Source organism: Streptomyces pimonensis, from assembly GCF_041380215.1.
In the GTDB taxonomy this organism is placed as follows: domain Bacteria; phylum Actinomycetota; class Actinomycetes; order Streptomycetales; family Streptomycetaceae; genus Streptomyces; species Streptomyces pimonensis.
Window position 1 is genome coordinate 1 of the sequence record NZ_JAHWZY010000031.1, and the last position, 57,671, is coordinate 57,671.

Here is a 57,671-nt window from a genome sequence, read left to right on the forward strand (position 1 = left end):
TTTTTGTTGGCTGGCGGAATGACTTTGGTGAGGTAGTCGGCGAGTGAGTTGAGGATCTCGTCGGCGGTCTTGGTCCAGGTGAAGGGCTGCGGATTCTCGTTCCAGGTGTCGATCCACGCGGTGATGTCGTCCTCCAGGGCCTTCACCGAGGTGTGGACGCCGCGGCGAATGAGTTTGTCGGTCAGCAGGCCGAACCACCGCTCGACCTGGTTGATCCAGGAGGAGCCGGTCGGAGTGAAGTGGACATGGAAGCGGGGGTGCCTGCCGAGCCAGGTCTTGATCTCCGGGGTGTTGTGGGTGGCGTAGTTGTCACACACCAGGTGCACATCGAGCCCGGCGGGAACCGCCTTGTCTATCGTGATCAGGAACTTCTTGAACTCGACGGCCCGGTGGCGGCGGTGCAGTTCACCGATGACAGTGCCGTCGGCGATGTTGAACGCGGCGAACAGACTGGTGATCCCGTGCCGCAGGTAGTCGTGGGTGCGCCGCTCGGGCATGCCCGGCATCATCGGCAGCACCGGCTGGGAGCGGTCCAGCGCCTGGATCTGGCTCTTCTCGTCCACGCACAACACCACTGCCTTCTCGGGCGGGTTGTGATACAGGCCGACGACGTCGACGACCTTCGCGACGAACTGCGGGTCGGTGGAGAGCTTGAAGGCATCCTGCTGGTGCGGCTTGAGGTCGAACCGCTTCCAGATCCGCCCGATGGTGGACTTCGACAGCCCGGTGCGCTCGGCCATCGAAGTCCGCGACCAGTGCGTGTCCTTACCTGGCGTGGATTCCAGCGTCGCGACGACCACGTCCTCGACCTGGTCGAGCAGGATCGAGGGCGGCCGGCCCGGCCGCGGCTCGTCGACCAGCCCGTCCAGCCGCCGCTTGACGAACCGGGCCCGCCAGCGGTTCACCGACTGCTCGCTCACCCCGAGTTCAGCCGCCACCTGCTTATTCGTCCCGCCCTCCGCGCACCGCAGCACGATCCTCGCGCGCAGAGCCAGGAACTGCGCGGTCTTCGCGCGCCTCGCCCAACGCGTCAGCTGAGCCCGCTCGTCATCACTGAGCACCAGCTCCGGCTTGCGCCGGCCCGGCCGCGGCTCATCCGCAAGCCCGGCCATCCGCCGGGCAGCAAACCGCGAGCGCCACTTCCTCACCGTGTCCGCGGTTACCTTGAACTCCGCCGCCACACGCGCATTCGGCTTCCCGTCCGCGCACGCCAAGACGATGCGTGCCCGCTCGACAAGCCGGGGCGCCACCGCCCCGCCCGCCCAGCGCAGCAACTCAGCGCGCTCCTCATCGGACAGCACAACTTCGACGGCACGTGGACCCCGAGACATGAAAACAGGCTACAGACTTAAGACCGAAATTTCAGGCGCGCCACACTGGTACTCCAGTCTGGTTTCGCGATCTATTCAGCAGGCTCGTCGGCGGCTCGTCGCCGGTAGTGGCTGTGTCGGGCTGCTGCCTGGTGGCGTCTGCGCCAGGTGGACCAGTGCAGCAGTCTGGCCGCTGACTGAGCCGGAGGGCTGATAGAGGCGGCGAATAGGTGCCGTATCTCCGGGACGGTCATCGGGTTCGGGTTCGGAGCGAGGCTGCGGGCGGGAGGGTGTGGTCTGGCCCGCCGGTCCGATGCCGTGCTGGCGGCGACGGCGGTCAGGAAGGCCAGGGCGAGCATGGCGAGCGTGATGTGCCGGTGCCATGAGGTCCAGTGCCTGACCTGGTAGTGGTCGAGTCCGACCTGGCCCTTGGCGGCCTGGAAGCACTCTTCGATGCTCCAGCGGACGCCGGCGACGTGGACGAGTTCTGCAAGGGTGACCGTGGTGGGTGACCAGCACAGGTAGAAGGCGAGTTCGCCAGTGGTGCGGTTGCGGCGGATCAGCAGATGACGGTGTCCGTCGGTGCCGATGTGGATCCAGGCCCAGTCGTAGTGGCGCGGGCCCTTCGCGCCGCTGCCCGCGCTGTGCCGCTGCCAGGCGGTGGCGGGCAGGCGGCCCGCGACGGTGTCCGCCCGGACAGGGGTGCGGCCCGAGTTGATCCGCACCCGGGTGGAGCAGGCGACGGCCATCACGTAGCCGATGCCTGCCTCCTCCAGTCGGGCACGCAGCTGTGGGTCCTGTCCGTAGGCTTCGTCGCCGGTCACCCACGGTGCCTCCACCCCGGCGTCCAGCGCGGCGGCGATCATCTCCCAGGCCAGGCGGGGCTTGGTCGCGAACTCGGTCTCGTCGGCTATCCCGGCCGCCCGGCGACGCTCGGCGTCACCGCACCAGGACCGCTCGGGCAGGTAGAGCCGGCGGTCGATCAGCGCCCGTCCCCGGCTGGTGGCATAGGCGAGGAAGACCCCGACCTGCGAGTTCTCGATGCGTCCGGCAGTGCCGGTGTACTGCCGCTGCACGCCCGCCGAGGCGCGGCCCTTCTTCACGAAGCCGGTCTCGTCCACGATCGGCACCCCGCCGTCGGTGCCGAAGTGTTCGACGGCGTAGGCACGCAGGTCGTCACGGACGGCATCGGCGTCCCAGCGGGCGTAGCGCAGCAGCCGCTGCATCGGCCCCGGCCGGACGTGACCAGCCTGCTCGGCCAGCTGCCAGCAGTTCTTCCGTTCTGTCTTCGACAGCAGTCCGAGCAGATAGGCGCGGGCACTCGCCCGCGGCTCGACCCGGCCGAACCGGCCTGCGATCCGGGCCATGACCTGGTCGAACATCACCCGCCAGCGGGCAGGGTCTACGCTATGGCCCGCGGCCACCGCACGATCTTCGTTTGTCCACACACCAACCGATGATCACGCGGTGGCCGTACCCGTTCCCAGCCGGGTCCGCGACAAGATCGCGAAACCAGACTGGAGTATTAGAGCAGGCGCTGCGCGTTGATGCCGTTCGCGTACGCGGGATCGTCGGGGAAGCGGCCGTTGGGGTCGGCGATGAGGACCTGCAGGGCTGTCACCGTGCCCTCGTACAGGGCGTGCGCCAGGACGAGGAACGACGGGTCGTCGACGGGGCGCAGCTTGGCCGTGTAGCCCTGGACGTCGACGAGGATCATGTCCGGCTGCAGCCAGGCCCCGGGCACGGACCGCAGCCGGTCTGTGACGTCGTTGAGGACCCGGGCCGCCGTGCGAGGCGGCATGCCCGTGAGGGCCAGCTCCCGCCCTCCGGAGCACTCCTTGACGTGGAAGCCGACGGTGTACGTGGTCGTCGGCTCGATCATCTGCGGGTCGTCGTCCGCGTAGATGGCGTGACCGCACCGGTGGATCGTGTCGGCCACGGCGACGAGGAGACGGGCATCGACGGGCGTGAGGGTGGTCATGCGGCATACCTCCGGTCGTGGGCGAGGGTCACAGGAGCGGCTGAGCGTCGTCGTGTGGGTAGAGCCGGTCGCCGGGGAACCGGCCGAAGGCGTCGGGCAGGAGGATCTGCCAGAACGGGCCCGTGGGCGCGGCTCCGTTGCTGCTGAAGCGGCTGGTGTCCCGCACGCGGTGCAGGCGCACCAGGTCGCCGTTCACCACCCGCTCCAGCTCCAGGCCCTCGGCGGGCTCCAGGAGGTCACGCCCGAGCTGTTCGGCGGCGCGGCGGATGATGACCTGCGCGAGGGGGCCGGCCACTCCCGCGCAGGCCAGTTCGTAGGCGCGGCCGGGGTGTCGGGCCAGGCCGACGGTGTACGCGTAGAACGGTTCGTTGCCGTCCATGTCGTGCACGGCGACGACGTTGAAGTCCGGGGCGGGCTTGTGGGCGCGCCCGTCGACGTTGAGCAGGGTCATGCGGCGTGCCTCCGGACGTGGGCGGGGCGCGGGCGGGGAACGGACTGCAGGCGGCGGGCCGGGGGCGCGGCGAGCTGGTCGGCCGTCCGGTCCAGCCACGCGGAGCGCGGCGACGTCGTCGAGCCCGGCTCCGGCGAGCACGCAGCATGCCTCGTCGGTGGTGGCGATGCCGGGCAGGAACGTCGGCTGTGCGGGTGCCGGGCGGGCCCCGGTCGCGGCCGCCAGGTCCCGCAGGAACCACACGGCGGTTGGAGGAGATGTGCCGGGCAAGGTCGCCGACTTCCTCCGCTTGGCCGAGCTGGAGCCCGCCGAGCGCGCCGCGCTCGACCAGGGCGTCACCGTGCGGCGCGGCCAGGGCTACACCCTGCGCGTCAGCGCCGTCCCCGCCGTGCACCGAGGGCTCCTCGCCCGCTGCCAGCCGCTCGACGGCGTCCAGGGCGCCCCCGCCGTTCCGGCCCAGCGCAAGGCCCGCCGCAAGTACGAGAACCGGGTCAGTGCCCTCATCCCGACCGGACCATGATCCGGGTCAGCGGCTACCGCTAATTTCCGTTCGGATACTCCCCGAGGGCCGTACACGCCGACCCCGGGGAGATTGGACGCTGCGTTCGCTGTCCCTTCACGCCGGCCCGTCCGAGCGGCGTATCAGCCGTCTCTTTCGCGCTGGGATCGGTATGACGGCACGGGAGTACGTGAAGCGTGCCCGGGTGGCTGTTGCCTCCCGTCTGCTGATCGAGAGTCCGCAGGGCCTTGAAGTGATCGCGCGCGAGACCGGGTTCGGTACCGAGGCCACCATGCGTAGGTCATTCCTCCGGGCCCTTCAGGTCCCGCCCCGGAGTACCGGCGGCGGTTCTCGTGACAAGGTGGCACCAGAGCCCGAACATATTCAGCAGGTAGAGAGAGTTGGTGAGTTCGTCGGCATGGAGTCTTCACTGACCATCGGTGTCTTCGTGTTCGAGGACGCCGAGGAACTCGATGTCGTCGGCCCGTGGGAAGTTCTCGGCTTCTGGGCCGCGCATGTCGCGACGGTTCCCGTCCGCGTGCTCACGATCGGCCGGGAGGAAGGGTGGGTGCGCTGCGCCAAGGGGCTTCGCCTCGCGGTGGACCACGGCCTTGCCACGGCCCCCGCGCTGGATGTGCTGATCCACCCGGGTGGTGACGGCACCCAGCCGCTGAAGAACGACAGGGTGCACTTGGACTGGCTGAAGGATCTGCACCAACGAGGGGTGCTGCTGGCGAGCGTGTGCACCGGCTCGCTGGTGCTGGCCGCGGCAGGGCTGCTGAGGGGCCGCCCTGCGACCACGCATCACAACTACACCGGGAAACTGGCGGCGGTCGACGACACGATCGACGTTCGCGCCGTAGACCGGTATGTCGATGACGGGGACATCGTCACCAGCGCGGGTGTGTCCGCCGGCATCGACATGGCTTTTCACCTGGTGGAGCGGCTCGACAGCGCGGAGGCGGCGGCCGAGGTCCGCCAGGGGACGCAGTACGACCGTCCCGTCAGTTGACTTTGGCCTCCGGTACCCGTTCCAGGGCGAGTGGGTGGGCTCCGTAGGTGATGCGTACGACGCCGTCGGCGTGGCGGTCGGTGGTAGCGGCCACGCCGAAGACCTCGCGCAGCAGACCGGGCGTCAGTACGTCCAGGACCGGGCCTGCCCTTACTACCTCGCCACAGTGGAGTGCCACGAGGTGGTCGCACAGGCGGGCGGCCAGGTCGAGGTCGTGAAGGACCGCGAGGGTGGTGATGCCGGTCGCGCGGATGAGGTCGAGGAGCTCGAAGCGGGCGCGGATGTCGAGGTGGTTGGTGAGCTCGTCGAGGACGAGGAGCCGGGGCCGCTGGGCGAGTGCGCGGGCCAGCAGCACGCGCTGGCGTTCGCCTCCCGACAGGGAGGTGACGTCGCGTTCGGCCATGTGCCGGATCCCGCACAGGTCGAGGGCTTCGTCCACGGCTTGGAGATCCTCGGGGCCGTCGCGGCCGACGAGTCCGTGGTGCGGGGTGCGGCCGAGGGCCACGATTTCGGCAACACTCATGCCGGCCGGGTTGCTGCCGGCGTCCTGGAGGACGGCGGCGGTGCGGCGGGCGGCATTCCGGGCGGTCAGGTTCCACACATCGTCGCCGTCCACCCGCACTACACCGCGGTGGGGGCGCAGGGAGCGGTAGACGGTGCGCAGCAGCGTGGACTTGCCGCTGCCGTTGGGGCCGATGAGGCCGACGATGTCGCCCGCCCCCGCCTCCAGGTCTACATTGCGGAGGATCGGCCGGTGGCCGAGTTCGACATGGATCTGTTCCACGGTGAGCTTCATACGTTGTCCAAGCTCTTGTTGCGGCGCAACAGCCACAAGAAGAAGGGTGCCCCGAACAGGGCGGTGAGGATGCCGAGGGGCAGTTCGTTGGGCCGGTTGACGGTACGGGAGAGCAGGTCGACGACGACCAGGTAGACGGCGCCGACCAGGGCGGCTTGGGGCAGCAGTCTGCGGTGATCGGCGCCGGTGATGAGGCGCACCAGGTGGGGGATCATCAGGCCGACGAAGCCGATCCCGCCGGCGACGGCGATGACCGTGCCGGTCACCAGGGAGGACAACGCCAGCAGGACCGCGCGCAGTCGGTGTACGTCGACACCGAGGGCGGTGGCGGACTCGTCGCCGACGAGCAGCGCATTGAGCCGTCGGCCGAAGAGGGCCAGCGCCACGGTGGTGGTGAGGACGACGGTGGTGACCACGGGCAACTGCTCCCACTTCGCACCGGCGACACTGCCCAGCATCCAGAACATCACCGTGCGCAGTTCGGTCGGTGTGGCCCGCAGTTGCAGGTAGCTGGTGGCTGCCAGGAACAGGTAGCCCACGGCGACGCCGGAGAGGACCAGGCGGGTGGGGGCGAGGCGTCCTTGCTTCTGACCGAGGAGGAAGACCAGGGTCGCCGCGGCTGCGGCGCCGAGGAAAGCGGCCGAGGACACACCGAGCCCGCCGAGGGCGCCGCTGGTGAGCGTGATGACGAGCACGGCGCCGAGCGACGCTCCGGAGGAGACGCCGAGCACGTAGGGATCGGCGAGCGGGTTGGCGACGACGGCCTGCAGGACCACACCGGCGACAGCCAGTCCCGCGCCGACGAGGGCGGCCAGGACGACGCGCGGAGCGCGGAAGTTCCAGACGATCTGGTCCATGGCCGGGTCCGCAGCCGCCCCGGCGCCCGTCAGGTGGTGCCAGATGATCCGCCACACCTCAGCCAGCGGCACGGTGACGGCTCCGATGCTGATCGCCACGGTCATGGCACCCACGAGCACGAGCAGTAGCAGCACCAGCGCCAGTACGGGGTTCAGCCGCCTCCGTCGGCCCGGATGCGTCAGAAGGCGTTCGGGTGCAGGATCCTGGCGATCTTCTCCACGGCCAGGTCGTTGCTGGGGCCGAGGTAGATCGAGTCGGACAGCACGAGGGAGCGCTTGTTCTTCGCGGCCGGCCACTGGGGGAACTCCTTGAGCAGTTTGCGGGCGTATGCCTCGGGGTTCGGGTCGTTGTAACTGATGACCACGAGGGCATCGACCTGCTCGGCGGCGACCTTTTCCTTGCTCAGGTCGGCGAAGGTGGTCCTGGAGGCGGAGGAGAAGGCGTTGCTGCCGCCCGCCTTGGTGAGAATTTCGTTCCAGATGCCGTGGGCCGCGATGGCGCTGAAGTCGTTGCCGCCCATGCTCATGTTGGAGAACACCACCATGACGTTGGGCTTCTGCTCGCCCTTCACCTTGGCCGACACGTCGCTGACCCGCTTCCGGGACTCGGCGATGACCTTCTCGGCGCGGTCGTTGACGTTGAAGACCTTCCCCAGATCGCGCAGCAGCTGGTAGCTGTCGTCGATCGTCATGCGGGAGGTGTCCTGGTCGCAGCCCTGCGGGGAGATGTAGGTGTTGGCGCCGACCGCCTCGAGGTCGTCACGGGTCGCGAAGCCGTTCTTGGCGTCGAAGCCGTAGGACGTGGTGGACAGCACGAGGTCCGGGCTCAGGCCCAGCATCGCCTCGCGGGGGATGTCGTAGGCGTCGTTGAGTGTGATGTCGCCGGTGGGCAGCTTCTTGATGGCCTCGGCCCGGCCCGGGACTTCGGAGCGTCCGTAGGACTGCCCGTTCGCCACGATGCGGTCACCGAGCCCCAGCGCCAGTAATGAGGAGACCTCGGCGACGGAGGCGCCGTTCATGACGACCACCCGGCTGGGAGCCTTGGTGTACGTGGTGGTCTGTCCGCAGTTCTTGAGGGTGACCGGGTATCCGGGGGCACTCGCGTCCGCCGCGGCGTTGGCCGTCGGGGACGACGAGGCCCCGCATGCCGTGGTGGCCAGGCAGAGTACCCCGGCCAGGGCCACGGCAGCGGGCCGTCTCGTCAGCACACGTTCTCCTTGGGATGGGAAGGACTCCGCTCAGGTAGTCGGCGCGGGGTCGACCCGGGTTCCCAAGGCGTCAGATGTTCCGTCCGGCAGGGGGCGGAAGTATTCCGTTTTCCACGCAGTAGTCCAGGTATCGGAACATCAGGGTGCGATCGGCTTGCGGGCAGGAGATACCGGTGCCTTCGAGCCCGCGCAGCACGTTGTCCGCTCGGACGTCGCCCAGCGCGAGCTCCGGACCGGAATCGCCGCCGTCTGTGCTGGCGCCGGTGAGGGAGTCGAAAAACGCTCCGGTCGTCGCCGCCACGTCGGCGGAGCGGGGAAGCTCCCGATGCCACTGCGTCAGCGGGATCTGTTTGACGGCGTACCCGTATTCCTGCACCCAGTCGTACAGGTCGGCCAGCCGCACGGGGGCGACGGGGGCGTGGTTGAAGATCGTGCCGGGGGCGGCGGTCAGGGACAGGTGTACGACTGCTCGGGCTACGTAGTCCGCCGGGGTCCACACCTCCGCCTCGAACAGGTCGGGCACGATGCCGGCCGGGATGCTGGATGCCAGGACGCTCCACAGGAAGTCCCGCCGGTTCACCTGGCCCGTGTCCGGTGCGCCCACCACGCGCCCCAGGCGGTGCAGGGTGACGGGGAATCCGCGTTCAGCGGCCTGCGCCAGGAGGCGTTCGGAAGCCCACTTGGACTGCTGGTAGCCGCTGAGCAGGCCCTGGTGTGGCGGGAAGAACGTCTCGGGCACGTCCGGGCTCTGGCTGCGGGGCGGGGCGACGGACAGGGTCGACACCAGGTGGACCGGGATCGAGCGTGTGGACGCCATCCTCAGAAGCTGACGGGTGGAGTCGGTGTTGGCGGCGCGCAGGCTGGCGTACTCGCGCATGATGCTGACCGTCGCCGCGTTGTGGATGATGGCGTCGCAGGTCTCGGCCAGTTCGGCGAGCCGGGCGGCACCGAGCCCCAGGTTGGGGCGGGCGAGGTCGGCGGGGATGGCGGTGATCCGCTCGGCGTCCGCCGGGAGGGGGAGCTTCTGAGCGGCCAGGGCCTGGCGGACGCGGTCGGCCGCCTCGGCCGGGGTCGCCGCCCGGACCGGGCAGACGATCTCGGCGTCGGTGACCCTCAGCAGCTCTGCCAGCAGATGGGGGCCGACGAAGCCGGTGGCGCCGGTGAGCACGATGGTGCGTGGTGCACCGGGCGTGCGGGGCGAGGTGGCGGGCCGGATGTCGTCCTCCAGGACGGCGTCGGCCAGGACGGCCTCGGGCAACGCGGACGCGGTGGCCGGGGCGTCACTGCGGTGCTCCAGATGGTGCGCGAGGCCGGCGGCTGTCGGGTGCTCGAACAGCCAGGCGACGCGGACCTCCCGCTCCAGTTCCACGCCGATCCGGTTGGCGACCTGGATCGCCTGGAGCGACTGGGCGCCGAGGTCGAAGAAGTCGTCCTGGGGCGCTACGCGCTCGACGCCCAGGACCTGGGCCCAGATACGGGTGATGGTTTCCTCCGGGCCGCCCACCGTCTCGGCGGCCGGGGAGGTCCGGTCTTCTGCGGCGACGCTGAGAGCGTTCCTGTCGATCTTTCCCGTGCTGGTGCGGGGCAGCCGGTCCGTGAACTCCACGGCCGACGGGACCATCGCCGCCGGGAGGACAGCCCGTAGCTGCTCCCGTACGTCAGCGGTGGTGGGCTGCGGATCCTCCGCGACGACGTAAGCGGCCAACCGCCGTGTCCCGTCCGGCAGCACCTGCCCCACGACGCCGGCTTCGCGGATGCGTGGCTGGGCGAGGAGGGCGGCTTCGACCTCGGAGGGATGGACGCGATGTCCACTGATCTTGAACTCGTCGTCCGCCCGCCCGAGGAACCGCAGATGTCCGTCGTCACCGAGGCGCACCAGATCGCCGGTGCGGAAGGCCCGCGGACTGCCGGGTAGTTGGGCGAGCGGGGCGAACCGGGCGTCGTCCGGGGCATCCGCGCCACGGTAGCCCACGGCCAGCGCATCGCCGAGAAGATAGAGCTCGCCGCCGACGATCGCTGTGCGCATGCCGGGCAGCGGAACCCCGATCGGTACGTCGCCGGGGTCGGCGGTGGCTTCGTGGAGTGCGGCGACCGTGGCCACGACCGTCGCCTCGGTCGGGCCGTAGGTGTTGAACAGCCGTACCGACGTGCCGACCGCGCTCCGCCAGCGGCCGACGCGTTCGGGCAGGGCGGCCTCTCCGCCGATGATGACGGTCCGCACCCCGTCGGGGAGGGCGGTGGCGCCGGTGGAGACGGTGTAGGCCAGTTCATGCCAGTAGGCCGTGGGAAGGTCCAGCACACTGATCCGCAGCCGGTCGACCGCGCGCAGGAAATGGGGCACCGACTCGGTCATCTCACCGGTGCGCACGACGAGCGTGGCACCCGTGCACAGAGTGAGGAAGATCTCCTCGACGCTGGCGTCGAAGTGCAGCGGCGCGAACTGCAGGACGCGGTCCTCGCGCCGCAGACCGTACCGGTGTGCTGCTCCGGCGACGAAGGTGGCCAGCGCACCGTGGCTGATCTCCACTCCCTTGGGCCGGCCGGTGGAGCCCGAGGTGTAGATGACGTAGGCCAGATCGTCTGCTGTTCCGGCCGGGGCGAGCGGTGCCTCAGTGTCCTCGCCCGGGGCGTCGAGTACCAGGACGGCCCGTCCTGAGAAGCGAGTGGCGTGTGCGCTGTGGGTGAGGACGAGCGAGGGCCGTGCGCTGTCCAGGAGCGCTTGTGTCCTCGATTCCGGCGCGTCCGGGTCGAGCGGGCAGTACGCGGCGCCTGAGAGCAGGACACCGAGGATGGCTGTGACGGCGTCGATGCCGCGAGGCAGGGCGACGGCCACCACGGCGCCGGGGCCGACCTCCCGCGCGGCGAGCCGTCGCGCGAGGTGTCGGGCGGAGCCGAACAGCTCCGCGTAGGTGATGCTCCGTCCGTCGTGCTCGACGGCGGTGGCGCCGCCGCGCCGGGCGGCGTGGTCGGCGACGAGGCTCAGCACCGGTCGTACGGGACCGGGCAGCGGTCCGCCGTCGAGAACGGTGCACGGCCGTCGGCCGATCGCACGATCCGGTGCGGCGATGGCCTCCCGCAGCAGTGCCAGCAGTCCCTGCTGGTGAGTGACCAGGTCTGCCTCGTCGTAGAGCTGCGGGTTGGCGTCGACGGCGATCCGCAGGCCCGCGCCCTCGGCCCGGTCGTACACGTTGACCGCGATGTCGTCGACGGGCCCCGCGGAGACGTTGTGGACCGTGCTGCTGTGCCCGGCGAACCGCAGGTCGTACTCGAACGGCATGATGTTCACGCCGGGCCCGGACAGCCGTCGCTTGCCGCCGACCAGCTTCAGGTCGCGCCGTAGATGTTCGTAGCGGTACCGCTGGTGCGGCAGGCCGGCCCGGAGCTCCGCAGCCACCCTGGTGGCCAGGTCGCGCAGGCTGTCCTCCTCGCCCACCGCGACGCGCAGCGGCAGGACGTTGCGCACCATGCAGGGCACGCGCAGGGACACCGACCCGAGGCGGCCCATGGCGGGCAGACTGAGCACGATCTCGTCGGCTCCGCTGACCCGGTGGATGTAGGCGGCCGTGACGGCCAGCAGGAGATCGGACCAGGTCACTGACACATCTCGGGCGACGGCGCGCAGCCTCTCCGTCTCGTCGGGATCCAGGTCGACGACGTGACGCAGGAAGGTGCGGGCCGGCAACGCCTGTTCGGCGGTGAGGCTGGCCACCTGCGGGCGGTCCGCGAAGCGCCGCGTCCAGTAGGCGCGGTCCTTGGCGAAACGGTCCGAGGCGCGGTAGGCGTCCTCTTCCTGCCGGACCGACTCCAGGGTGCCGTAGCCGCTCTCGCCCAACGGGGCGTCCTCCACCAGGGCGGTATAGACCTGCGCCACGCGGCGCGCGACCAGGGACAGGCCGAATCCGTCGAGCGCGATGTGGTGCACACGGTGGTACCAGAGGAACTCGTCCGGAGCGACACGCAGCAGGGCGTGGCCGAAGACCGGGCCGCGCTCCAGGTCGATGGGGCGGGCTATGTCCTGAGCCATCCATGCGAGGGCGGCGCCGTGCGGGTCCGCAGCGGTGGTCAGGTCGGCGATGTGGGGGTCCCAGTCGATGCCAGGAACGCTCACCTGCCAGGGGCGGCCCGCCTCGTCGGTGACGAAGCGCACGGTCAGGGCCTCGGCCTCGGCCACGGTGTGGCGCAGGGCCTTCTCGAAGGCCGTCGGGTCCACGGCCCCGTGGATGTGTACGTATTCGGCGGTGTTGTAGGCGGGGCTGTCCGGATCGAGCTGATGGCCGGTCCAGATGCCCTCCTGAGCGGCGAGGAGGGGGTGGCGCTCGGTGCGCGGGTCAGGCATCGGCATGAGCTGCTCCTGACTGGCGTTCGGACAGCAGTTGCCACCACTGGGCGAAGGACGTGCGCTCGGCGAGCTCCACGAAGCTCACCTCCACGCCGGTGCTCCGCCACCGCTCGGCAAGAGTGGTGATGCGCAGCGAGTCCAGGCCCGCGTACAGGGGGTTCTCCTCCAGGTCGACCTCGGCGGGTTGCTGGTGCAGGAACTCCGCCAGGTCCGTGCGGAAGGCGTCCAGCGTCAAGGGTTCAGGCATGGTGTTCTCTCTTGGTAGCTGCACGGGGTGCCGGGTGCCGGTCAGTTGACCTTGCGGTCGGAGTCGCTCCAGAAGCGGTCGCGCAGTTCCCGGCGGAGGATCTTCCCGCTCGGGTTGCGCGGTACGTGGTCGATGAACTCGTAAGCCGCGGGCAGCTTGAAGGCGGCCAGGCGGTCGACGAGGAACCGGTGCAGGTCCCGCGCGCTCGGTTCCTGGCCCGCAGCGGGCACGATGAACGCGTGGACACTCTCGCCCCACCGTTCGTCGGGGGCTCCCACGATCACCGCCTCTGCCACGTCGGGGTGGCGCTCCAGGACGTTCTCGATCTCGGCGGGATAGACGTTCTCGCCCGCGACGAGGATCGCGTCCTTGATGCGGTCCTGGATGAAGATGTAGCCGTCCTCGTCGACGTATCCGGCGTCCCCGGTGTGGATCCAGCCGTCGACGAGCGTCTCGGCGGTCTTGTCGGGCAGGCCCCAGTACTCGACCATGTGGGCCGGAGTGGCAAGGCAGATCTCACCGACGGTGCCGGACGGCAGTTCTTCGCCGTCGCCGTCGATGACTTTGCTGCGAACCCCCGGGTACGGGTGGCCCGCGGCCTTCATCCGGGGGTGACCGGGGATGTGGTCGGCGGGCGGCAGGCATACGGCGGTGTTGCCGGTCTCGGTCAGCCCGTAGATCTGGGCGAACTCACTGCCGAACATGGCCAGGCTCTCTTCGAGGAGGGCCTCGGAGATCGGCGATCCGCCGTAGACGATCTTGCGAAGGGTGGTGAAGTCGTGCGGTTTGACGCCGGGTTCGGCGAGCATCATGCGCAACATGGCGGGAACGACACAGGCGGTGGTGATGCCGTTGTCGCGGATGAGGTCGACCGCGTCCCGGGGAGCGAAGGCCCGCATCGCCACCGTGGTCACGCCGGCGTTGAAGTTCTGGGTGGCCCACCACAGGCCGCCGACGTGGAATCCGGGGATGCCGACCAGGGCGACATCGCCGGCCCGCCAGTCGATCCAGTCGAGTTGCTCGCTCGCCAGGGCGTCGCGGATCGCGAAGAAGCTCCGGTGGGCCAGGACGACACCCTTGGGCAAGCCGGTCGTGCCGCTGGTGTAGAGCTGTGCCACCGGAGTGTCCGGGGTGACGGAGGAAGCAGGAGCGGTGTCCGGGTGCTCCGCCTTCCAGGCATCGAAGCCGTCGGCCGTTCCGAGCCGGACCACCGTCTTCGGCGGCGCGGCCGGCAACCGGTCGAGGACCGGTGCGAACTCCTCCTCCAGAAACAGCAGTTCGCTTCCGGAGTCCTGGAGGATGTGGCTGACCTCTGGGACGGTCAACCGCCAGTTGATGGGCACCAGAACGGTCTCGCTCTTGGCGCATCCGAAGAGGATCTCGTAGTAGTGCTCGGATTCCTTGCCCAGGTAGGCGACCCGGGCACCGGGAGCCGCCCCGGCGGCGCGGATGGCGTGGGCGATGCGGTTGCTCTCACGGTGCAGATGCGCATAGGTGAGGCTGCGGTTCTCGCAGACGACGGCGGGGACCTGCGGGCGGTGCTCGGCGTGGAAACGTGCCGTGTCGACGAGGGTCTTGAGCTGAGGATGGTGCAGCCTTTCACCGGGTGTCCCGGGCACGGACGGTTCGGCCATGTGCGGGGCCTGCCTCTCGTTCTGCTCTCGGTCTGCCGGAGGCGTGCCGCCGCCGGGCGCGGCGGCGGCACGCCATGGTGCGGTTGCTGCGTCTACGGGGCGTTGACGAAGGCGAGCTTCACAGTGCCGTCGCACCGCCCGCCGGCGTCGTCCCAGTACCGGTAGGCGGTCTCGGCGACGAGTAGCGGCTCTCCGCCGGGCGAGCGCCGGTCCACGGAGAGGAACTCGATCTCTCCGGAGAAGGAACGGGCGTTGATGGGCCGTCGGAAGTTGCCGCTGAAGCGGGCGATGAGGATGTCGGGCAGTTGGTGGCGCCAGTAGTCGTCCAGCGTCCAGTCGGCGAACTCTTCCAGCAGCCCCTCTTTCACCGTCTTGGCGACGGCGTAGTACATCATCTGGTTGTAGCTGATGTTGACTTCGACGGCGTTGAGGTGGCCGGTGTCGTCGATGTAGCAGGATTCCGGGATGGCCAGTTCGCAGCGTGCGGCCACGCGGCCCGTCCGGGTACTGACCGCTGCGGATTTCAGGTACTTGCAGTGAGCCTTGTACGGCCGCAGGACCTGGGGCAAGAGTTCGTCGTCGTTGTCGTAGTCCTGCGACGACGACCTGTGCTGTACGGACGTCCGCATGCTCACGTGGCCTCGTCGTACAGCTTGTGCTCGTCGTGCACGGTCACCCTGAAGGAGACGGTCGGTTCCGGGGTAGTGGTGTGGCGGGCGCGGTGGATCAGGCTGCGGTTGTCCCAGACCAGGAGGTCGCCCTTCTCGAAGGTCTGCAGGTGGATGTTGGGGTGGGTGAAGGTGTCGTCGAGCTGGCCGGTCGCCTCGAAGAGTCGGTGGAGCAGGTCGGTCTCCAGTGGCTTGCCGTCCTCGTCCTCCATGTCGAGGGTGAAGCCCTCGCTGATGTAGAGGACCGTTTCGCCGGTCATGGGGTGGGTGAAGGTGCTGGGCTTCACCACCGGCGGGGTCTTGGTGTCGACTTCCTCGATGACCTCGGAGATCGGCCGGTAGACATCCGAAGGCCGGATCTTGAAGTACTTGCGGACGGAGTGCTGGGAGAAGGTGCCCGCCACTTCCTTCTTGAGATCCTCGGGGAGCGCCTCGTACGCCTTGCCCATGTCGATGAAGTAGGTGCCCCGGTTCTTCTCGGGGATGACCTGGGGGTAGATGAACGTGAGGCCGAAGGGGTCCGGCATGAACTGGTAGTCGGCGTGCCAGAACTTCCCGGTCTTCGGCACGCCTATCTGCTTGCCGTCCTCCGGCACGTTGGAGGAGACGAATATCTCCTCGACCTCGGGGTGCTTGTACATCGGCTCGTAGTACGTCTCCGGACGGCCGAACCGCTGGCCGAGTTCGAGGAACTGCCGGGGTGCCAGGTCCTGGTTCTTCAGGACGACGATCTTCTTGGTGTAGACCGCCGCCTTGATGGCGTCGATGTCCGCCGGGGAGGCGGCCGCGTAGTCGAACCCATCGACCGTGGCGCCGATTTCCTTACCCGTGACTTCCTTGATCTCCATCATCCCTGCTCTCTGTAGTGGTGGTGTCTGCGGCTACTGAGCGAGCTTCGAATCGATGAGCTTGGTGGTCGCGTCGAGGGTGAGGTCTTCCTGGAGTTCGTTGTCGTCGATGTGGACGCCGAGGTCGCGCTCGATGCGCAAACTGATCTCGACCATCGTCAGGGAGTCGACGTCCAGCTGGGCGAAGGTGACGTCCGGGCTGATCAGGTCGCTCGGCGCGTCGTGCAGTTTCGTGACGATCTCGACCAGTTGGTCGTAGGTGGTGCTCATGACTCCTGCGTTCCTCCTGTGTCGTGCGGGCGGTCGATCCGGGAGAGGGCGGGCCACGTCAGGAGGCAGGACCCCCAGGTGAGTCCGCCGCCGAACGCGGTGAGCAGGACGCGTTCGCCTGCCTGGATGGTGTGCTGGGCAGCCGCATCGGCCAGGGCGAGCGGGATCGATGCGGCGCCGGTGTTGCCCACGGACTCGACGTTGGTGACCAGCCGTTCCGGGGGCAGTCCGAGGTCCTCCGCCACCGAGCGCAGGATGCGCAGGTTGGCCTGGTGAGGGACGATGCGGTCGATGTCGTCGACCTTGCGGTCGGCCAGCGTGAGCGTGGCGTGGGCGGAGGCGGTCATGCGGGTGACCGCATGGCGGTAGACCTCCTTGCCGCGCATGGTGAAGTAACGGTCCTGCGGGTCGATCGGATTGGATGCCGAGCGCTGCCGTGAGCCACCGGCCGCCACCATGATCAGTTCTTCGCCGGTGCCGTCGCTGCCGAGGTCGAAGTGGCCGACGGCGCCGGGTTCGTCGGAGCGTCCGGCGCGCAGGACGACAGCTCCGGCCCCGTCGCCGAAGATGATCGCGTTGGCCCGGTCGTGCGGGTCGACGATCGTGGAGTAGGTGTCCGCGCCGATCAGCAGCACGCGTTCAGCCACTCCGGCCGTGATGAGGCTCGCAGCCGAAGCGAGTCCGTAGACGAATCCGGTGCAGACGGCGCTGACGTCGAAGGCTGCGACTCCCGTCAGGCCGAGGCGGCTGGCCACGAGCGGGGCGGTGGCGGGGCAGGAGCGGTCGGGCGTCGTCGTGGCGACGACCACGGCGTCCACGTCCTCCGCGCCTGCGGACCGTAGCGCGCGGCGGCCCGCCTCAACGGCCAGATCGGAGGTGGCCTGGCCGGGCTCGGCAAAGTGGCGTCCGCTGATCCCGGTGCGGGTCCGGATCCAGGCGTCGCTGGTGTCGAGTCGTTGCGAGAGCTCTTCGTTGGTCACGACGCGTGGGGGAAGCCAGCCTGCCAGTCCGCACAGGACGGCGGCACGATCGGGTGGGGTGAAAGGAGGGGCAGACATGCTGAACGGCCGGTCAGATGTGCTGGACACGAGGGCTCCTAGGGCTCCCGGCATGGATGACGAGATCTCAGGGCTGGCAGGGGCAGAACGGTCGTAGGGAAGGAATGAGGGTGCGTCGGCGGCGACGGCCGTCAGTGGTCCGCACGCCTCCGGAAGGACAGCAGGGCCACGGCGCCGAGACAGATTCCGGCTGTGATGACGTAGACGGCGTCACGGACTCCGTCGAGCAGGCCGGCGGTGGTCAGGCCGTCGCTCCCGGTGCCGGCGACGGCCACCAGGACTGCCAGGCCCACGGCGCTGCCGACCTGCAGCGTGGTCGAGGCCAGCCCCGAGGCGATGCCCTGGTCCTGGGCGGGGACGCCGGCTGCGGCCGCGATCCACATGCCGGTCCAGGCGGCACCCTGTCCCAGGCTCAGCAGCACGATCCCCGGCAGGAGGCGCGTGTAGGAGCCGTCGGCGCTGAGTGCGAGGGCAAGGAGCAGGGTGCCGACGGCCCCGAGGGCCATGCCGCCCAGAAGCATGGTGCGCAGGCCCAGTGCGGCCACGGCTTTCTCGCCCACCTTCGTTCCGGCGGCCACGACCACGGCCGGTACGAGGAAGGCGGCTCCGGTGGCCATGGCGCTGTAGCCGTGCACCGTCTGGAAGTAGAGGGTCAGGAAGAACGGCAGCGAGCTGAACGTGGCACTGAACAGCGCGGTCAGCGCCATGGCGCCGAGCAGGCTGCGGTGCCTGAACAGGTGTCCCGGTGTCAGCGGGGCACGGGTGCGGGTTTCGACAAGGACGAAGAGAGCCAGCGAGATCACCGAGAGGGCCGTGCATACCAGGACGCTGCGGCTGCCCCAGCCGGCCTCCGGTGCGTGAACGAGGACGAAGACAAGCAGCGTGATGCCCACGGTGGCGGTCAGGGCACCTAGGAGATCGAAGTCCCGCTGCCGGGACAATGGACCGTCCGCGGGGAAGAGGAACGTTCCTGCCAGGGCGATGCCACCGGCCAGCGGCACGTTGACGAGGAACACCGCCGGCCAGCCGAAGGTGTCCACGAGCACCCCGCCCAGCAGCGAGCCGAAGCACAGTCCGCCGGCCCCGGCGGCGCCCCACGCGGCCAGCGCCCGGTTACGGCCGGGGCCTTCCTCGTAGAGCGTGTTGATCAGCGAGAGGGCGGCAGGGAACAGCAGGGCGCCGCCGATGCCCTGCACCGCGCGCACCGCGATCAGGATGCCCGCCGAGTCCGACAGCCCGCCCACCAGTGAGGAGACCGCGTACAGCAGGGCGGCGACGATGAAGATCCTGCGTCGCCCGAGCAGGTCGGTGGCCCGGCCGCCGAGGAGCAGGAGCCCGCCGGTCGCCACGACATAGGCGCTGACCACCCACTGGAGGTCCTGTCCGGAGAAGCCGAGCGAGCTGCCGATGCTGGGGAGGGCGACGTAGACGATGCTGTAGTCGAGCGAGATGACCAACTGCGCGGCGGCCAGGATCAGCAGCGGCAGTCCGAGGCGTTGGCGTTGGCGTGGCTGAGTGGACGGCGATTTCACTACAGGCATTGCGGAACTGTTCCCCCCTGACAATCCGTCCCTTGAATCAGGACGGCGGCACACCCCGGGATCATGGCTCACTCCATGTGCTGAGACAAGCACCCTCCCCTCACTTTCGGACTGGCTGGCGATCTGATTGCGGAAATCGGTCACCTGTTCATTGAAAGCCGGACATCCGGGACGGCCGCCCGTGAAGTGGGCGATGGAACGCCCCAGGTGGGCTCGCTCATGTACGGCTTGAGGGCGACGGCAGGGCCGTGTGCTGACGGCGAAGGGGCGGGTTCCTCATTCGACGAGTCGGCTGGGGATGTCCCCTAGTTCCAGCCTTCTCGGTCGAATCTCAGGGCGTCATGGATGACTGATTCCACGCCTTCCCAATCCAGTTGATACCGCGCTAGGTATCGTCCAATCCGATCCGGTGTGCGAGATTTCGAAAGGATGGAGAAAGCCCTAATCACAGTAGTCGGATGGGGGGCCCGTCTGGTTCCCGACGATGGCGGAGTTTTTTGTCACATGCTCGATGTCGACCATTCGCAGGGTACCCCCCTACCGTATGTATCCATGGAGATGTCAAAGCGTGGTTTTATCGTTCCCCCGGCCTTACTGGGGTTCGTGATCCTGCTGGCCTCGCTCACGGCTCTGTCATACGCCATCGGGCGTGTGGCGGGTCCGGTGGCTCCGGGCATGCACCGGACTGTGCCGGCCTCCGAGGAGAACCGGGAGCCGGGTATGCCGGGCATGCACGGGCTCGGCGCCGTCGACCGTGAGGCGCAGGTGAGCCGATGACCAGCGCCGATCACCGTCAGGCGGCCGACGAGTCCGAGGTGACCACCGATCTGCTGGTCGGCGGGATGACGTGCGCCGCCTGTGTGGGCAGGGTGGAGAAGAAACTGGGCCGCGTCGAGGGGGTGACGGCGACCGTCAACCTGGCCACTGGGCGGGCCCGCGTCTCCCATCCTCCGTCGGTGACCACGCAGCGTTTGATCTCCGTGGTGGAGAGCGCCGGCTACACGGCCGAACTGCCACCGCCGCCCGCGGAGGAACAGGGCCGGGTCGGCGAGCGGCGAAAGACTGCCGCAGGCGTCAGTGACGGGGGCCGGCTGCTGATCACGGCGTTGCTGTCGCTGCCTGTGCTGGTGCTTTCCATGGTCCCGGCTCTGCAGTTCACCTACTGGCAGTGGCTGTGCTTCAACCTGGCCGCGCCGGTGGTGGGGTGGAGCGCGTGGCCGTTCCACGAGCGGGCGATGAAGGGACTGCGGCATGCCACGGCGACCATGGACACCTTGGTCTCTCTGGGAGTGCTGGCCTCCTTCGCCTGGTCCGCATACGCACTGTGGTTCGGAGGCGCGGGCGAGCCGGGCATGCGTATGCCGTTCAACCTCTTCCCCGAGGCTGAGGCCGGTGGTGCGCATCTGTATCTGGAAGCGGCCGTGAGTGTGCCGCTGTTCGTGCTGGCGGGACGCTACCTGGAGGACCGCGCCAAGCAGGGGACGGGATCGGCGCTGCGCGCGCTCGCCGAGCTCGGCGCCAAGGATGTCGAGCTGCGGGACGGTGAGCAGGGGCGCCGGGTCCCTGTCTCCGAACTCCATGTCGGGCAGGAGTTCCTGGTACGGCCAGGTGAGAAGGTCGCCACCGACGGCGTTGTCACCGAGGGCAGCTCAGCCCTGGACCTCTCGCTGGTGACCGGCGAGAGCGTCCCGGTCGAGGTCGGACCGGGATCGGACGTGGTGGGCGGCGCCGTCAACGCCGGCGGACTGCTGGTGATCCGGGCCACGGCAGTCGGCGCCGACACCCAACTCGCCCGGATCACCAAGCTGGTGAGCGACGCGCAGGCGGGCAAGGCCCGCATCCAGCGGCTGGCCGACGCCGTCGCGGGTGTCTTCGTACCCGCGATCGTGACGGTGGCGTGCACCGTCCTGGGATTCTGGCTCGGCGCCGAGGCGGATACCGGGGCTGCCGTTACCGCGGCCGTCGCCGTCCTCGTCGTCGCCTGCCCCTGCGCTCTCGGCCTGGCCACGCCGACGGCCTTCATGGCCGCCACCGGCCGCGGTGCGCAACTCGGCGTACTGCTCCGAGGACCGGAGGCGCTGGAACGACTGCAGCACATCGACACCGTGGTCTTCGACAAGACCGGCACCCTCACCACCGGACGCATGACCCTCGTCGACACCACGCCGACGGCCGGGGAAGACGAGGCTGAGATCCTCCGACTGGCCGGAGCGGTCGAGTACGGCTCCGAGCACCCCATCGGCCGAGCCGTCGCCGCCGCTGCCCGCCAGGCCGCGAAGGACGGTCAATTGCCGCCCGTGACCGACTTCCGTGCCGTCCCCGGAGTGGGAGTCAGCGGCCGGGTCGACGGCCGCGAGGTCGTCGTAGGACGCCCACGGCCCGACACCCCGCTCCCGGACACCCTTCAGCAGGCACTGGACCGCGCCCACGCCGCCGCACGCACAGCCGTGGTGGTCGAGACGGACGGCCGGCCGGTCGGCGTCCTCGCGGTCGGCGACACACTGCGGCCCTCCAGCCGCCCGGCCGTACGACAACTCAGCGAGCTGGGCATCGAACCCATTCTGGTGACGGGCGACGGCCCGGCCGCCGCCCGCGCCGTGGCCGAGCAGGTCGGCATCGACGAGGTCCACGCCGAGGTCACTCCGGAAGGCAAGACCGACATCGTCGCGAAGCTGAGGGAGGAGGGGCGGCGTGTGGCCGTCATCGGCGACGGGGTCAACGACGCCGCCGCCCTGGCCTCCGCCGACCTGGGCATCGCCATGGGCAGCGGTACCGACGCGGCGATCGGCGCCGCCGACATCACCCTCGTCCGCGAGGACATGCAGGCGGTGGTCGCTGCCGTACAGCTCACCCGCCGGACCCTGGGCACGATCCGCGCGAATCTCGCCTGGGCCTTCGGCTACAACGTCGTCACTGTTCCGCTGGCCGCCACCGGTTGGCTCAACCCGATGTTCGCCGCCGTGGCGATGTCCGCCAGTTCTGTCCTCGTCGTGGCCAACAGCCTGCGCCTGCGGGCCTACTCACCCGACGCCCACGACTCCGCGGGCAAAGGTGCCCCGACGCCGCTGTCCGGGGCGGACAGCAGCACTGCCTCGTCCCTGGAGGAAGTCCGATGAGCTCCGCGTCGTCCACCGACTCGGCAGAAAACCCCTCGTCACCCTGGCACCGCCTGACCGGCGGCGCACTGCGCGCCGTCCTGGTACCCCTGGGCACGTGTGTGGCGGTCCTGCTGCTCCTGACCGCCTACACGGCGACGGGTGCGGCCGGTGAACCGCCCGCAAGGATAAGCGTCAGCAACGGCCGCATCTTCATGCCGTCCAACTCCACCAGCACGGCGGCCTTCTTCGACATCAGCAACACCGGAGCCGGCGAGGACACGCTGGAGTCCGTCTCCTCGCCGGATCTCGGGGTCACCATGCTGGGCCGGAGGGTCACGAAGGACGGGGCAGGGCACATGGAGTCGCTCGAAGCCCTCACCATCCCCGCTCGAAGCCGTGTGAACATGACCCCGTACACCGTGGATGTGATGATCCTGAATCCGCCGTCGCTGAGGCCTGGAGACAAGGTCCCCTTCGACCTGTGGTTCCGCAGCTCTGGCCGTGTGCGAGTCGACGCCGTGGCAGTCCCTCCGGGCTGGTGATGAGAAGGGCTGCCGCCCCGATTCTCCGCGTGGTCACTCCTCGCCCATCAGCTTGCGGATCTCGGTGATGAGCGCGACGAGCGCTTTCCGCTCGGGGACGGTGGTCTCCGGGTGCCACAGGTCGACGAGCAGGCACGTGCGTGGACGGGTCCCGCGGTTCCACGCCTCGTGCTCGAAGGAGTAGTCGAAGAGCAGGCACTTGCCCTCCTGCCACGACCGCGTCTCGCCGGCGACCGTGATGCCGCACTCCTCGGGTATGTCGACGGCCAGGTGCAGGTTGATGCTGAAGTTCCACAGGTCGCAGTGCGGGGCGATCGCCGCGCCGGGGAGCAGGGTCGAGAAGTGGCACTCCAGTAGTGGGCAGAGCTTCCCGGTGTCGACCGCCTCTTCCTTCAGCACCTGGAAGGCGGTCGGCACCGTGTCGGCGGACTCGCTCACCAGCTCGCCCTTGCGGAACAGATAGAGAGCCTGCCAGTCCGACTGACGCGTGAGGTAGTGCTCGTACTCGGAGAACGCGTTCCGCCGGGCGGCCCAGGCGGTCTCCAACTCCTTCTTGATCGTGGCGTGGTTCGCTTCGAGGGCGTGCACCACCGGTGCCAGCTCGGGGTGGCCGTACGGATCATGCCACGGCTGCTGCGAAATTCCCGGCAGGATCCACTTGGCGCCCTGCTGGAGGGGATGGTGTTGCTGTTTTCCTGCTTCCATCATCTGCTCGACCCGGGTGATCGAACCCGGTCCGTGCTCACTCCTGATCGCGGCGAAGGCGTTCTCTATCTCCGGGGTCACAAAATCTCCAGGATTTCGAGCGTCACGGTCCTTGCATACCGTGTGGAGGGTACACAGGACATACCCTTCCCGTCCCCCGAGAAAGCGCATGGTGCGACAAGCGCATGGCACGTCCGATGACGCACATGGCGCAGTGCGCCCCCTGTGCTTCCGGTGCCTCGGAATTCTGGCTGTTGCTGGGAACCAGAGGACAGAATGAACCGACTTCCTGTAGAGATGTATCTGCTGTTCTCTTCAGGCGTTGGCTGACCGGGGCGGCAGACCCAACCGCTTCCACTGGCCGACACCCGTGCCACCGCCGATCGGGAGTGTGAGTGAACGTCGTCGGCCGGCCATCCGTAAGAGACGGGAAACTGCTCGGTTCTGAGGAGTTCCCGATATCCCGGAGATGCCGGGTGACAGGCGTCACCGAGGAGGACGCCGTCGACGTCCTGGTGGCTCTGTCCGCGAGAACGGGCAGCGGATGCACACGGGTTTGGGAGGCAGCCGCCGCCCGAGGGGGAATCGAAATGTTCACGGGTTTCGACAGCAGCACTGGCACGGAGAGGTTGCTGCTGGGGTGCGATGGCCGACACCGTCGGGGTCTGGCCTCCGCGTTTCGCTTGCGGTGGCGTCCTGATCTTGAGCGGAAACGAGTCGTTTCCGGCGTTGCCGGGGCAGCGCGGCGATCAGCTCGTCGACCCGGGCCTCGGCCCAGCCGGTCGTCACCACCGTGTCGTTGACCTTCGTGGCCATCACGTGGGTGGCCTTGCGTTGCTCCAGCCAGCAACGTGTGTGCTTGACCTGCCCGTATGTCTCGTCCGCCGTCACCCATGCAAACGGCACACCGGCGTCGGCGGCGCGTTGCAGCATCTGCCCGAAGTGCTCGTTCCTGGTTGCGAAACAGATCTCGTCGTCGATGCCGGCGGCCCGACAGCGGTCCCGGTCATCCATCCAGGAGGCCGGGAGGTAGAGCTCGCGGTCGATCAGGGCGCGTTCCCTGGACGAGGCGTAGGCCAGGCACGACCTCCCCGATCGACTCGTAGAACGTCAGCAGATCCCTGAAGCTCCCGACCACCGTCATGGACAGCCCGAAGATCCTCTTTACTGGCGATCCGGACTTCGTTCGTGCCCGGCTGGTAGCCGTTCTTCTCCTCGAACGTCAAGACCATGGAGCTCACCGCATGCGTGATCTCGTCACGCCACCGTGACAGCCATTCATCCGAGTAGGAAAGCTGATCCATGGCCCGGATCATGCCACCGGCGCCTTCAACGCGGCCCCAGGGACCCCGCATGAGTGGTCGACGCAGAGTGATGGAGCTCCGCATCCCAGCCTGAATACGCGACACCCCAACATGCGAGCCCACCAGTCTCGACCCCCAACCTCTCGAGGAGTGGGCAGCACGCCGCCGGCAGCACCGCCCCGTGCCGGGGGAACGGCGGGCGGTCCCGCTCGGCGAGCAGTCGAAACGGGGGCCCACGTCGCTTCCGACGTGCCACGCGGCATCCAGGAGTGGGACGGGCACCAGTGGACGCCGGCCGGCGTCGCCGAAGACCGCACAGCCGCCACGGACGAGACCGGGCAGGACACCGCGCGCCGGGCCGAGCGGGTCCCCCTGCCCGCATTCAGCAAGCTGCCTTCCCGGTCCGGACCCTGGCGGCCGGCACAGCCGTGGCGCCGCCCTGACGCCACCTGACCCGCCCCCCGATCCCTACCGAGCCCGGGGCGGTCCCTCTCCCGTCGTCCCGGCCAGCAGTTCGTCCGGAGAAGCCGTCAGTTCGCGGCCGGTCAGGCCGCGCAGCACCGGGTAGGCGCGGGTGTCGCCCGCCAGGACGCCGCCGAGCAGCGTGCGGCCGTCCGCAGCCAGGACCACCTTCGCGTAGGTGCCGGCCCGCCGGTCCTCCCGCACGTACTCGATCGCCCCCGGCGCACGCGCGTGTGCGTCACCGAAGCCGGCCACCTCGACGCCGAGGAGCTTGAGCTTGGCGGAGCCGTCCGCCCCGGCGAACGGCTGGCCCCCCTCGCCCACCAGCTGCCGGGCCACCGTCTCGGCCATCCGGAGGCCGGGGACCACCAGCCCGTGACAGCGGCCCTCCACGGCCGCGCACTCGCCGATCGCCCAGATGTACTCGTCCGCGGTCCGGCACCACCCGTCCACCAGGAAGCCCCCGCGTTCACCGCGTTCGAGCCCCAGCGGGGCGGCGAGTTCGTCGCGCGGCCGCACCCCGGCGGCGAAGACGACGAGCGCGGCGTCCAGCACCGTGCCGTCGGCCAGTTCCACCCGGTCGGCCCGGCCGTCCGGGCCCGCGCCGACCGCGTGCAGCGCGCTGGAGCAGTGCACGCCCACCCCGAGCCGTTCGACCGCCCCGGCCAGCACCCGGCCGCCGCCCTCGTCGATCTGCTGGGCCATCAGCCACGGCGCCATCTCCACCACACGGGGCCGCATCCCCAGCAGCCGGAGGCCGTTCGCGGCCTCCAGGCCGAGCAGTCCGCCCCCCACCACCACCGCCTCGCGGCCCGGTACGGCGGCCGCGCGGATCGCGGCGACGTCCTCCACCGTCCGGTACACGAAGCACCCCGGCAGGTCGTGTCCGGGCACGGGCGGCACGAACGGCCGCGAACCGGTGGCCAGCACCAGCGCGTCGTAACCGGTCTCGGTGCCGTCGTCGCAGGTCACCGTCCTGGCCCGGCGGTCGACGCCGGTCACCCTCGTGCCCGGACTCAGCCGCAGGCGGCCGTCGCCGAGGACGTCGGGCCCGGCGAGGGCGAGGTCGTCGGGGGTGGCGCCGTCGAGCAGGGAGGACAGCGCCACCCGGTCGTAGGCGGCGCGCGGCTCCTCGCCGAGCACGACGACGCGCCACCGGCCGTGCCGGTCGTGCGTGAGCATCTCCTCGACCAGCCGGTGGCCCACCATGCCGTGACCGGCCACGACCAGGGTGCGTGTCGTCACGGTGTCGCTCCTTCCGCAGGGGTGTCGTCGCCGGCGCCGGCGAGGGTGGTGCACAGCCGCCGTACGACCGAGGTGCAGCTGCCGCACCCCGTCGTCGCCCGGGTCGCCCGGGCCAGCGCCGCCTCGTCGTGCGCACCGCTGTGCCAGGCGTCCTTCAGGGCCTTCCCGGTGACGTTGTTGCAGTGGCACACCACGGCCTCGTCCGGCAGCGTCCCGTCGCCCGCGTACTCGCCGTCGGCGCCGGTCAGCAGCGCGAGCAGGTCGGCGGGGACCGGCTCGTCGCGGAGGTACAGCCGGCTCACGGCGGCGACGGCGGACGGCGAGCCGATGACGGCCCCCGCGTGAATGCGCCCGCCGCGCAGCACGAGACGGGCGTGGCGGCCTCCCGCCCGGTCCAGCAGCGAGACCGTCCCGTCGGTGTCGCCCGGCCGGTCGGGGCCGGCCGGCGGGAGGACGACCATGTCCTTGCCCGGGGTGCGCGGCCGCAGCACGCGCCGTCCGGGTGCGTACGGCCGCTCCCGTCCGGTGAGGATCCGGGCGAGCGCCTCCGCCTGCTCCCACGCCTGGAGCACCGTCGAGCCGACCGCGCCCGCGTGCTCGGCGCAGTCGCCGATCGCGTGGACGCGCGGGTCGCCGGTGCGCAGCAGGGCGTCGACGACCACTCCCCCGCGCACCTCGAGGCCGCTCGCGCGGGCCGACGCGGTCTCCGCCACCGTGCCCGTGCACAGCAGCACGGTGCCCGCCGCCAGCACCTGGCCGTCGTCGAGGACGACCTTGCCCGGCGTGTACTCGGCGGCCCGGCGGCCCAGGTGCAGCGTGACGCCCCGGCCCGCGAGCCACGCGGCCGGCACCGCGGCGCCCGCCGCGTCCAGGTGTCGCTCCATCAGGTGCCCGGCGGGGTGGACGAGCGCCACCTCCTGCCCGGTCCTGCTCAGCGCCCAGGCCGTCTCGACACCGCGGATCCCGCCGCCGAGGACCACGACGGGCCCCTCGGACAGCGGACGGCAGTCGGCCGCGGTGCGCACCGCGCGCACCCCTTCGGCGAGCCGGCCGGGTCCGGTCTCCAGACCCGGCACCGGCGGCACCCTAGGCCGGGCCCCGGTGGCCAGTACCAGGACGTCGTAGGGCAGTTCGCGGCCGTCGCCCGTGCGCACCGTGCGGCGGGCCCGGTCGACGGCGCTGACCCGCACGCCGGTCAGCTGCCGCACCTCGGCGGGCAGCGCGGGCAGTGACAGCCGGTCGGCGTCGAGCGTGCCGTCCAGGACCGAACCGAGCAGGGCCCGGTGGTAGGCGGGCCGCGGCTCGGCGCCGACCACGGTCACCTCGCCCGGGTGTCCGTACTGCACCAGCCGGGCGGCCAGCCGGTGCGCGGCCGGGCCGCCGCCCACGATGACGACGCCGGTCACGGCCGCTCACCCGCCGGCGTGACGCGCACCGCGCTCACCTTGAACTCGGGCATGCGGCTGCGCGGGTCGAGCGCGTCGCCGGTGAACAGGTTGGCGCGGCCGGCGCCCGGGAAGTGGAACGGCACGAACACGGTGTCGGGACGCACCGCGCGGGTCAGCCGCACGCGCGCCCGGGTGGTGCCGTGCACCGAGCCGACCTCGGCCGTCTGCCCGTCGGCCAGGCCGAAGCGGCGGGCGGTGTCCGGGTGGATCTCGACGACCGCCTCCGGCGCGGCCTCGACCAGTTCGGGCACCCGGCGGGTCTGCGCGCCCGACTGGTACTGGGCCAGTACCCGGCCGGTCGTCCCGTACAGCGGGAAGGTCTCGTCGGGTTCCCGGGCGGACGGCCGGTGGTCCACGGGCGTGAACCGGGCGCGCCCGTCCGGGTGCGCGAACCGGTCCAGGAACAGCCGCGGCGTTCCCGGGTGGCCGTCGGCCGGGCAGGGCCAGTACAGTGCCTCGCCCGCGTCCAGGCGGGCGTAGCTGATGCCCGAGTAGTCCGCGCGGGCGCCGGCCGAGGCCCGGCGCAGCTCGTCGAAGACCTCCCGGGGCCGGACGGGGAAGCGGCCCGCGTCCTGGCCGAGCCGGACGGCGAGCGCGTGCAGCACCTCCAGGTCGGTGCGCACACCGGGCGGCGGGGTCAGATGGGCGCGGCGACGCAGCACCCTGCCCTCCAGACTGGTCAGCGTGCCCTCCTCCTCGGCCCACTGCGCCACGGGCAGCACCACGTCGGCGAGCGCGGCCGTCTCGGACGGCACGAAGTCGGCCACCACCAGCAGGTCGAGGGCCTTCAGCCGCTCGGTGACGTGGGCGGCCCGGGGCGCCGAGACGACCGGGTTCGCCCCGAACACCGTCAGCGCCCGCGGCCCCCCGTCCCCGCCGAGGGCGTCCAGCAGTTCGTAGGCGCTGCGGCCCGGTCCGGGCAGCTCCTGCGCGTCCACGCCCCACACGGCGGCCACGTGCGCGCGGTCGGCGGGGTCGGCGAGCGAGCGGCAGCCGGGCAGCTGGTCCGCCTTCTGGCCCATCTCGCGGCCGCCCTGCCCGTTGCCCTGTCCGGTCAGCGTGCCGAAGCCGCCGCCCTCCCGGCCGGGCAGCCCCAGGGCGAGGGCCAGGTTGACGAACGCGGCGACCGTGTCGGAGCCCTTGCTGTGCTGTTCGGCGCCCCGGCCCGTCAGCACGTAGGCCCGGCGGGCGCCGCCGAGCATCCGCACCGCCGTGCGCAGGTCGTCCGCCGGCACGCCGGTGACCTCCTCCACGCGCTCCGGCCACCAGGCGGCGCAGCTCTCCCAGGCCGCGTCGAAGCCGGTGGTGCGCACGTCCACGTACTCCTTGTCGACCAGCCCCTCGGTGACCGCCAGGTGCAGCAGGCCGAGGGCCAGGGCGAGGTCGGTGCCGGGGGCGGGGCTCAGGTGCAGCGCGGCCCGCTCGGCGGTGCGGGTGCGGCGCGGGTCGACGACGACGAGGTCCGCACTCTCCAGGTGGCGCAGCAGCGGCGGCATCGTCTCCGCCGGGTTGGCCCCGGCCAGCAGGATCACGTCGGCCCCGTCCAGGTCGGTGACCGGGAACGGCAGCCCGCGGTCGAGCCCGAAGGCCGCCGCGGTCGCCGCGGCCGCCGACGACATGCAGAACCGGCCGTTGTAGTCGATCTGGCTGGTGCCCAGGGCCACGCGGGCGAACTTGCCGAGCGTGTACGCCTTCTCGTTGGTCAGCCCGCCGCCGCCGAACACCGCGACCGCGTCGGCGCCGTGCCGTGCGCGGATCTCCCGCAGCCGCCCGGCCACCAGGTCGAGCGCCTCGTCCCACCCGGCCGGCGCGAGTTCGCCGTCGGCCCCGCGCACCAGGGGGGTCAGCAGCCGGTCGGGGACGGCGAGCACGGAGGGCGCCGTCCACCCCTTCTGGCACAGCCCGCCCCGGTTGACCGGGAAGTCGGCCGAGGGCCGCACCGCCACACCGCCCCGCTCGCCCGACAGCACGGTGGAGCACTGCAGCGCGCAGTACGGGCAGTGGGTGGTGCTCTCCCGCTCCTGCCCTCCCCTGACCTCACCGGACATGGGAGGCCCTGCTCTGCTCCGCGGTGGGCAGGGGGTCGCTCGGGCGCTCGCCGCGCAGGTACACGGCCCGCAGCACCACGGCGCACAGCCCGTAGAAGGCGAGGAAGGACCAGAACGCGGGCGCACCGCTGCCCGTGCCGCCGTACGCCGAACGGAAGGCGAGGTTGATGGCGACCCCGCCGAGCGCGCCCGCCGCGCCGGCGATGCCGATGACGGCCCCGGACAGGCGGCGGGAGGCCGCGAAGGCCGCCGTCGCGTCGTGGCCGGAGGTGATGGCGACCTCCGCCTGCCGGGCGAAGATCGCCGGGATCATCTTGTACGTCGAGCCGTTGCCGATGCCGCTCACCACGAACAGCCAGGTGAACCCGGCCACGAACAGCGCGAACGAACCGTTCCCGCCGGCCCACAGCAGGACGCCGGTGCCGGCCGCCATCCCGGCGAACGACCACATCGTCACGCGCGCCCCGCCGAACCGGTCGGCGATCCTGCCGCCGAGGGGGCGGGCCACCGAGCCGAGCAGCGGTCCGAGGAAGGTGAACGAGGCGGCCTGGAGCGGCGTGGAACCGAACTGACTCTGCAGCACCAGCCCGAAGGCGAACCCGAAACCGATGAAGGAGCCGAACGTGCCGACGTACAGCAGCGAGATCCACCAGGTGTGGGCGTTCGCCGCGGCCTCGCGCTGGGCGCCCGGCTCGGCGCGCACCATGGCCACGTTGTCCATGCGCAGCGCGGCCAGCACCGCGGTCAGCGCGATCAGCGGCAGGTAGAACGCGGCGACGTACGCCGGGTGGGTGTCCCCGGCGACGGAGATCACCAGCAGGCCGAGCAGTTGCACCGCGGCGACGCCCAGGTTGCCGCCGCCCGCGTTCAGACCGAGTGCCCAGCCCTGCTTGCGCTGCGGGTAGAAGGCGGTGATGTTGGTCATCGAGGAGGCGAAGTTGCCGCCGCCCGCCCCTGCCGCCGCGCCGATCAGCAGGAAGACCCACAGCGGGGTGCCCGGCCGCTGCACGAAGTACACCGTCGCCGCCGTCGGCACCAGGAGCACCAGCGAGGAGAACAGGGTCCAGTTGCGCCCGCCGAACCGGGTCACGGCACTGCTGTAGGGCAGTCTCAGCAGGGCGCCGACCAGGGTGGGCACCACCACCATCAGGAACTTCTCGTCGGGCGCGAAGTCCAGTCCGATCCTCGGTGACATGAACAGCACCAGGACCGACCACATGCTCCACACGGAGAACCCGACGTGCTCCGCGAGCACCGACAGCACCAGGTTGCGCCGGGCGACGCGCTTCCCGCCCCGCTCCCACGCCTCCTCGTCCTCGGGGTCCCAGTCCTCCATCCACCGCCCTCGGGCGGCTCGTGCACTGGCCATCTTCTCCTCGGCTTTCTCCGGATCGTGCCGCCGCGGCCCGGTGGCACCGGGCCGCGGCGGCGGGTGGGGTGGGGATCAGTGCCGCAGTGCACGGTCCACCAGGGCGGTGGCGGCTCCGGTGTAACCGGCCGGGTCGCACAGGTCGGCGAGTTCGCCGACGACCCCGGGCGGCAGGCCCGGCAGGCCGGCGAGCACCTCGGCCAGCGGGCGGCCGGTGCTGCCCGTCACCCGTGCGGCCTCGGTGGTCAGCCGCCCGGCCGCGGCCTTGCCGAGCAGCGGGGCGAGGCGGGCGGCCAACCGCTCCGAGACGACCTGGCTGCCCGTCAGGACGAGGTTGGCCCGCATCCGTCCGGGCCTGACCTCGAGCCCTTCGGCGAGCTCGACCGCCGTGTGGGCCGCGCCGCCTGCCAGCCGCAGGCACTCGCGCAGCAGCTGCCACTCCGCGTGCCAGGCGCCGGCGGACCGCTCGTCCTCCGAGACCAGGCACTGGGTGAGCGCGGCGGCCAGGGCCGGCACCTGAAGGGCCGCGCTGCGCAGCAGGGTGGCGAGCACCGGGTTGCGCTTGTGCGGCATGGCGGAGGAACTGCCGCGGCCGGCCGGGCCGGGCTCGGCGACCTCGCCGACCTCGGTGCGGACCAGCGACTGCACATCGACGGCGATCTTGCCGAGCGCACCGGCCGTGAAGGCCAGCGCGGACGCCAGATCGGCGACGGGGGTGCGCAGCGCGTGCCAGGGCAGCACGGGCCGGGCGAGGCCGGTCTCGGCGGCGTACGCGTCGGTCAGCCGGTCCAGGTAGTCGCCCGGTTCGGGCCGCCGGCCGTCGTCGTCGACGGCCGCGTACTCCAGGTAGCCGGCCAGCGTGCCGGCCGCCCCGCCGAGCGAGACGGGCAGCCCGCCCTCGTGGACGCGGGCCAGGCGGGCCTCCGCGTCCAGGACCAGCTGCCGCCAGCCCGCCACCCTCAGCCCGAACGTCGTCGGCACGGCGTGCAGGGCGAGGGTGCGGCCGACGGCCGGCGTGTCCCGGTGCCGGGCGGCGAGCTCCGCCAGGGCCCGCGCGCTGCGCGCCAGGTCGGCCCGGACGATGCCGAGCACCCGGCGGGCGACCAGCATGGTGCCGGTGTCGAGGACGTCCTGGCTGGTGGAGCCCCGGTGCACGTACTCGGCGGCGTGGGCGTCCTGCTCGGCCACCACCGCGGTGAACGCCTTCACCAGGCCGACCACCGGGTTGGCCGTCTCCCGGGCGGCGAGCGCCAGCGCCCGCAGGTCGAGCCGGCCGGCGTCGGCGGCCCGCGTGATGGTCTCGGCGGCCTCCTTCGGCACGGTGCCGAGCGATGCCTGCGCCCGGGCCAGGGCGGCCTCGGCGTCCAGCATGGCCTGCAGCCAGGCCCGGTCGCCGGTGGCCGCCTCGACGGGTGTGCCGGCCCTGACCGGCGACAGCAGCCCGGCGTCCGTGAGTCCGTCGGAGGCCGCGGTCACACGATCACCCCGGACAGGTCGCCTTCGGTGTCCACCGGCCGTACGCCGACGGGCACGTGGGCCACCGGCGGCAGCGCCAGCACCGAGCGGGCGATCGCGTCGGAGTCGCCGAGGGTCACCGAGTCGACGCCGGGCCGGATGCCGGCCGCGGTCACCCAGTGCACCGATTCCGTGGGCACGCCGTAGGCGAAGCGCCGCGGGTGGGCGCGGCCCCGGCCGTCGAGCAGCCGGTAGGGGCGCTCGGTGACGGCGAGTCCGCCCGTCTCGTAGCTGGTGCCGCCCGCGCCCGCGATCCGGTACGGCGTCGCCTGGTCGGTGTCGAGCAGGTGCTGCAGCAGGGGGTCGTCGGTGCGGCGCAGGTCCGGCTCGGGCAGCCGGGCCTCGACCAGCGCGGTGGCCCGCACCGGCTCGCCCGGCACCGCCGTCGACGCCGCGACGTACATCTGGGCGGTGGTGTCGATGCGGACCTGCGTGCCCGGGCCGGTCAGCGTCAGCACGCCCGCCTCGATCAGCGCGATCATCTCCTCGATGCGGGAGGACGGCGGGCCGATCGACAGGAACGCGTTGAGCGGCGTGTACCAGCCCTCCAGGTCGTCGCGGTGCGAGCCGCCCTCGAGACCGCCGTGGTCGACCGCGAGCCGGATCTCGTTGCGCAGGTCGCGCAGCACGTCCAGGGCGGCCTTGAGCGGACCGCTGACGTTGCCCTTGCGGGACTCCTCGACGTCGCGCCGCAGGTATCCGAGCAGCCAGCCGGTGAACTCCTCGCGGTCGGCGAACTCCCCCTCCCCGTAGGGCCGCGACAGGCGCTCCCAGTCCCATCGCTCCCCGGCCAGGATGCCGTAGGAGTCGAGGAGGGCGGCCGGGTCGGCCTGCGGATCCAGCGCGAGCAGCCGGTCGGTGAACTCCTCCCGGAGCTGTCCGTCGCCGCGCTCGCTCAGCAGCGCGCCGTAGTAGACGCTCTCCACCTCGCGGGAGATCAGCGGCCACAGGTCCTCGCCGAAGCGGACCGGCCGGCCGGCGGCGGAGCGCTCCTGGAGCGTCGCGATGTACTCGGCGGTCAGCAGGCGGGGGTAGTAGCGGCCGGTGGCACCCTTCTCGTTCTCGCCGCGCGCGTGGTACGGGACACCGCGCCGGGAGAAGGCGTACAGCTTCGGCTCGTTCCCCGAGGGGTGGTAGCGCAGGCCGCCGCCCGGCGTGCGTTCGAAGCGGCCGCCGCGGCCCAGCGTGAACAGGGCCATGTGGTCGAAGAAGTTCAGGCCGAGTCCGCGCACCAGCACGTTCTGGCCCGGCCGGATGCCGGTCAGGTCCAGGTCGGCCGGGTTGGCCGGGGTGACGTAGGTGAGGTGGTGGATGCGCGCGAGGCTCGCGGTGCGCGCCTCGCGCGCCGACAGCCGGGCCGGGACGTGGCCCTGGGCCATCACGACGGCGTCCAGCTCGTTGAGCCGGGTGCCGTCCTCCAGGCGGACGCCCTGCGGGCCGCCGGGCACGCCGTGCGTGTCGGCCGCGGCGACGGCGCGCGAGCGGTGCACCCGGACCTCGACGTGGGCGGGCGCGGACCGCACGATGCGCTCGAAGCAGTCCTGGAGGTAGCGGCCGTAGAAGGCGCGTGTGGGGTAGGAGTCGGGGCCCAGGCGCCGGGCCTCGGCGAGGACGACGGGGTCGACCTCGGCCGGGTCGCCGAGCAGGGCCAGGGTCTGCGCCCACTCGTGGAGGCTGGGGCCGGGCTCTATGGGGCCGTCGATCCGGGCGCTGTCGTCGGTGAAGACGGTGATCTGCGACGCCACCGTGTTCATCAGCAGGTGCTGCGACTGCTCGGTGCGCCACACCGTGCCGGCGCCGGGTGCCGAGGGGTCGACGACGTGGACCGTGACCGCGCTGTGCGCCGGGGCGCGGCGCTCGTTGGCCAGCAGCCGTTCCAGCACCGACAGCCCGCGAGGGCCGGCACCAATGACGCAGACCTCGAGGGTGCTGCTCATGCGGATACTCCGTTTCTGGGCAGGGGACGGCGGGCGGCCGGAGCGACGGGAACCGGCCACCTGCCGTGCAGGACGGTGGGAGGGGCACCGGGCCGGGGACCGGAGGACCGCGGGCACCGGGGTGCGCGACCTGACGGGGCGCGCACCCCCGGCGCCCGGGTCCGGACCGGAAGCACGGCGCCCGGGAACTGCCGGCGTGCGGGGCCGGGGGACGTCACGGGCGGGGCGATGGGGAGGGGATGCTGCGGGGCCGGGCGGGGGGCGGGGCCCGCGCGGGGCGCCGTCGGGACGGCGGCCGGGGCCCGCCCGGTCCGCCGGGAGGCGTTACCCGGCGGGACCGGCCGACAGCAGGCGGGCCAGTTCCAGGCGCTTGATCTTGGTGGTGGCGGTCTGCGGAAGGTCCTCCAGCCGCCACTGGACCGGATCGCCCAGCGCCGGCAGGTCGACCACCGCGGTCTTCCAGGCCAACTCGTCCAGCGACACGTCGTCGCGCGTGCACACCACCGGCACCGCACGCCCGTCCGGGCCGGGGATGATGATGACCTCGACCAGTTCCGGCAGCCGGGTGAACAGCTTGTCCTCGATCTCCAGCGTGGACTGCACACCGGGGATCTCGTCGACCTCGCGGTCCAGCAGGTGCAGGCAGCCGAACCTGGTGCGGTAGCCGAGGTCGCCCATCCGCCACCAGCCGTCGTTGACCTGCTTCTGCCAGCGCTGGTGCTCACCGAGGTAGGTGACGATCCGCCCGTCGCTCCTGACCTCGATGAAGCCGGGGTTCTCCTTGGAGACCGGTGCGCCGTTGCGGCTGACCACGCGGACCCCGGTCATGCCCGGGAACGGCACGCCGACGCAGCGGCCGTTGAAGTCCGCGCCGTCCTTGAGCGAGTAGGTGCGCGCGGCGATCGGACCGACCTCGCTCTGCCCGTAGGCCTGGGCGAAGCGCCGGCCCTTGCGGCGGGAGGCCTTCAGCATGGTGTTGACGGTGCGCGGGTGGATGGCGTCGAAGGTGGAGGAGAAGTACTTCACGTTGGCCAGCGGCCCGCGCGGGTCGCCGGCCAGCTCCTCCCAGCGCAGGAAGGTGTTGGGATGGGCCTCGATGAACCCGGGCGGGATCTGCGTGAACAGGTCGCCCACGGTCCGCGGGTCGTCGTCCCTGAGGACGATCAGCGGGTGGCCCTGGAGGATCGAGATGGGCATCGCCGTGAACATCCGCGAGTGCACGAACGACACGTGGACGGCGATGGGCTCGCTGCGGCCCACGGCGGTGCGCACGACGGTGGCCTGCGGCCGGTAACGGGCCTGGAAGCTCATGCCGGTGTGCACGGCCAGCTTCGGGGTGCCGGTGGTGCCGGAGGTGTGGGTGATGAGCGTGGGATGGTCGATGGGCATGCTCACCGCGGGCACCCGCTCGACGCCGGCCAGCGAGGCGAACGAGGTCGCTCCCTCGTGCTCGCCGGAGGCCAGCAGCACCCTGCGGGACAGGTCGAAGACCTCGCCGGGCAGGTGGTGCTCGAGCTTGTCCTGGTCGGTGACGAGGAACGGCTGCCCGACCCGGCGCAGCAGTTCGGCGACCGTCGCGCCGTCCAGTTTCGGCGACAGCAGCACCGGGACGGCCCCGGTGCGGGCGACGGCGCAGGCGAGGAGGGAGATGTCGAAGCCGTCGCTCTTGTGCACCACGACGTGGTCCCCGGGGCGCACCTTGACGGACCAGAGCCGGGAGGCGATGTCGTCCACCAGCTCGGCCAGTTCGGTCAGTGTCACGCGTCGGCCGAGGCCGGGGGCGATGTCCAGGTCGTGGTCGAGGATCACGAAATTCGCCGGATGGCGGGCCGCCGCTCGGTCGAACAGCGTGCCGAGCCGAATTCCCTTGCTTCCTATTCGCTGGAGAAACATGTAACCGATCTCTCGTCCATGGCTGCGGATTCCTGAAGGGGGTGGCCGCATCGCGGATCTGACGGCCTGCCGGCGCGGGTGGTGCGACGCACGGCCTCAGTTCTTCTCGATGACGTCCTTGATACGGGCCAGGGTGTCGTCGAGGTCCTGTCCGAGCTTGGCGGTCCACTCGGTGACGAACCGCTTGCGGCCGTCCTCGTCGAGATCCGCGACGATCTTGTGGATTCCGGCGGTGGCCCTGCCCATCCGGAAGTGGTGGACGAGCCAGGTGGTGCCGTCGCCGGCGTCCTCGACGTCGAAGCCCCAGACCGACTCCTGGTCCTCGCGGGCGTGGGTGAGCATCATCCAGCGGAAGGTCCGGCCGGGCTCGGCGGCCACCACGCGGGCCTCGGTGTACCAGGTGCCGCGCACCAGCGGCGCCCAGCCGACCACGTCCTCGCTGCGCAGGTTCTCGCCGCGGAAGACCGACCCGACCGCCGAGGGCTCTCCCTCGATCCACTCGCCGCCCATGCACTCGGGGCTCCATTCCTTGCTGCGGGTCAGGTCGCTGACCACGGAATAGATCTCCGCCGGCGCCGCGGAGACACGAATTCGGGCGTCGAGTTCGAAGAGCGGGGAATTGTTGATGACGGTTCCAGTGTTCGTTGTCATGGCGGCAATCCTGCCGATGTTCGCGGAACCGGAGCAATCAAGCCGTTCGGGGTCCGTCAAGTTCAATTGCGGCCCACGGCCGGAAAGCGGCCGGGGGGATCGTATTCATTCGGGAAACGGGAAAGAGGTGAGGGCGCCGCGGCGGCGGCCGCGGCGCCCTCACCGGTGGCGGGACGCGCCCGCCCGCCCCCTCGGTCGCGTCAGTCGCGTACGCGCAGCACGAGCTTGCCGTGCACCTTCCCCTCGTCCAGGCGGCGGTGGGCCTCGGCCGCCTCGCTCAGCGGCAGCACCTCGGTGGCGCGCGGGCGCAGCAGGCCCGACGCCAGCAGCCCGCTGATGCCGCGGGCCGCGTCGGCGAGCTGGGCGGTGTCGGCGTGCGAGATGGCGAAGCCGTGCACGGAACGGTCCATCAGGTACAGCGGCCCCACGGGCAGCACCGGGCGGGTGCGCAGTCCGGCCAGCACCACGATCCGGCCCCGGCTCGCCAGCAGGTCCACCGCGGTCTCGAGGTCGTTGCCCCCGGAGGTGTCGACGTGGACGTCCACGCCCTGCGGCGCGGCGGCCCGGATCCGTCCGGCGACGTCGGCCGAGCGGTAGTCCACGACGTGGTGGGCACCCAGGGACCGTACGTACGGCTCGTCGCGGCCGGAGGCGACGGCGATCACCCGGGCGCCCGCCCGGACCGCCATCACGACGGCCGCACCGCCCACGTTGCCGCCGGCGCCGAGCACGGCGACGGTCTCCCCGGCGCGCAGCCGCCCGTGCGTGAACAGCGCCAGGTGCGCGGTCGCGGCCGGGTGGGCCAGGGCCACGGCGTCCACCGGGTCCACTCCGTCGGGCAGGTGGTAGAGCCGGTCCGCGGGCACCGCCGCCTGCTCGGCGGCGGCCCCCTGACGGCCGTCGTGGCCCAGGCTGTTGCACCACACCCGGTCGCCGGGCCGGAAGCCGGTCGCGGCCGGTCCGGCCGCGGCCACCGTGCCGACGAGGTCGCGGCCGATGACGAAGGGGAACTCGACCGGGGTGCGCCAGGCCCCCGAGCGGACGAAGGTGTCCACGTGGTTGACGGCACTCACCTCGATGTCGACCAGCACGTCGTGCGGGCCGGACGCGGGCGGTGGCAGCTCTCCGTGACGGATGACGTCGGGAGAGCCGAGCTGGGTTATGTAAGCGGCACGCATGGTCGCCGAGTCTGGCACCGCCCCCGGCGGGTGCGGCAGAGCCGGCGACGATCGCGGCACACGGTCCGTCAGGTCGGTCCGAAGGTGTGTCAACTCGCGCTCTGTGAAAGTATGTTGCACCTCTACGCTTCCCGTCGTGTCCCCCGTACTGACCGATGTGGCGCCCGGCGACCGGCGGATGACCGCGCACGTGCGGCCGCTGATCCGTGCCCTGCGGCCCGCGCTCACCGAAGAGGCCTTCGACCGGTTCTCCTCCGAGGCACACGCGCAGGGCCTGGTGTTCACCGCCGCGTACGACGGCCACGGCCACTGCGCCGCGGTCGCCACGCACCGCGTCCTGGCGACCAGCCGTGGCCGGGTCCTCTTCGTCGACGACCTCGTCACCCACCCCGGCCACCGCTCGACGGGCATGGCGACGGCCCTGATGACCCACCTGGCCGAGCGGGCCCGCGCCTCCGGCTGCCACCGCGTCGAACTCGACTCCGGCACCGCCAACGTCACCGCCCACCGCTTCTACCACGCCCGTCGGATGACCATCGCGGCCCTCCACTTCACCCTGTCCGTCCCCGGGGACTGACGAGGCCCACGGCCGGGCACAACCCCTCGTCGATCGCTGCGATCGGCACGGTGGCCCGGAGACGGACCGCGAGTCCGTCTCCGGGCCACGGCCCGCTCCCCCGCCTTGGCCGGTCCTTGGCCGGTCCTTGGCCGGTCCTTGGCCGGCGCAGTCGAGCGTGTGTACCCGCCGTACCCCCGGCACCCGCGCCCCGGGCACCCGCACGTGGCGCGGTGGTCACGACCGAGGTCCACGCCCCGCTGGAACGGGCCGCGGACCACGCGGAAGGAGAACACGACCGTGCCCGCAGCCGTTCCTGCTCCCACTCCCGTCGACTTCTGGTTCGACCCCGTCTGCCCCTGGGCGTGGATGGCCTCCCGCTGGCTGCTGGAGGTCGCCGGCCACCGCCCCCTCGACATCCGCTGGCACGTCATGAGCCTGGCCGTCCTGAACGAGGGCCGCGAGGACCTGCCCGAGCGCTACCGCCGGCTGCTGACCGAGGGATGGGGACCGGTGCGGGTGGTGACCGCCGCGGCGCAGAAGTACGGCGCCGACGTCACCGGCCGCCTCTACACCGCGCTCGGCACCCGCATCCACAACCAGGGACTCGGCCCGAGCCGGGAGGCGATGGCGGGAGCGCTCGCGGAGGCGGACCTCGCGCCGGGCCTGATCGAGTACGCAGGCCAGGACACCTACGACCGTGAACTGCGGGCCTCCCACCAGGAGGGCATCGACCGGGTCGGCCAGGAGGTCGGCACACCGGTGATCGCCCTGCCCGGCCCCGACGGCACCCGGACGGCCTTCTTCGGCCCGGTCGTCACCCCCGCCCCGCGCGGCCGGGCGGCACTGGACCTGTGGGACGGCCTGCTGCTCCTGGCCTCCAGCCCCGGCTTCCACGAGCTCAAGCGCTCCCGCACCCAGGGCCCGGTCTTCGACTGACGCCTCCCCCGGGCCCGCGTCGCCCGACCCCGTAGCGGCGACGCGGGCCCCTCACACGCCCCGGTCTCCCACCACCGGAACGCGAGCTTTCCCCGCCTCGGGCCCTCGGGCCGCCGCGGCCACCGCCTGCTCGCGCCGTGGCCGGACCGGTGGCCGGGGACGCGCAGGACGATCAGGCCGAGGGCCGCGAAGAACACGGCCCGGCCCGTCCGGCCGGCCCGGTCCCAGCCGACGCCGGCGCTGATCCGGTGGTCGGTCGGTTCGGCCGCCTTGTCGAGGAACAGCACCGACAGGGACAGGTACATGCCGAGGCCGAGGGCGTCGCACAGCTCCGCCGCGTAGAACCTGCGTTCCCGCCTTCCGCACGGCGGCGGGTTCAGTCACGGTCGGCCCCTGTGGTCGCGTCGAAGCCCGGTACCAGCCGGATGTCCAGCGCCCGCTCCACCTGCCGGGTGACGGCGCGGGCCGTGCCCCGGTCGGGGGCGCTCACCATGAAGCTGACCAGGTGCAGGGTGCGCTGCCGGCTGACCCGCTGGCCGGGGGTGAAGCGGGGGGAGACGTAGACGAGTTCGGGGAAGGCGCGCAGCACCTGCTCGACGGGGGTCTGCGCGGCCACCCGCCAGTTGCCCGCCGGGATCGGCAGGAACCGCAGCAGGGCGACCCGGGTGAACTTCGGCAGCGCGCTCGGCTGCAGACCGAGCGCGGCGCGGCCGATCTCGGCGGCGTAGTCGTAGCCGGCCGCCACCTCGAACATGGTGGGCAGCGGGCCGCCGGCGCGTGCGTTGACCTCGATGACGCGGGGCCCGTCGGCGGTCAGCGCGATCTCGGTGTGCACCGCGCCCGAGACCAGCCCGATCGCCCGGATCGCCCGGTCGGCGACGTCGACGACGGCCGCCTGGGTGGCCCCGTCCAGCCGGCTGGGCAACAGGACGCCCTCCTCGGCGTAGCCGTGCTCCAGGGGCAGCCGGTCGGCGACCGCCAGGTGGTGGGCGGTGCCGTCGGCCAGCAGCGACTCCACGCTGCAGTAGGCCGCGTAGCCGCTGTCGCCGTCCGTCTCCAGCGCCATGCGCTGCTCCAGCAGGTACGCCTCGTCGGACTGGAGGAAGGCGGTCTTCTCGGCGCGCGCGGCGGTGAAGGCGTGGATCAGCTCGGCGTACGTGGACACCAGCCGGACGCTCTGGCTGCCCGCGCCCAGCGAGGGCTTGAACACACCGGGCAGCCCGACGCGGGCGGCGGCCGCCGCGAGGTCCCGCTCGCTGGTGATGATCTCGAACTCGGGTGAGGGCACCCCGTCCTCGGCGAAGGCCAGCCGCTGCCGGGCCTTGGACTGGGCGACGGCCACCGCCTCGGGCGGGTTGCCGGGCAGGCCCAGGCGGGAGGCGATCTCGGCCTGCGGGCGCAGCAGCAGTTCGGAGTAGGTCACCACGCCGTCCAGGGGCATCCGGCCGTGCAGGTCGGCAGCGGCCAGGACCGCCGCGTCCAGGTCGGGGACGTCCAGGAACTCGCCGCGCAGACCGCGTTGTTCCCAGTCGGCGCGGACCGGCTCGAAGGAGCGCCAGGCGGTGATGTACACGACGCTGACGGCTTCGGTCAGCGTGGACAGGGAGTCGAGGGCCTCGTCAGGGGCGTGGCCGCCGATCCCGGCGAGAAGCAGAACGTGGGGGGAGCCCATGATGGTGAGACCTTTCATCCGAGGACGGGGAAGGACGGAGGGGGCGTACGGAAGGACGGGAGTCCGCCGGTCAGGTCGTCGAGCCTGAGGCCGGGAGGCCGAGGGGCGCTCCGGGCGTCAGGTCGGCCGCGACGGTGGCCACGTGGGTGGGTGCGACCCGGCCGCCGAGCGTCCCGGCCCGGTCCTTCCTTCCTGCCGAGCCAGCGTCCGCCGGACCCGCCGGACTCTTCAAGAAGGCCGGGACGAATGGGTCAGGTGACCCGGTCACGGCGCCTGTCGACGCGGGCGGGCCCGCTGTCAACCCGGCGGAGGGGAATACCGGAAGTTGCCGGATTCCGTCCCGCCCGCTCGCCGTACGGAAATCCGCCCGTCTAATTTCGGCATTCGGTGAACCCGATGAATCGGAAACCCGAGAGGCCGACGATCCCCGCGACCGAGGCATCCGAGAGAAGGACGAGACGGCGTGCGCACCACTGACCTTCCGGCCTGCGGGCCGGGCCATTCCGCCCCCTCACCCATGCGGGGGCCAGGCCCGGCGGACAGCGGCCGGCGACCTGCTCGTACGACGGCACGGTGATCGTCCGGGGCACCGTCGACCCGTCCCGGCCGGCCGGAACTTTCACTATCGGGGCCACTGGCCCAAGTACCTGGTGCTCTCCTTCCGTACGACCGAGCACACGACCGACGGACGCCCCCACCGCCCGTGAAGGGACGGAACATGCTCAAGGAGATCGACCTGGAACGGCCCGGCGGCCGGGAGCACCTGCGCGGCGCGCTGCGCGACGGGTTCTTCCTCGTCCGCAACACCGTTCCCGAGAGCCTGCTGGACGAGGCGTACGCCTTCCTGCGCGCCTTCTTCGCCCTGTCCCCCGACGCCAGGAACACCTGCCGGGTGGCGGGCGGCAACGGCCAGGCCGGCTACACCCCGCCCCTGGTGGAGCACGCCGAGAGGGGCGCCGTGCCGGACTGGAAGGAACTCTTCCACTGGGGGGCGCCGCTGCCCGCGCGGCACCCGCTGCGCATGCGCTACCCGGCCCGCTACCCCGACCCGTACTTCCCCGACCACCTGGTGCCCGGCATCGGTTCCGCGCTGCGCGAACTGCACGCCCGCACGGTGCGCTTCCAGCACGACGTCGTCCGCACCCTCGCCGACGCCCTCGGTGCCCACCCCGACTACTTCACCGACATGCTGGAGGACGGCCCCGCCGTCAACCGGGCCGCCTGGTACCCGCCGATGGACCAGGCCCCCTCCGAACGCCATGTGTGGGCGGTGGAGCACCAGGACTCCGGACTGCTCACCACCCTGCCCAGGGCGACCGCGTCCGGCCTGGAGGTCCTGGTCGACGGTGAGTGGCTGGCCGTGGACGCACCGCCCGGTCACGCCGTCGTCAACGTCGGCATGGCCCTGGACCGCCTCACCAACGGCTTCGCCCACGCCGCCGTCCACCGCGTCGCGGCCCGGCCCGGCCAGAGCGGGGGCCGTCTGTCCATCGTCCAGTTCTGCCACCCCGCCCCCTGGACCACCCTCACCCCCCTGCGCGTCCCGGACACCGAACCGGCCCCCCAGCGCTTCGCCACCCTCACCGCGGACGAACTCTTCCAACGCACCCTGTACCGCATCAACCGCCTGGACGCCCCGCCGCCGGTCCCCACCCCGGCCCGGTGACCCCCGCGCCCCTCCGCCCCACGGCGTCCGCCGGCTCTCCCCCGCCACCGCCGTCCCCCCCCTCACGGCGCCCGCGCCGGTCCAGGCCCCGTCCGTGCCGCCCTCCCCCGGCGCGCCCGCGGAGGGCGGCCGTACCGGCCCCCACACAGCACCCGTCACCGGCACGCCGGCACGCCGGGACGCGACGCATCTCGCCCCGGTGGGACCGGACGCGTCCGGCGCCGGGCCCCAGGGCCCCCGGTGGCGCCCCCCTCCCTGGTCCTGCGCGACCTGCCCGCACCGGCCCACTCCAAGTCCGCACAGCCGGGGTGGAGATGACGAACTCCGCCCCGATCCCGCCGTACCCCCGCCGTCCTCGGGGATGCTGCGCCTGAACCGCACACCGCACACCGCCCGTCCGGACACAACGGAGAGTGACCCACGTGCTCAGCAGACGCTCCCTCATACGGGCCTCGGCCGGCTCCACCGCGGCGGTCGCCCTCACCGCCACCACCGGCGGCCTCGTCCTCGCCGCCGGCACCGCGGTGCCCTGGAGCACCCTGCGGAACGGTCTCACCGGCCGCCTCGTCCTGCCCGACGACACCGGCTACGACACCGCCCGGCAGCTCCAGCTCGCCCAGTTCGACGCCGTCCACCCGCAGGCCGTCGCCTACTGCGCCACCGACGCCGACGTCGCCGCCTGCGTCCGCTTCGCCCAGGACCACGGCCTGGCCACCGCCGTCCGCAGCGGCGGCCACAGCGCCGCCGGCTACTCCACGAGCCCCGGCCTGGTCATCGACGTCTCCCGCCTCAACACCGTCCGCGTCGGCGGCTCCACCGTCCACCTCGGCGCCGGCAGCCAGGGTGTCGACGCCGTCAACGCCCTCTCCCCGTACGGTGTCCAGGTCGCCGGCGGCACCTGTCCCACCGTCGCCATGGGCGGCTGGGTCCAGGGCGGCGGCCTGGGCTACACCTCCCGCAAGTACGGCATGGGCTCCGACCGCCTCGTCTCCGCCCGTGTCGTCCTCGCCGACGGCCGTACCGTACGCGCCTCCGCCGCCTCCCACCCCGACCTGTTCTGGGCGCTGCGCGGGGGCGGCGGCGGCAACTTCGGCATCGTCACCGCCTACGAGGTACGGCCCGTGCGGATCCCGGTCCTGACCCTCTTCAACCTCAACTTCCGCTTCGCCGACGCCGTCCAGGTGATCCTCGCCTGGCAGGACTGGATGGCGTCCGCACCCCGCGAACTCGCCTGCGAACTGATGTTCCTGCACTCCACCGACGCCCCCGCCGGCACCGAGCCCGACGTCGTCCTCACCGGCGGCTACCACGGCGTCAGGAGCGACTGCGACCTCCTCCTGGACCGGCTCACCACCGCGGTCGGCCACCCCGGCACCAGCCGCACCAGCAGCGAGCTCCCCTACACCCGGGCGATGATGCAGGTGTACGGCTGCGGCGACAGAACCGTCGACGCGTGCCACCGCGTCGGCTTCACCCCCGAGGCCCAACTCCCCCGCGACTCCCACACCACCCAGCGCAACCTGTTCTTCGACCGGTCCTGGACCTCCGCCACCGCCCGGGCCGCCCTGGACGCCTTCACCGCCGACCCCGCCCCCGGCCAGTTCCGCTTCCTGGGCCTGTTCCCCTACGGCGGCCGCATCAACGAGGTGTCCCCCACCGCCACCGCGTTCGTCCACCGCGACGCGGTGCTCAACGCCGGCTACGCCGTCACCCTGCCCACCGCCGACCCCGCCGCCGGCGACCGCGACCGGGCCCAGGCCTGGGCGAACAGAGCCCACACCGCCCTGGACCCCCAGTCCAACCACCGCTCGTACCAGAACTACATGGACCCGGCCCTCACCACCTGGCGCCAGGCCTACTACGGCGACAACTACGCCCGCCTGCGGACCGTCAAGCGGGCCTACGACCCCGACCGCTTCTTCCGCTTCGCCCAGGCCGTCGACTGACCCGCCCCGCCCCTCCACGGCCCGTCTCCGACCGAAGGACCCACCGTGACCCGCACAGGCGACCGCGTACGCGACGTCATCATCATCGGCTCCGGCCCCGCCGGCTACACCGCAGCCCTCTACACCGCCCGTGCCCAACTGACCCCGCTGGTCTTCGCCGGCTCCCTCCTGGTCGGCGGTGCCCTCACCACCACCACGGAGGTGGAGAACTTCCCCGGCTTCCCCGAGGGGGTCATGGGCCCCGACCTGATGGACCGCATGCGCGAACAGGCCGAACGGTTCGGCGCCGAGATCGTCGACGACGACGTCACCGCGGTGGACCTCACCGGTGACATCAAGACCGTCACCGATTCCACCGGCGCCGAGCACCACGCCCGCACCGTGATCGTCGCCACCGGCTCGCAGCACCGCAGGCTGGGCCTGCCCCGCGAGGACGCGCTCTCCGGCCGCGGCGTCTCCTCCTGCGCCACCTGCGACGGCTTCTTCTTCAAGGACCGGGACATCGCGGTCGTGGGCGGCGGCGACACGGCGATGGAGGAGGCCACCTTCCTCACCCGCTTCGCCAGGTCCGTGACGGTCGTCCACCGGCGCGACACCCTGCGCGCCTCCAAGGTCATGCAGGAACGTGCCTTCGCCGACCCGAAGATATCCTTCGCCTGGAACAGCGAGGTCGCCGAGATCCACGGCGAGGACCGTCTCACCTCCCTGACCCTGCGCGACACCGTCACCGGCGAGGACCGCCCTCTCCCGGTCACGGGCCTCTTCGTGGCCATCGGCCACGACCCCCGCACCGACCTGTTCAAGGGCCATCTGGACCTCGACGACGCCGGCTACATCGAGGTCGCCTCCCCCACCACCCGCACCGGCGTCCCCGGCGTTTTCGCCGCGGGCGACGCGGTCGACCACACCTACCGCCAGGCCGTCACGGCCGCCGCCACGGGCTGCGCGGCGGCCCTGGACGCGGAACGCCACCTCGCGGACCACCCAGGGATCAGACTCTGCTGAGGACCCGCGGTCCGCCCGTGACCGGCGGTGGCGCTGTGCGGGACACCGTATCGGCCGCCGTCACGTCCGCCGCGCGGTGGCCGGGGGCGCCCGCAGCGGACCGACGGCCTGCACCCGTCCGGGCGTTCCGCCCGGATCCGGGATCGTCCCGCCGTCCCGCGGCCGGTGTCCGGGTCAGGACGTGGCGGCGCCTCGATGTGCGCAGGAGGGCCGTGCCGTGGGGTTCTCGTTCCGGTGGTGGTCCGCGCGGACGGGCAGGGCCGGCGCGGTGGCACGGGGGGTGCGGGCGCGGGCTCTCCACGGTGAGGTGGTGGTGAGGAGGAAGCCGACCCTGTCGGCGAACCGGGGCTCGGGAACGGGCAGTTCGATGTTCGGATGACGGTCGTAGTGGGGAGCGACGGCGTCGGCGACGTAGTTGGTCAGGGCGTCGACGCGGTGGGGCCGGCGGCGGTGGCCCGGGGCCGCGAGTTCGCTGAGGATGCGCAGCACGGTGGAGAGTCCGGCGTCGAAGCGGATGTCCGTGGGAGAGCATGCCCCGGCGACGGTGAGAAGGTCCGGTTCCCCACCCTCGGGGGCGATGTCGAGGCCGGTCTGTCGGGCGTAGAAGGCGGCGGCGTGCTGTTCACCGCGGACGCGGTGGTGCAGGGAGAGGGTGTAGCAGGCCGGGGGGTGGCCGTCGCCGGCGGCGTACTGCCACCAGAAGCGGGCACCGTCCTCGAGGCCCGCCAGGTGCAGGGCGCAGCCCAGGAGCCAGGCGCTGTGGTGGTCGGGGACCTGGTCGGTGAGAAAGGCCAGGACGTCGGGGGTGACTGCGGTGACGGCGGTTTCGCACAGCGTGTGCAGGTGCCGGGCCGCGGCCGGGTCGGGGTGGTGGGGGCCGACGGGCAGGGATGCGGCCGGCAGGTGGTCGGGGCAGGCGCCGTCGTCGTGGGGGACGGTGTCGTCGGGGACGTCGGGGTGGTGGTGCAGGCGGGCTCGGGCGAGGAGCTGGTCGATGGCAGACATGACGGGCGAGGTCACTCCCGGGTGTTGGGGGCGTCGAGGAGGGCTTCGACGGTGGCGCGGGCGTGGTGGTCGACGGCGTGGACGATGGCGGGGCTCAGGCCGAGGACGTGGGGAATGCGCTGGTCGGGGATCCCGCACAGGTAGTGCAGGACGGCGACGTCCATCTGATCGTCGGGCAGCCGGCTGACGGCGTCGAAGAGAGCGACCAGTTCGGACAGGGCGATCATGTGTCCGGGGTCCTGGCGGGTGCGGATCTCACGGGTGGAGAAGACGGCGGCGCGCAGATCCGGACGGCCTTCGCAACGGGCGGTGCGGAGCATGACCCGGGAGCGCAACAGGAGCCAGGCGTAGCGGTTGAGGTTCGCGCTGGCGGTGGCTTCGTTCCAGGAGAGCCACAGGATGTCGTTGGCTTCCGCGACGACGCCCCGGGCCCGCCGGTCGGTCAGGAGGAAGGCGCGGGCGTACTCCAGGTAGGGGTGGTACATGGTGTCGGCGAACGCCCGGTAGGCCAGTGGGGGCCCTTCGGCCTCGTGGGCGACTTGCTCGATGCACTGGCGGATCCACTCCGGGCCCTTGTGGGCTTCGCGGGCGGCGGCCGCCCACAGCCGGCGCATGGGCGCCGTGGGTATTCCCAGGGCGCGGATCACGCTGAAGGTGATCTCCCAGACGGGGTAGTAGCCGTTTCCGCGCAGGAGTTCGCTGATCCGGGTCTTGGAGTAGCCGGACCGGTCGACGAGATCGTCCAGGGTGAGCCCGCTGGTGAAGAGCACGCTGCGGACGGGTTCGAGCCAGGCGCGGTGCAGCGGGCCCGCTCCCGGGGAGATGGGGGCCGGGGGGCGGCCCCGCCTGACGCTGTGTGGTGGGGGCTGGGCGGCATCGGACGACGGCATCACCGCGGCGCCCCCTGACCGTTCCGCCCTCCGGTCGGGCCGTCGGCGGAGGACGGCGTGGTGTTCGCGGGACGGGGACGTCCGTCGGACGCCGTCAGCGCCTGGACGACCTGCTGCACGAGCAGGCCCAGAGAGGGCAACAGGACCGCAGCGGCGGCTGCGTGCCCCAGCACGGTCATCACCGTGCTCCATGTGAGGGCCGCCGTCAGGACGACAGCGGCCACCGCCTTCTTACTCGACATCGCACTCGGTTTCTGTGAGCGAACGCACCGGCAGGCCTTCCGTCGGGCGGTGCTGAAGCGCCGTCAGGAAGGGACCGCCAGAATGACCGCACACAGCCGTTCGACGCTATGTGATCATGGGATTACGGAACAATAAGAAGATCCGCCACCTTCCCTACGCCCCGCCTCCCGGCCTCCACAGTGCACGGATTCATCCCCTCGAGGGGAAAACAGCACTTCTGCTCTGCAATTGCATGCGATCCCTCATCATGGATGTTCCAAGGCGCCACTCGACGCCGCACCACGTGCGGCCCCCTGTGCTGAAGAAGGAAGAGGGGGCCGCACGCCCCACCACCCGTGCACCTCGTCTCGCGTTCGGGTCACCTCGCGTTCGGGCCGGGGAAGAGCACGGGCCGCGCACACGCTGACCTCGTCGGCGGCTGTGGACCCGGCGGCCCTCGGGCGGCGGCAGCCGCTGCGCCGGCTGTGCGCCCTGGACACCGCCGAGCAGGACGACGAGGAAAGCGGTCGGCCCGCGTTCAGTGGCTGCGGGGCGCGTACATGATCACGGCCATCCCGGCGAGGCAGACCAGGGCTCCGACGATGTCGTAGCGGTCGGGGCGGTAGCCGTCGGCGACCATGCCCCAGGCGATCGACCCGGCCACGAAGATCCCGCCGTAGGCGGCGAGGATGCGGCCGAAGTCGTCGTCGGACTGGAAGGTGGCCACCACCCCGTACAGGCCGAGGGCGATGACGCCGGCGCCGATCCAGATCCATCCCCTGTGCTCGCGGATGCCCTGCCAGACCAGCCATGCGCCGCCGATCTCGAAGAGGGCGGCGGCGACGAACAGAGCGATGGAACGAGCGACGGTCATACCGGTGGACCCTACCGGCGGCCCGACCCGCTGATCCTCAACGGGTCGGCGGACACCTGGCAACCGCACCCGCCCTCACCTGCAAACTTCGGCGAGCGGGAGCGGCAGCACCGACCGGGCCACCAGGCGTCGGCAGCGACCACCGCCAGGACGACGGCGAGGGCGGGCGGCGATGGACACCGGGGAGGCAGGGACTCCGTGCCGGGTTCGGCAGGGGGAGACACCGGGACCTGGGAGCCAGAAGGTGGGTGCGGACATGGCGGGGAGCATCCGCCTTCTCCGCCCCGGAGAGGTGGCGGCTCACCGTACGAGGCGAGCCGCCACGTCGGGGTTCATGAGAAGAGAGCAGCGTGGCCGGGACCGGAACGGGGTTGCTGGAGACATACGCGCGCCTGGTCCCTCGGGTGCTCGCATCGTCGTGGCTGACTTTCGGTGGTACAGGTTCCCTCGGGGCAGAGAGAGCTTCGGGTCGGAATCAGGGTGACCGGACGACCGGTGAAGCTCCCTGGTGGTGTCGGCTCCCCCTCGCAAGACCGGCACCAATGACGTCGAGCAGAGGACTCCCGGGACCGGCTCAGGAAGCTCAAGCAGACACGCACCCGCACTTATAGAGAAGAGAGAGCATCACGTTTCCGCAGGTCAGAGAGGGTTGCAGAGCCTCGGAACATGACTCCCAGCGCAAGTTGGGCCTGCTGAACTTGCGCTGGGAGTCACGTTACCCCGTATTCATTGCGACATATACGCGCAATCTCGCGACGGGCTTCGGAAGCCTCGTGAACATGTCTCCGAAGTCATGTTCGACGCGCGCAACGCGCAGATAGGTCGCGTCGTTGCTATCTATATGCGCAATTACTACTGTGCTCCGCGTCTAGGTTTCGATCTTGAGGAGCACGCAGCGACATGCCCGCACAGCCTCAGGGGAACCCCCGCCGGGTCCCCGGCTCGTCTCCGCCCCGTGCGCCGAGTCCCAGCAGTCCGTACGCGGATGCGCTCGGCCCGAGGAAGAACCTCGTCGAGTTGCCCGTCGGCCACACGGCGGAGGTCAAGCCCTCGGTCACGGCCGGCGACTTCATCGGCAAGTACTTCGCCCAGGACAGCCTGGAGTTCCTGCGCTGGGCCGCCAGGTACTTCAGGGACGACAACGTGACCCTGTGCGTGCTGCTGTACATGATGGGAAGTCAGGAAGTGGGAGGAGCGGTCGAGCTCAGGCAGGCAGAGATCGCGGCCGAGTTGGACATGAATCCCGCCCAGGTGTCACGGGCCCAGTCGAAGCTGAAGAGGCTGGGGCTGGCCTACTCGCCGAAGAAGGGGACGATCCAGCTCCAGCCCGCGGTGACTCTCCGCGGAGGCTACCGACTGATCGAGAAACCCGTTCGCGGGTCGGCGGCCAAAAGCGTCAAGGTCCAGGTGGAGCAGTTGAGTCTGCTCAACGAGCTGGTGCTCGATCCCCACGTTCCGGAGGAGTTCAGAGGGATGGCCCTCCCAGGTGCGAAACTACCCGAACCATCGTCGAGGACCCGCAAGCGCAAGCGTACGGAGAAGAAGCCGGAGGCGTGAGGATGAGGACTGCAGCGTCTGCGAACCCGGAGCCGCCGGAGCTGACATACGGCACCTTCAACGGCTTCGCCTACATGCCCGCGATGCCGGGGATCGCCTACCGAGTGCTTTTCCGGCTCCTGGGGACCCAGGAGCCGGGGGGGCGCTGCCTGGTCACGGAGGAGGAGCTGGCCGAAGCACTGGACGTGCACCGTTCCATGGTGGGACGAGGCCTGCAGGCCCTGATCCTCGCCAAACTGGTGTTCCGCCAGGCGAAAGGCATCTACTTCCTCAACCCGATGATCAGCGGCGCGCGCAGCGTCACCGAGCATCTGGAGGCCATCGGGACGCTCGATCCCGCGGACCGTCTCGATGTCGACGACTACCAGGAGCGTTACGAGGCCTCCGTCGCCCGGGCCGAGCAGGAGAAGAAGGAGAAGCGTCTGGGCCGCAGGAGTTCGTCCGGCCGTCCGAAGCCGACCAGGGCCGTTCCCGAGGGGACCGCAGAGGTACTGAGCCTCTCGACGGCCCGTGACCGGTCACGGCGGAGGCCGTCCCGCCCCTGACAGGTCCGGCATGCATGGAGGCCCCCGCCTCAGCGGGGGCCTCCATGCGTCTAGGTTTGGGAAGACAGCTTATCTTCCACCTCGCACCGGCACCGTGGAAGACCTCGGCGCCCGCTCATGCTGCCGTCTCCGATCCGGGCGACCGGCACCACACCGCCTGCTGGGGAACGAGACGGCGCCGGTACTTATCACGGCGTGATAATCCGGCCCGTGACATCGCCCCAGCGGCCCTGCCCATGGGACGGCAGCAGAGGGGCGCCACCGGGAGGCGCCCCTGTCCGGCACCATCCGATTGACCGGAAAGGCCGACGGCCAGGTGCCGGCGTCCGTCCCAGCTGTTCGGAAGAGATTTCCACGTATCCACGGCGGCAGAAGGGGACGGCCCCCGCCCGCTGATGTCAGCGGGCGGGAGGCGCGAATTCGGGCTGGTCGAGCAGGCGCAGCCAACTTCCGTCAGGCTGGCGCCGGACGACCTGCGCCCGCGCGCCGGCCCCGTCCTTCGGCGGGGTCGAGGTGAGGGCGATGTCGCCACTGATCAATGTCGGCAGTGGCCGTTCCGGCTCGAAGCGGGGGCGATTGGACAGCACTTTCTCCCACAGCGCACGGATCGCCTCCCGGCCCACCGTGAACTCGCCGGGCGGGTAGGCCATCACGGCCCCCTCTTCGTAGAGCGCGGCGACCCCGGCTGCGTCACCGGCGTTGGACCGCTCCACGAACAAGCGGGTGATGTCCTCGGGCCGCGTGGCCTTCTCGTACTCCGGCACGTGTTCCTCCTGGTGTCGGGTCTCGACGCTTCTCAGCGTGGTCGCCCGCTGGTCAGAAGTCCAACAGATGGATCTTCTGAAAACTAGAATCCACAGCCATGGATCTGAGGCAGCTGGAATACTTCGTCGCCGTTTCCGAGGAGCAGAACTTCACCCGGGCCGCCGAGCGGGTGCACATCAGCCAGTCCGGTGTCAGCGCCCAGATCCGTCAGCTGGAACGGGAACTCGGCGCCGAACTGTTCGACCGGTCGGCCCGCACCGTCACCCTCACCGCTGCGGGGAAGGCCGCACTCGAACACGCCCGCGCCGCACTCGCCGCTGCCGGGGCGGTCGGCCGGGCGGTGGGCGAGGTGACCGGCCTGGTCCGAGGGCAGCTCACCGTCGGAATGGTCACCGGCTGCACCCTCACCCCGCTGTTCGACGCCCTCGCCGCGTTCCACCGGGCACACCCCGGGGTGGAGATCTCGCTGCTGGAGGACAGCTCCGACCGGCTCGCCGACGGCGTGCGCACCGGCGCCGTCGACTTGGCGCTCATCGGCGCCGCGACCGCCACCCCCGACGGGCTGGAAGCGCTGACCATCATCAGTGAGCGGCTCGTCGTGGCAGTTCCGGTCGGACATCCCCTGGCGGAACAGAAGCGAGTCACCCTGTGCGACCTGGTCGCCCACCCGATCGTGTGCATGCCGCCCGGCACCGGCCTGCGCACGGTCTTCGACCAGGCCTGCGCCGCCCAGAACCTCCGACCCACGATCGCTCTGCAGGTCAGCGCCGCGGACGCCATCGCCGAACTCGCCGCCCGTGGGCTCGCCGTAGCCGTCCTCAGCGCATCCATGGCCGCGCACTACCGCGACCGGCTCACCGCCCGCCCCGTCGATGATGTCGGGACACCCGCACTGCTCGCCCTCGTCTGGAAGAGCACGCCCGGCCCCGGGGTGCGTGAACTGCTCGTGCACAGCCGACAGGCGTTCACCAAGCCCGGACAGCTCCAGATGCGGTGTCCTGGGACCTTGGCTACGGAAAGTCCTCGAAGGTGAGCTGTTGCGGGCTGTCCGCGACTGGTTCGGGCGGCTGGCCGAGGACGCCTGCCTCACTCGACCGGCCGTTCGTCATCGAGCGCCCCGATGGACTGGGCGACCTGGTCTCCGCGCCGGCCGATCGCCTTGCGCCCTACGCTCGCCGGGCCTTACCGGGCGAGAAGCCAACGTCATGAAAGGGCACCCCTTGGACGAGACGGGGGCCGGTGATTATCACGCCGTGATAATCACCGGCCCACGGCGTCACCCCGGTGATCCTGCCCGTGAGAGCGGCAGCAGAGGCCCACCACTGCCGGAGGCACCGCTGTTCGGCGCTGCCCGCTTGATGCGGCACGGTCCCGGAGAGGCCGAGGACCGCAGACCAGCGCCCACCCCAACTGCTTAGCAGAGACCCGCACGCAGATACGACATGAGGTTCTCGAGGATTTCGCGCAGCCACGGGCTGCGGACGGCCGGCAGCCGGACCAGAGTGTGCCGGAACACTCCCGAGTCGGCCCGGAACAGGTGACAAGGGCGAGGCGCGGGCGGGTCGTCGCGGAGGACGTCGTCGGGCATGGTGCCCGACGCGGGAGAGGGCAGGTGCGGTTCGGGGAGGACCAGCCACAGCCACACCCCGAACGGCAGCGGCACCGGGTGTGCCGAGGTGGCTCCGGCCGGGGACCACAGCTCCCCCGTCTGCGGATGGACTGGCACGAGGAGGATGTCCGCGTCCGCGTCGGGGCCGGAAAGTCCCGGCCCGGCCCGGCCAGGACGGCGCGCCGCGCCGTCGGACCTGTCGGCAGCAGGGCGTCGAGGGAACGCTGGAACACCTCCTCGGTCAGGCCGTGCGGGACGGCCACCGGCCGGGCTCCTCGCCGTCTTCTTGAGGTCTTCGACCAGGAACCAGGGATTGCCGTCCGTGGAGGAACTCCAGGCACCCACCGCGGAAGGCGCGCCGGAGCCTGTTCCGGGGAGAGCGGTCACGGCGGACGGCAATTATCACGGCGTGATAATCCAGCGGGGGAGCTCATCGGGTGAAACGACGTCAGAACTTGCAAAGCGGGTGCCATTCCACTCCCAGAGGTCAGTATGCTGACGTCATGGCTTCCCCTTACCCCGATGGAGACCGGGAAAAGGTAGCGTCCAAGCTGCCTTCGGCGCTCCAACAAGCACTCAAGGTCCGTGCCGCCGAGCTCAGCCTGGATATCCAGGACGCCGTCGAGGCGGCCATCACCGACTGGCGCGGCAGTACGAGCGGCGGCGCCGAAGTGGACACCGCCGGTGCGAAGTCGTTCTCCACCTGGCTTCCGTCAGGGCTGTACGAGCGGTTCAAGGAGACCTGCGTCGACCGCGGCGTCTCCTACACCCAGGGCCTCGCCCAGTCGGTCCGTGACTGGCTCGACGCGAACCCCTCCCCTCAGTACGGCGCCCGCGGCACCGATCCCGAGCGGAAGATCGTCGGGAACCAGAAGGGCGGGGTCGGCAAGACCGCCATCTCCGCGGGCATCGGCGAGGCCTATGCCGAGGCGGGCAAGCGCGTCCTCGTCATCGACTTCGACCCGCAGGGGCACCTCAGCGAGCAGCTAGGGGTCCCCCAGATCGAGCCCAACCACGACAGCCTGGTCTCCCACATGTGCGGCGAAGGCACCGGAGACCTGCGCGACCTCGTCGTGGAGATAGAGGATCCGCGGTTCGAGAAGCGTCTGCACGTCCTGCCCGCCTGCTTCGACGGGTTCCTCCTCGATGCGAAGATCGCCGTCGTGGCGACGCAGAAGCGTGGTTTCCAGAAGGAAGCGGCCCTGGAGTTGGCCCTGCGTCCCCTGGAAGCCGACTACGACGTCATCATCGTCGACTGCCCGCCCAGCCTCGGCATCGCCATGGACGCCGCCCTCTACTACGGGCGTCGGCGTCGTGGCGAAGCCGTCGGCGTCTCCGGGGTGGTCATCCCCGTACTCGCCGAGGACTCCTCCGCCACCGCCTACGGCATGCTCGCCCAGCAGATCGAGGACCTCTGCGAGGACCTCTCCCTGGAGATCGACTACCTGGGCCTGGTCGTCAACCTGTACGACTCCCGCCGTGGCTACGTCGCCACCTCGTCCCTGGACAACTGGAAGTCGCTCGGCGACCCGAAGGTCCTCGCCGTCATCGGCGACCTGAAGGAACAGCGCGAAGCGGTCCGCAAACGGATGCCGTTGCTGTCCTACGCGCCCCACAGCGATCAGGCGGAAGCCATGCGGCAGGTAGCGAGGGGAGCAACACGTTGAGCAAGGCGGACACCCTGGGATCGGCACCCGCGTTCGGCGCGGCCCGCGGCGCCCGGTCCTCCCGGCGCAGTCTCATCGACAAGGCCATCGCCGGTGAGGAGCCGACCGCGACGGCCCTCACCGAGCTGCCGGTCACCCTCATCAGCGACAACCCCGACAACCCGCGCAACCATCTGCGCAACCTCGACGAGACAGTGCAGAGCGTCCGCGAGGTCGGCATCATCATCCCCATCGCCGTGGCCACGGTCGAGGCCTACCTGCGCAACCGGCCGGACCGCGCCGCGGAGCTCGACGCCGGGGCGCAGTACATCGTCGTCGACGGCCACCGCCGTCTCGAGGCCGCTCGCCGGGTCGGGATGGCCACCATCCCGGTCCGTGTCGACAACGGACGGGTGGCCACCGACGAGGCCCTCCTGGAGGCCGCCTTCGTCGCGAACTACCACCGCGACGACATGACGGACCTCGAGGAGGCCCACGCCCTCAAGAGCCTGGTCGACTACTACGGCTCACAGACCAAGGCGGCCAAACGACTGGGCATTCCGCAGAACACCATCTCCAGCAAGTTGTCCCTGCTGAAGCTCACCCCCGAGCTCCAGAAGGACCTGGTGACCGGGGCGCGGAAGGTGGAGCACGTCCGCAACCTCGGCAAGTTGTCCCCCGAGGAGCAGAGGGCCAAGGCGGACGAGCGGGCGGAGTCGGCCCGCAGGAAGGCGGAGGTCCGGCCGCAGGAAGTGGCCGAGCGCTCATCGGGCCCCGCTGATTATCACGGCGTGATAATCCCGGAGGCGCCCGCCGAGCCGGCCGCTCCGCCGTCCCCTCCGCTCCGGTCCGCTGCGGCCACGCCGCCCGACGAGCGTGAGCCGGTTCCCGAGTCCATCCCGGAACCGCGCACCGGCGCAGGGGAACCCAAGGCGGCGAAGGCGGAACCGGAACAGCCCAAACAGCCGAAGCGGCTCCCGTACGACGACGCCTTCTACTGCGTACACCATCTTCACCAGAAGATGGAGGCCGGAGCGTTCTTCCAGGGAGCCCGGGTGTGGATGGACATCCTGCGGGAGCAGCACCCGGACGAGTACGAGGCCCTGCTGGCCGAGCTGGGAGCCCGTTAGCAGATCCGCCCGTCGGGCCCGCTCGCCTTCCTCGCGGCAGGGAGCGGGACCGTCCCGGTCCCTGTGACGTCGTAGAACCTCCGCTGCCGGCAGCGGCCGTCGACCGGGACGACAGCCGGCCGGAGACCCTGGTGGGCACCACCGCCCGGCGCACCGGGGCCCGCGCCGACCAGCGGAGGGCGCCGGGGGCGAGGACCTGGTCGGACGCAGGCGGGGCGGCGCCGAGGGATTCGGGCTCCCCGGTGACGTACCGAGGCGGCCGGGCCTCGGCCGGCTGCTGGGCACGCTCGTACCGACGGCATCCGCCGACCGGAGCACGACACCGACCGCGGGCGCGGGACACGCCACCGCCGTGGTGGCGCACCCTCCGTCGTCCCGCGCAGCCCACCGGATCTCACAGCCGCACTTCGCCCTCCCCGCCGTACTCACCGCAGCCGAACCCGCCCCGCTCCAGGCGGTACTGGACGCGGTGCGGCACGCGGTGAACACGTACGGCGAGCACTACCCGGAACTGCTGGAGAAGACCAGGTCGGTGTGCGCCGGGAAGGCGGGGGAGTGGGCGGGCCTCCCCCGCGGCCGCCGCCCGGGTTGAGCCGGGGTGGAAGATGCGGAGGCGGTCGTCGAGGGTTCCGGGCCCGTATCGGTCGGCGAGCCGCTTGTAGTCCCCGGCAGCCTCATGCCGAGACCGGCTTCGATCGCGTTTGAGCGAATGCTCATGGCCTGCTCGGGGCGGGCACAGCCCGGTGAGGGCGGTGAGGACGGTCATGGGATCCCTCGGCGTCGACTCCGTCGCGCTGCCTGGTCCGTGTTGCGCTGCCTGGTCAGGGTCGGCGAAACCAGTGTCGGGGCAGCAGCTGTCGGAGCCGTCCGCCTGAGATCCACCGCGCGTTCGGCGAGCAGGCGGCTTCGGACGCACCGCGTCGGCCCTGCCCCCTGATCAGAGGGCCCGGTCCTCCTCCGGCAGCAGCGCCAGTACCGCGACGACCGCCCGGTGGTCCGTGCCCGGCACGGTGTGCTCGCCGACGGACACTCCCACCAGGCCGGAGCCGTGCAGGACATGGTCCAGTTGGACCAGGGGCGGGACGAGGGGATGGCCGACGGGCCAGGTGCGGGCCCATCCGTGGCCGAGTTCGGCATGGGTGTCCGTGAGGCCGGCCGCGAGCAGCTCCCGCATCGGGGCGTGGTCGAGGGAAGCGTTGAAGTCGCCCAGGAACACGGTGTCCGGGCCGCTGCTCCGGGCCAGGGAGGTGAGGGCGGCCATGTCCCGTGCCCAGCGCTCCGGGTCTCCGAGCGGGTAGTAGGTGTGAACGGCCACGAACCGCACCCTGTGCCCGCCGACCGCGACCTCGGCAGTGGTCTGGGGCCAGGCGGTGCCGACACGCGCCGTGCCGCCGTGGGACAGCGGGTGCCGCGAGTAGATCGAGGAGTCGTACTCGGGGTGGAGCTCCTGGTACGGCATCAGCTCGTCCAGGCCCGCCTCGTCGAGCGCGTCCACACCTGACGACGGCATCTGCTCCACGGCCAGCACGT

General features: G+C 71.2%; 48 protein-coding genes and 3 pseudogenes (1 of these 51 running past the window's edge). 17 read left to right on the forward strand and 34 right to left on the reverse strand.

Going from position 1 to position 57,671, the window contains the following annotated elements; all coding sequences use genetic code 11:
• From KYY02_RS25470 to KYY02_RS25485, 4 genes and pseudogenes are all read right to left on the reverse strand, one after another.
• A partial coding sequence (locus KYY02_RS25470; RefSeq protein ID WP_371241759.1) for an IS630 family transposase occupies positions 1–1,331 on the reverse strand: 1,331 nt, incomplete at its 3' end.
• A 314-nt stretch (positions 1,332–1,645) separates the two neighbouring features.
• Positions 1,646–2,692 (reverse strand): annotated as a pseudogene (locus KYY02_RS25475) (IS701 family transposase); the annotation flags it as partial.
• Between the two features lie 143 nt (positions 2,693–2,835).
• Complete coding sequence (locus KYY02_RS25480) at positions 2,836–3,291, reverse strand: DUF4262 domain-containing protein (protein WP_371241760.1); 456 nt, start codon at positions 3,289–3,291, stop codon at positions 2,836–2,838.
• A gap of 28 nt (positions 3,292–3,319) precedes the next feature.
• Positions 3,320–4,012 (reverse strand): DUF4262 domain-containing protein, encoded by a 693-nt coding sequence (locus tag KYY02_RS25485; RefSeq protein WP_371241762.1) that lies wholly within the window; start codon positions 4,010–4,012, stop codon positions 3,320–3,322.
• Between KYY02_RS25485 and KYY02_RS25490 the strand changes: the two genes are divergently transcribed.
• Entirely contained in the window at positions 4,002–4,262 is a 261-nt protein-coding gene (locus KYY02_RS25490; RefSeq protein WP_371241765.1) for a hypothetical protein, read from the forward strand. The genes KYY02_RS25485 and KYY02_RS25490 overlap by 11 nt on opposite strands.
• Positions 4,237–5,253, forward strand: a complete 1,017-nt coding sequence (locus KYY02_RS25495) for a DJ-1/PfpI family protein (RefSeq protein WP_371241767.1) — start codon at positions 4,237–4,239, stop codon at positions 5,251–5,253. Before KYY02_RS25490 ends, KYY02_RS25495 begins: the two co-directional genes overlap by 26 nt.
• Here KYY02_RS25495 and KYY02_RS25500 read toward each other — a convergent pair.
• The 11 genes from KYY02_RS25500 to KYY02_RS25550 all read right to left on the reverse strand — a co-directional run bounded on the left by KYY02_RS25500 (position 5,246) and on the right by KYY02_RS25550 (position 18,719).
• Positions 5,246–6,049: an ABC transporter ATP-binding protein gene (locus tag KYY02_RS25500; protein WP_371241771.1), complete on the reverse strand. Its 804-nt coding sequence runs from the start codon at positions 6,047–6,049 to the stop codon at positions 5,246–5,248. The genes KYY02_RS25495 and KYY02_RS25500 overlap by 8 nt on opposite strands.
• Positions 6,046–7,011: a FecCD family ABC transporter permease gene (locus KYY02_RS25505; RefSeq protein WP_371241903.1), complete on the reverse strand. Its 966-nt coding sequence runs from the start codon at positions 7,009–7,011 to the stop codon at positions 6,046–6,048. The genes KYY02_RS25500 and KYY02_RS25505 overlap by 4 nt, the downstream gene beginning before the upstream one ends.
• A gap of 74 nt (positions 7,012–7,085) precedes the next feature.
• Positions 7,086–8,114, reverse strand: coding sequence for an ABC transporter substrate-binding protein (locus KYY02_RS25510; RefSeq protein ID WP_371241775.1), 1,029 nt, complete (start codon positions 8,112–8,114; stop codon positions 7,086–7,088).
• 70 nt (positions 8,115–8,184) lie between these two features.
• Entirely contained in the window at positions 8,185–12,456 is a 4,272-nt protein-coding gene (locus KYY02_RS25515; protein ID WP_371241779.1) for a non-ribosomal peptide synthetase, read from the reverse strand.
• Positions 12,443–12,700 carry a phosphopantetheine-binding protein gene (locus KYY02_RS25520; protein WP_371241783.1) on the reverse strand — a complete coding sequence of 86 codons (258 nt, stop codon included), beginning with the start codon at positions 12,698–12,700 and terminating at the stop codon, positions 12,443–12,445. Before KYY02_RS25520 ends, KYY02_RS25515 begins: the two co-directional genes overlap by 14 nt.
• A gap of 41 nt (positions 12,701–12,741) precedes the next feature.
• Positions 12,742–14,334 carry a fatty acid-ACP ligase ScoC gene (gene scoC / locus KYY02_RS25525; protein ID WP_371241787.1) on the reverse strand — a complete coding sequence of 531 codons (1,593 nt, stop codon included), beginning with the start codon at positions 14,332–14,334 and terminating at the stop codon, positions 12,742–12,744.
• Positions 14,335–14,426: 92 nt separating this feature from the next.
• Positions 14,427–14,963, reverse strand: coding sequence for a (2E)-enoyl-ACP glycyltransferase (scoD, locus tag KYY02_RS25530; RefSeq protein WP_371241905.1), 537 nt, complete (start codon positions 14,961–14,963; stop codon positions 14,427–14,429).
• A gap of 2 nt (positions 14,964–14,965) precedes the next feature.
• Entirely contained in the window at positions 14,966–15,850 is an 885-nt protein-coding gene (scoE, locus tag KYY02_RS25535) for a (3R)-3-[(carboxymethyl)amino]fatty acid oxygenase/decarboxylase (RefSeq protein WP_371241907.1), read from the reverse strand.
• Between the two features lie 33 nt (positions 15,851–15,883).
• Positions 15,884–16,120, reverse strand: a complete 237-nt coding sequence (locus tag KYY02_RS25540) for an acyl carrier protein (RefSeq protein WP_371241789.1) — start codon at positions 16,118–16,120, stop codon at positions 15,884–15,886.
• Positions 16,117–17,178 carry a beta-ketoacyl-ACP synthase III gene (locus tag KYY02_RS25545; RefSeq protein ID WP_371241792.1) on the reverse strand — a complete coding sequence of 354 codons (1,062 nt, stop codon included), beginning with the start codon at positions 17,176–17,178 and terminating at the stop codon, positions 16,117–16,119. Before KYY02_RS25545 ends, KYY02_RS25540 begins: the two co-directional genes overlap by 4 nt.
• 131 nt (positions 17,179–17,309) lie before the next feature.
• Complete coding sequence (locus KYY02_RS25550; protein WP_371241795.1) at positions 17,310–18,719, reverse strand: MFS transporter; 1,410 nt, start codon at positions 18,717–18,719, stop codon at positions 17,310–17,312.
• A 552-nt stretch (positions 18,720–19,271) separates the two neighbouring features.
• On the opposite strand from KYY02_RS25550, the gene KYY02_RS25555 reads away from it, so the two are divergent.
• From KYY02_RS25555 to KYY02_RS25565, 3 genes are read left to right on the forward strand one after another with little or no spacing between them, the layout of a single operon-like run.
• Entirely contained in the window at positions 19,272–19,496 is a 225-nt protein-coding gene (locus tag KYY02_RS25555) for a hypothetical protein (RefSeq protein ID WP_371241797.1), read from the forward strand.
• On the forward strand, positions 19,493–21,835 hold the full coding sequence (locus tag KYY02_RS25560; RefSeq protein WP_371241799.1) for a heavy metal translocating P-type ATPase: 2,343 nt from the start codon (positions 19,493–19,495) through the stop codon (positions 21,833–21,835). Before KYY02_RS25555 ends, KYY02_RS25560 begins: the two co-directional genes overlap by 4 nt.
• Entirely contained in the window at positions 21,832–22,359 is a 528-nt protein-coding gene (locus KYY02_RS25565) for a copper chaperone PCu(A)C (protein ID WP_371241801.1), read from the forward strand. Before KYY02_RS25560 ends, KYY02_RS25565 begins: the two co-directional genes overlap by 4 nt.
• Before the next feature lie 33 nt (positions 22,360–22,392).
• Here the strand turns inward: KYY02_RS25565 and KYY02_RS25570 are convergent, their stop codons facing one another.
• Together KYY02_RS25570 and KYY02_RS25575 are read right to left on the reverse strand one after the other, a co-directional pair.
• A complete protein-coding gene (locus KYY02_RS25570; RefSeq protein WP_371241803.1) occupies positions 22,393–23,145 on the reverse strand; it encodes an aspartyl/asparaginyl beta-hydroxylase domain-containing protein in 753 nt (250 codons plus the stop codon).
• 633 nt (positions 23,146–23,778) lie between these two features.
• Positions 23,779–24,144 (reverse strand): annotated as a pseudogene (locus KYY02_RS25575) (transposase); the annotation flags it as partial.
• A gap of 318 nt (positions 24,145–24,462) precedes the next feature.
• On the opposite strand from KYY02_RS25575, the pseudogene KYY02_RS25580 reads away from it, so the two are divergent.
• Positions 24,463–24,821: pseudogene (locus KYY02_RS25580) on the forward strand (DUF6087 family protein).
• 15 nt (positions 24,822–24,836) lie between these two features.
• On the opposite strand, the gene KYY02_RS25585 reads toward KYY02_RS25580, so the two are convergent.
• From KYY02_RS25585 to KYY02_RS25625, 9 genes are all read right to left on the reverse strand, one after another.
• Positions 24,837–26,075 carry an FAD-dependent oxidoreductase gene (locus KYY02_RS25585; protein WP_371241804.1) on the reverse strand — a complete coding sequence of 413 codons (1,239 nt, stop codon included), beginning with the start codon at positions 26,073–26,075 and terminating at the stop codon, positions 24,837–24,839.
• Positions 26,072–27,481, reverse strand: coding sequence for an FAD-dependent oxidoreductase (locus tag KYY02_RS25590; protein WP_371241805.1), 1,410 nt, complete (start codon positions 27,479–27,481; stop codon positions 26,072–26,074). The genes KYY02_RS25585 and KYY02_RS25590 overlap by 4 nt, the downstream gene beginning before the upstream one ends.
• The gene (locus tag KYY02_RS25595; RefSeq protein WP_371241806.1) at positions 27,478–29,571 is read right to left on the reverse strand and encodes a molybdopterin oxidoreductase family protein; all 2,094 of its coding nucleotides are present in this window, start codon (positions 29,569–29,571) and stop codon (positions 27,478–27,480) included. Before KYY02_RS25595 ends, KYY02_RS25590 begins: the two co-directional genes overlap by 4 nt.
• Positions 29,561–30,940, reverse strand: a complete 1,380-nt coding sequence (locus KYY02_RS25600) for an MFS transporter (protein ID WP_371241808.1) — start codon at positions 30,938–30,940, stop codon at positions 29,561–29,563. The genes KYY02_RS25595 and KYY02_RS25600 overlap by 11 nt, the downstream gene beginning before the upstream one ends.
• A 75-nt stretch (positions 30,941–31,015) precedes the next feature.
• Positions 31,016–32,416 (reverse strand): nitrosuccinate lyase, encoded by a 1,401-nt coding sequence (locus KYY02_RS25605; protein WP_371241810.1) that lies wholly within the window; start codon positions 32,414–32,416, stop codon positions 31,016–31,018.
• Positions 32,413–34,392, reverse strand: coding sequence for an FAD/NAD(P)-binding protein (locus KYY02_RS25610; RefSeq protein WP_371241812.1), 1,980 nt, complete (start codon positions 34,390–34,392; stop codon positions 32,413–32,415). Before KYY02_RS25610 ends, KYY02_RS25605 begins: the two co-directional genes overlap by 4 nt.
• Before the next feature lie 324 nt (positions 34,393–34,716).
• Positions 34,717–36,285 (reverse strand): class I adenylate-forming enzyme family protein, encoded by a 1,569-nt coding sequence (locus KYY02_RS25615; RefSeq protein WP_371241813.1) that lies wholly within the window; start codon positions 36,283–36,285, stop codon positions 34,717–34,719.
• Between the two features lie 96 nt (positions 36,286–36,381).
• The gene (locus KYY02_RS25620) at positions 36,382–36,936 is read right to left on the reverse strand and encodes an SRPBCC family protein (protein WP_371241816.1); all 555 of its coding nucleotides are present in this window, start codon (positions 36,934–36,936) and stop codon (positions 36,382–36,384) included.
• A gap of 200 nt (positions 36,937–37,136) precedes the next feature.
• Positions 37,137–38,114, reverse strand: coding sequence for an NADPH:quinone reductase (locus tag KYY02_RS25625; RefSeq protein ID WP_371241818.1), 978 nt, complete (start codon positions 38,112–38,114; stop codon positions 37,137–37,139).
• Positions 38,115–38,250: 136 nt separating this feature from the next.
• Between KYY02_RS25625 and KYY02_RS25630 the strand changes: the two genes are divergently transcribed.
• Positions 38,251–38,691, forward strand: a complete 441-nt coding sequence (locus tag KYY02_RS25630) for a GNAT family N-acetyltransferase (RefSeq protein ID WP_371241820.1) — start codon at positions 38,251–38,253, stop codon at positions 38,689–38,691.
• A 279-nt stretch (positions 38,692–38,970) separates the two neighbouring features.
• Positions 38,971–39,609 (forward strand): mycothiol-dependent nitroreductase Rv2466c family protein, encoded by a 639-nt coding sequence (locus KYY02_RS25635; protein WP_371241822.1) that lies wholly within the window; start codon positions 38,971–38,973, stop codon positions 39,607–39,609.
• 376 nt (positions 39,610–39,985) lie between these two features.
• Here the strand turns inward: KYY02_RS25635 and KYY02_RS25640 are convergent, their stop codons facing one another.
• A complete protein-coding gene (locus KYY02_RS25640) occupies positions 39,986–41,281 on the reverse strand; it encodes an ATP-grasp domain-containing protein (RefSeq protein WP_371241824.1) in 1,296 nt (431 codons plus the stop codon).
• A 718-nt stretch (positions 41,282–41,999) separates the two neighbouring features.
• On the opposite strand from KYY02_RS25640, the gene KYY02_RS25645 reads away from it, so the two are divergent.
• The 3 genes from KYY02_RS25645 to trxB all read left to right on the forward strand — a co-directional run bounded on the left by KYY02_RS25645 (position 42,000) and on the right by trxB (position 45,898).
• Entirely contained in the window at positions 42,000–42,947 is a 948-nt protein-coding gene (locus tag KYY02_RS25645; RefSeq protein ID WP_371241826.1) for a 2-oxoglutarate and iron-dependent oxygenase domain-containing protein, read from the forward strand.
• Between the two features lie 422 nt (positions 42,948–43,369).
• Complete coding sequence (locus KYY02_RS25650; RefSeq protein ID WP_371241828.1) at positions 43,370–44,893, forward strand: FAD-binding oxidoreductase; 1,524 nt, start codon at positions 43,370–43,372, stop codon at positions 44,891–44,893.
• Between the two features lie 45 nt (positions 44,894–44,938).
• A complete protein-coding gene (gene trxB, locus KYY02_RS25655; RefSeq protein WP_371241830.1) occupies positions 44,939–45,898 on the forward strand; it encodes a thioredoxin-disulfide reductase in 960 nt (319 codons plus the stop codon).
• 174 nt (positions 45,899–46,072) lie between these two features.
• Here the strand turns inward: trxB and KYY02_RS25660 are convergent, their stop codons facing one another.
• The 4 genes from KYY02_RS25660 to KYY02_RS25675 form a co-directional block, all read right to left on the reverse strand.
• Positions 46,073–46,903, reverse strand: a complete 831-nt coding sequence (locus KYY02_RS25660) for a hypothetical protein (protein ID WP_371241832.1) — start codon at positions 46,901–46,903, stop codon at positions 46,073–46,075.
• 11 nt (positions 46,904–46,914) lie between these two features.
• Positions 46,915–47,673: a SigE family RNA polymerase sigma factor gene (locus KYY02_RS25665; RefSeq protein WP_371241834.1), complete on the reverse strand. Its 759-nt coding sequence runs from the start codon at positions 47,671–47,673 to the stop codon at positions 46,915–46,917.
• A gap of 119 nt (positions 47,674–47,792) precedes the next feature.
• Complete coding sequence (locus KYY02_RS25670; RefSeq protein WP_371241836.1) at positions 47,793–48,035, reverse strand: hypothetical protein; 243 nt, start codon at positions 48,033–48,035, stop codon at positions 47,793–47,795.
• Positions 48,036–48,553: 518 nt separating this feature from the next.
• Complete coding sequence (locus tag KYY02_RS25675) at positions 48,554–48,889, reverse strand: YnfA family protein (protein ID WP_371241838.1); 336 nt, start codon at positions 48,887–48,889, stop codon at positions 48,554–48,556.
• Between the two features lie 900 nt (positions 48,890–49,789).
• Between KYY02_RS25675 and KYY02_RS25680 the strand changes: the two genes are divergently transcribed.
• Together KYY02_RS25680 and KYY02_RS25685 are read left to right on the forward strand one after the other, a co-directional pair.
• Positions 49,790–50,446 (forward strand): hypothetical protein, encoded by a 657-nt coding sequence (locus KYY02_RS25680; protein WP_371241840.1) that lies wholly within the window; start codon positions 49,790–49,792, stop codon positions 50,444–50,446.
• A 2-nt stretch (positions 50,447–50,448) separates the two neighbouring features.
• Positions 50,449–50,991 (forward strand): hypothetical protein, encoded by a 543-nt coding sequence (locus KYY02_RS25685; RefSeq protein WP_371241842.1) that lies wholly within the window; start codon positions 50,449–50,451, stop codon positions 50,989–50,991.
• 398 nt (positions 50,992–51,389) lie between these two features.
• On the opposite strand, the gene KYY02_RS25690 is transcribed toward KYY02_RS25685, so the two are convergent.
• On the reverse strand, positions 51,390–51,755 hold the full coding sequence (locus KYY02_RS25690) for a YybH family protein (RefSeq protein WP_371241844.1): 366 nt from the start codon (positions 51,753–51,755) through the stop codon (positions 51,390–51,392).
• A gap of 98 nt (positions 51,756–51,853) precedes the next feature.
• On the opposite strand from KYY02_RS25690, the gene KYY02_RS25695 reads away from it, so the two are divergent.
• Entirely contained in the window at positions 51,854–52,789 is a 936-nt protein-coding gene (locus KYY02_RS25695; RefSeq protein WP_371241846.1) for a LysR family transcriptional regulator, read from the forward strand.
• A gap of 381 nt (positions 52,790–53,170) precedes the next feature.
• Here KYY02_RS25695 and KYY02_RS25705 read toward each other — a convergent pair whose 3' ends face one another.
• A complete protein-coding gene (locus tag KYY02_RS25705; RefSeq protein ID WP_371241848.1) occupies positions 53,171–53,482 on the reverse strand; it encodes a hypothetical protein in 312 nt (103 codons plus the stop codon).
• A 386-nt stretch (positions 53,483–53,868) separates the two neighbouring features.
• Between KYY02_RS25705 and KYY02_RS25710 the strand changes: the two genes are divergently transcribed.
• The 3 genes from KYY02_RS25710 to KYY02_RS25720 all read left to right on the forward strand — a co-directional run bounded on the left by KYY02_RS25710 (position 53,869) and on the right by KYY02_RS25720 (position 56,733).
• Complete coding sequence (locus KYY02_RS25710) at positions 53,869–55,032, forward strand: ParA family protein (protein WP_371241850.1); 1,164 nt, start codon at positions 53,869–53,871, stop codon at positions 55,030–55,032.
• A complete protein-coding gene (locus KYY02_RS25715) occupies positions 55,029–56,141 on the forward strand; it encodes a ParB/RepB/Spo0J family partition protein (RefSeq protein WP_371241852.1) in 1,113 nt (370 codons plus the stop codon). Before KYY02_RS25710 ends, KYY02_RS25715 begins: the two co-directional genes overlap by 4 nt.
• A 352-nt stretch (positions 56,142–56,493) precedes the next feature.
• Complete coding sequence (locus tag KYY02_RS25720; protein ID WP_371241854.1) at positions 56,494–56,733, forward strand: hypothetical protein; 240 nt, start codon at positions 56,494–56,496, stop codon at positions 56,731–56,733.
• A 345-nt stretch (positions 56,734–57,078) separates the two neighbouring features.
• On the opposite strand, the gene KYY02_RS25725 is transcribed toward KYY02_RS25720, so the two are convergent.
• Positions 57,079–57,671, reverse strand: the 3' portion of a protein-coding gene (locus KYY02_RS25725; protein ID WP_371241856.1) for an endonuclease/exonuclease/phosphatase family protein. The gene runs 427 nt beyond the window's last position; 593 of the gene's 1,020 nt are visible here — the last part of the coding sequence; the start codon falls outside the window, past its right edge — the gene reads right to left on this strand; it ends in the stop codon at positions 57,079–57,081.

Bases quoted from the DNA above. Each gene is read 5' to 3' on its own strand.
- KYY02_RS25565 (WP_371241801.1), top strand. From the start codon at position 21,832: ATGAGCTCCGCGTCGTCCACCGACTCGGCAGAAAACCCCTCGTCACCC.
- KYY02_RS25595 (WP_371241806.1), bottom strand. From the start codon at position 29,571: ATGTCCGGTGAGGTCAGGGGAGGGCAGGAGCGGGAGAGCACCACCCAC.
- KYY02_RS25560 (WP_371241799.1), top strand. From the start codon at position 19,493: ATGACCAGCGCCGATCACCGTCAGGCGGCCGACGAGTCCGAGGTGACC.
- KYY02_RS25505 (WP_371241903.1), bottom strand. From the start codon at position 7,011: ATGACCGTGGCGATCAGCATCGGAGCCGTCACCGTGCCGCTGGCTGAG.
- KYY02_RS25680 (WP_371241840.1), top strand. From the start codon at position 49,790: ATGCCCGCACAGCCTCAGGGGAACCCCCGCCGGGTCCCCGGCTCGTCT.
- KYY02_RS25660 (WP_371241832.1), bottom strand. From the start codon at position 46,903: ATGTCTGCCATCGACCAGCTCCTCGCCCGAGCCCGCCTGCACCACCAC.
- scoD (WP_371241905.1), bottom strand. From the start codon at position 14,963: ATGCGGACGTCCGTACAGCACAGGTCGTCGTCGCAGGACTACGACAAC.
- KYY02_RS25620 (WP_371241816.1), bottom strand. From the start codon at position 36,936: ATGACAACGAACACTGGAACCGTCATCAACAATTCCCCGCTCTTCGAA.
- KYY02_RS25710 (WP_371241850.1), top strand. From the start codon at position 53,869: ATGGCTTCCCCTTACCCCGATGGAGACCGGGAAAAGGTAGCGTCCAAG.
- KYY02_RS25500 (WP_371241771.1), bottom strand. From the start codon at position 6,049: ATGAAGCTCACCGTGGAACAGATCCATGTCGAACTCGGCCACCGGCCG.
- KYY02_RS25550 (WP_371241795.1), bottom strand. From the start codon at position 18,719: ATGCCTGTAGTGAAATCGCCGTCCACTCAGCCACGCCAACGCCAACGC.
- KYY02_RS25625 (WP_371241818.1), bottom strand. From the start codon at position 38,114: ATGCGTGCCGCTTACATAACCCAGCTCGGCTCTCCCGACGTCATCCGT.
- KYY02_RS25675 (WP_371241838.1), bottom strand. From the start codon at position 48,889: ATGACCGTCGCTCGTTCCATCGCTCTGTTCGTCGCCGCCGCCCTCTTC.
- KYY02_RS25540 (WP_371241789.1), bottom strand. From the start codon at position 16,120: ATGAGCACCACCTACGACCAACTGGTCGAGATCGTCACGAAACTGCAC.
- KYY02_RS25480 (WP_371241760.1), bottom strand. From the start codon at position 3,291: ATGACCACCCTCACGCCCGTCGATGCCCGTCTCCTCGTCGCCGTGGCC.
- KYY02_RS25555 (WP_371241797.1), top strand. From the start codon at position 19,272: ATGGAGATGTCAAAGCGTGGTTTTATCGTTCCCCCGGCCTTACTGGGG.
- KYY02_RS25615 (WP_371241813.1), bottom strand. From the start codon at position 36,285: ATGTTTCTCCAGCGAATAGGAAGCAAGGGAATTCGGCTCGGCACGCTG.
- KYY02_RS25640 (WP_371241824.1), bottom strand. From the start codon at position 41,281: ATGGGCTCCCCCCACGTTCTGCTTCTCGCCGGGATCGGCGGCCACGCC.
- KYY02_RS25695 (WP_371241846.1), top strand. From the start codon at position 51,854: ATGGATCTGAGGCAGCTGGAATACTTCGTCGCCGTTTCCGAGGAGCAG.
- KYY02_RS25670 (WP_371241836.1), bottom strand. From the start codon at position 48,035: ATGTCGAGTAAGAAGGCGGTGGCCGCTGTCGTCCTGACGGCGGCCCTC.
- KYY02_RS25520 (WP_371241783.1), bottom strand. From the start codon at position 12,700: ATGCCTGAACCCTTGACGCTGGACGCCTTCCGCACGGACCTGGCGGAG.
- KYY02_RS25600 (WP_371241808.1), bottom strand. From the start codon at position 30,940: ATGGCCAGTGCACGAGCCGCCCGAGGGCGGTGGATGGAGGACTGGGAC.
- KYY02_RS25515 (WP_371241779.1), bottom strand. From the start codon at position 12,456: ATGCCGATGCCTGACCCGCGCACCGAGCGCCACCCCCTCCTCGCCGCT.
- scoE (WP_371241907.1), bottom strand. From the start codon at position 15,850: ATGGAGATCAAGGAAGTCACGGGTAAGGAAATCGGCGCCACGGTCGAT.
- KYY02_RS25645 (WP_371241826.1), top strand. From the start codon at position 42,000: ATGCTCAAGGAGATCGACCTGGAACGGCCCGGCGGCCGGGAGCACCTG.
- scoC (WP_371241787.1), bottom strand. From the start codon at position 14,334: ATGGCCGAACCGTCCGTGCCCGGGACACCCGGTGAAAGGCTGCACCAT.
- KYY02_RS25685 (WP_371241842.1), top strand. From the start codon at position 50,449: ATGAGGACTGCAGCGTCTGCGAACCCGGAGCCGCCGGAGCTGACATAC.
- KYY02_RS25545 (WP_371241792.1), bottom strand. From the start codon at position 17,178: ATGTCTGCCCCTCCTTTCACCCCACCCGATCGTGCCGCCGTCCTGTGC.
- KYY02_RS25610 (WP_371241812.1), bottom strand. From the start codon at position 34,392: ATGAGCAGCACCCTCGAGGTCTGCGTCATTGGTGCCGGCCCTCGCGGG.